This is a genomic window from Bacillus zhangzhouensis, assembly GCF_000715205.1.
Lineage (GTDB): Bacteria > Bacillota > Bacilli > Bacillales > Bacillaceae > Bacillus > Bacillus zhangzhouensis.
Genome location: NZ_JOTP01000004.1, coordinates 114,270 through 170,821, shown reverse-complemented (window position 1 = coordinate 170,821; position 56,552 = coordinate 114,270). Strand labels below are relative to the sequence as shown.

Annotated in this window: 70 protein-coding genes and 1 riboswitch (2 of these 71 cut by a window edge); of the genes, 21 read left to right on the top strand and 49 right to left on the bottom strand. The window is 40.6% G+C overall.

The window, feature by feature from the left end; genetic code table 11:
* Positions 1-209 carry the end of an Hsp20/alpha crystallin family protein gene (locus BA70_RS05415; protein ID WP_034319206.1) on the top strand. The gene continues 265 nt to the left of window position 1, outside the view, so only the last 209 of its 474 coding nucleotides appear in the window; the start codon falls outside the window, past its left edge; the stop codon is at positions 207-209.
* 40 nt (positions 210-249) lie between these two features.
* Here the strand turns inward: BA70_RS05415 and BA70_RS05410 are convergent, their stop codons facing one another.
* Complete coding sequence (locus tag BA70_RS05410; RefSeq protein ID WP_003215921.1) at positions 250-468, bottom strand: hypothetical protein; 219 nt, start codon at positions 466-468, stop codon at positions 250-252.
* A 75-nt stretch (positions 469-543) separates the two neighbouring features.
* Positions 544-876 carry a winged helix-turn-helix transcriptional regulator gene (locus BA70_RS05405; RefSeq protein ID WP_034319203.1) on the bottom strand — a complete coding sequence of 111 codons (333 nt, stop codon included), beginning with the start codon at positions 874-876 and terminating at the stop codon, positions 544-546.
* Between the two features lie 139 nt (positions 877-1,015).
* On the opposite strand from BA70_RS05405, the gene BA70_RS05400 reads away from it, so the two are divergent.
* The 3 genes from BA70_RS05400 (at position 1,016) to BA70_RS05390 (ending at position 3,566) form a co-directional block, all read left to right on the top strand.
* On the top strand, positions 1,016-1,633 hold the full coding sequence (locus tag BA70_RS05400; RefSeq protein ID WP_034319200.1) for a nitroreductase family protein: 618 nt from the start codon (positions 1,016-1,018) through the stop codon (positions 1,631-1,633).
* A 236-nt stretch (positions 1,634-1,869) separates the two neighbouring features.
* On the top strand, positions 1,870-2,073 hold the full coding sequence (locus BA70_RS05395) for a DUF3311 domain-containing protein (protein WP_034319197.1): 204 nt from the start codon (positions 1,870-1,872) through the stop codon (positions 2,071-2,073).
* Positions 2,073-3,566, top strand: a complete 1,494-nt coding sequence (locus BA70_RS05390; protein WP_034319195.1) for a sodium:solute symporter family protein — start codon at positions 2,073-2,075, stop codon at positions 3,564-3,566. Before BA70_RS05395 ends, BA70_RS05390 begins: the two co-directional genes overlap by 1 nt.
* Positions 3,567-3,607: 41 nt before the next feature.
* Here BA70_RS05390 and BA70_RS05385 read toward each other — a convergent pair whose 3' ends face one another.
* Positions 3,608-4,993, bottom strand: a complete 1,386-nt coding sequence (locus tag BA70_RS05385) for a S41 family peptidase (RefSeq protein ID WP_034319389.1) — start codon at positions 4,991-4,993, stop codon at positions 3,608-3,610.
* Positions 4,994-5,144: 151 nt separating this feature from the next.
* Here BA70_RS05385 and BA70_RS05380 point away from each other — a divergent pair, with 151 nt between their 5' ends.
* The gene (locus tag BA70_RS05380) at positions 5,145-5,843 is read left to right on the top strand and encodes a class I SAM-dependent methyltransferase (RefSeq protein ID WP_034319191.1); all 699 of its coding nucleotides are present in this window, start codon (positions 5,145-5,147) and stop codon (positions 5,841-5,843) included.
* Between the two features lie 92 nt (positions 5,844-5,935).
* Positions 5,936-6,187, top strand: coding sequence for a hypothetical protein (locus BA70_RS05375; protein ID WP_034319189.1), 252 nt, complete (start codon positions 5,936-5,938; stop codon positions 6,185-6,187).
* A gap of 50 nt (positions 6,188-6,237) precedes the next feature.
* Here BA70_RS05375 and BA70_RS05370 read toward each other — a convergent pair whose 3' ends face one another.
* From BA70_RS05370 to BA70_RS19360, 5 genes are all read right to left on the bottom strand, one after another.
* Positions 6,238-7,068, bottom strand: a complete 831-nt coding sequence (locus BA70_RS05370; RefSeq protein WP_034319187.1) for a M15 family metallopeptidase — start codon at positions 7,066-7,068, stop codon at positions 6,238-6,240.
* Between the two features lie 68 nt (positions 7,069-7,136).
* Positions 7,137-7,832, bottom strand: coding sequence for a purine-nucleoside phosphorylase (deoD, locus tag BA70_RS05365; protein WP_034319185.1), 696 nt, complete (start codon positions 7,830-7,832; stop codon positions 7,137-7,139).
* Between the two features lie 113 nt (positions 7,833-7,945).
* Entirely contained in the window at positions 7,946-8,263 is a 318-nt protein-coding gene (locus tag BA70_RS05360; protein ID WP_034319182.1) for a hypothetical protein, read from the bottom strand.
* Positions 8,264-8,317: 54 nt separating this feature from the next.
* The gene (locus tag BA70_RS05355) at positions 8,318-8,926 is read right to left on the bottom strand and encodes a phosphatase PAP2 family protein (RefSeq protein ID WP_034319180.1); all 609 of its coding nucleotides are present in this window, start codon (positions 8,924-8,926) and stop codon (positions 8,318-8,320) included.
* A gap of 51 nt (positions 8,927-8,977) precedes the next feature.
* Complete coding sequence (locus tag BA70_RS19360) at positions 8,978-9,148, bottom strand: YozD family protein (RefSeq protein ID WP_078061651.1); 171 nt, start codon at positions 9,146-9,148, stop codon at positions 8,978-8,980.
* Positions 9,149-9,267: 119 nt separating this feature from the next.
* On the opposite strand from BA70_RS19360, the gene BA70_RS20795 reads away from it, so the two are divergent.
* A complete protein-coding gene (locus BA70_RS20795) occupies positions 9,268-9,402 on the top strand; it encodes a hypothetical protein (RefSeq protein WP_256498704.1) in 135 nt (44 codons plus the stop codon).
* Here the strand turns inward: BA70_RS20795 and BA70_RS05350 are convergent.
* The 7 genes from BA70_RS05350 to cgeC all read right to left on the bottom strand — a co-directional run bounded on the left by BA70_RS05350 (position 9,399) and on the right by cgeC (position 15,503).
* Positions 9,399-10,079 carry a hypothetical protein gene (locus tag BA70_RS05350; RefSeq protein WP_034319178.1) on the bottom strand — a complete coding sequence of 227 codons (681 nt, stop codon included), beginning with the start codon at positions 10,077-10,079 and terminating at the stop codon, positions 9,399-9,401. The two genes, BA70_RS20795 and BA70_RS05350, sit on opposite strands and share 4 nt — an antisense overlap.
* Positions 10,080-10,228: 149 nt before the next feature.
* A complete protein-coding gene (locus BA70_RS05345) occupies positions 10,229-10,453 on the bottom strand; it encodes a YozE family protein (RefSeq protein ID WP_034319175.1) in 225 nt (74 codons plus the stop codon).
* 79 nt (positions 10,454-10,532) lie between these two features.
* Positions 10,533-10,814: a YokU family protein gene (locus BA70_RS05340; RefSeq protein ID WP_034319172.1), complete on the bottom strand. Its 282-nt coding sequence runs from the start codon at positions 10,812-10,814 to the stop codon at positions 10,533-10,535.
* 2 nt (positions 10,815-10,816) lie between these two features.
* The gene (gene kamA / locus BA70_RS05335) at positions 10,817-12,217 is read right to left on the bottom strand and encodes a lysine 2,3-aminomutase (RefSeq protein ID WP_034319165.1); all 1,401 of its coding nucleotides are present in this window, start codon (positions 12,215-12,217) and stop codon (positions 10,817-10,819) included.
* A gap of 117 nt (positions 12,218-12,334) precedes the next feature.
* The gene (locus BA70_RS05330) at positions 12,335-13,711 is read right to left on the bottom strand and encodes a sigma-54 interaction domain-containing protein (protein WP_034319163.1); all 1,377 of its coding nucleotides are present in this window, start codon (positions 13,709-13,711) and stop codon (positions 12,335-12,337) included.
* 158 nt (positions 13,712-13,869) lie between these two features.
* Positions 13,870-15,165 carry a glycosyltransferase family A protein gene (locus BA70_RS05325; RefSeq protein ID WP_034319160.1) on the bottom strand — a complete coding sequence of 432 codons (1,296 nt, stop codon included), beginning with the start codon at positions 15,163-15,165 and terminating at the stop codon, positions 13,870-13,872.
* 17 nt (positions 15,166-15,182) lie between these two features.
* Positions 15,183-15,503, bottom strand: a complete 321-nt coding sequence (cgeC, locus tag BA70_RS05320) for a spore maturation protein CgeC (protein WP_034319157.1) — start codon at positions 15,501-15,503, stop codon at positions 15,183-15,185.
* Positions 15,504-15,709: 206 nt separating this feature from the next.
* Between cgeC and BA70_RS05315 the strand changes: the two genes are divergently transcribed.
* Positions 15,710-16,111: a hypothetical protein gene (locus BA70_RS05315; protein ID WP_034319155.1), complete on the top strand. Its 402-nt coding sequence runs from the start codon at positions 15,710-15,712 to the stop codon at positions 16,109-16,111.
* A gap of 15 nt (positions 16,112-16,126) precedes the next feature.
* Positions 16,127-17,089, top strand: coding sequence for a CgeB family protein (locus BA70_RS05310; protein WP_034319152.1), 963 nt, complete (start codon positions 16,127-16,129; stop codon positions 17,087-17,089).
* 28 nt (positions 17,090-17,117) lie between these two features.
* Here the strand turns inward: BA70_RS05310 and BA70_RS05305 are convergent, their stop codons facing one another.
* Positions 17,118-17,840, bottom strand: a complete 723-nt coding sequence (locus BA70_RS05305; RefSeq protein WP_034319149.1) for an acylneuraminate cytidylyltransferase family protein — start codon at positions 17,838-17,840, stop codon at positions 17,118-17,120.
* Positions 17,841-18,099: 259 nt separating this feature from the next.
* Here BA70_RS05305 and BA70_RS05300 point away from each other — a divergent pair, with 259 nt between their 5' ends.
* Positions 18,100-19,128 carry an SDR family NAD(P)-dependent oxidoreductase gene (locus BA70_RS05300; RefSeq protein ID WP_034319148.1) on the top strand — a complete coding sequence of 343 codons (1,029 nt, stop codon included), beginning with the start codon at positions 18,100-18,102 and terminating at the stop codon, positions 19,126-19,128.
* Between the two features lie 53 nt (positions 19,129-19,181).
* Here BA70_RS05300 and msrB read toward each other — a convergent pair whose 3' ends face one another.
* Entirely contained in the window at positions 19,182-19,613 is a 432-nt protein-coding gene (gene msrB / locus BA70_RS05295; RefSeq protein WP_034319143.1) for a peptide-methionine (R)-S-oxide reductase MsrB, read from the bottom strand.
* The gene (msrA, locus tag BA70_RS05290; protein ID WP_034319141.1) at positions 19,613-20,146 is read right to left on the bottom strand and encodes a peptide-methionine (S)-S-oxide reductase MsrA; all 534 of its coding nucleotides are present in this window, start codon (positions 20,144-20,146) and stop codon (positions 19,613-19,615) included. The genes msrB and msrA overlap by 1 nt, the downstream gene beginning before the upstream one ends.
* Before the next feature lie 137 nt (positions 20,147-20,283).
* On the opposite strand from msrA, the gene BA70_RS05285 reads away from it, so the two are divergent.
* The 3 genes from BA70_RS05285 to BA70_RS05275 all read left to right on the top strand — a co-directional run bounded on the left by BA70_RS05285 (position 20,284) and on the right by BA70_RS05275 (position 21,817).
* Positions 20,284-20,715, top strand: coding sequence for a MarR family transcriptional regulator (locus tag BA70_RS05285; protein ID WP_034319138.1), 432 nt, complete (start codon positions 20,284-20,286; stop codon positions 20,713-20,715).
* Between the two features lie 53 nt (positions 20,716-20,768).
* Positions 20,769-21,029, top strand: coding sequence for a hypothetical protein (locus tag BA70_RS05280; protein ID WP_034319135.1), 261 nt, complete (start codon positions 20,769-20,771; stop codon positions 21,027-21,029).
* Between the two features lie 119 nt (positions 21,030-21,148).
* Positions 21,149-21,817, top strand: coding sequence for a DUF4397 domain-containing protein (locus tag BA70_RS05275; RefSeq protein WP_034319132.1), 669 nt, complete (start codon positions 21,149-21,151; stop codon positions 21,815-21,817).
* A 29-nt stretch (positions 21,818-21,846) separates the two neighbouring features.
* On the opposite strand, the gene ypmT is transcribed toward BA70_RS05275, so the two are convergent.
* The 7 genes from ypmT to ilvA all read right to left on the bottom strand — a co-directional run bounded on the left by ypmT (position 21,847) and on the right by ilvA (position 26,675).
* The gene (ypmT, locus tag BA70_RS05270) at positions 21,847-22,044 is read right to left on the bottom strand and encodes a protein YpmT (protein WP_008358155.1); all 198 of its coding nucleotides are present in this window, start codon (positions 22,042-22,044) and stop codon (positions 21,847-21,849) included.
* A 24-nt stretch (positions 22,045-22,068) separates the two neighbouring features.
* Positions 22,069-22,635, bottom strand: a complete 567-nt coding sequence (locus BA70_RS05265) for a YpmS family protein (RefSeq protein WP_034319128.1) — start codon at positions 22,633-22,635, stop codon at positions 22,069-22,071.
* A gap of 9 nt (positions 22,636-22,644) precedes the next feature.
* On the bottom strand, positions 22,645-23,406 hold the full coding sequence (locus BA70_RS05260; RefSeq protein WP_034319386.1) for an SGNH/GDSL hydrolase family protein: 762 nt from the start codon (positions 23,404-23,406) through the stop codon (positions 22,645-22,647).
* 69 nt (positions 23,407-23,475) lie between these two features.
* Positions 23,476-24,066 carry an SCO family protein gene (locus BA70_RS05255; RefSeq protein WP_034319383.1) on the bottom strand — a complete coding sequence of 197 codons (591 nt, stop codon included), beginning with the start codon at positions 24,064-24,066 and terminating at the stop codon, positions 23,476-23,478.
* Between the two features lie 23 nt (positions 24,067-24,089).
* Positions 24,090-24,932: a DegV family protein gene (locus BA70_RS05250; RefSeq protein WP_034319125.1), complete on the bottom strand. Its 843-nt coding sequence runs from the start codon at positions 24,930-24,932 to the stop codon at positions 24,090-24,092.
* A 186-nt stretch (positions 24,933-25,118) separates the two neighbouring features.
* Positions 25,119-25,370: a YpmP family protein gene (locus tag BA70_RS05245; RefSeq protein ID WP_034319122.1), complete on the bottom strand. Its 252-nt coding sequence runs from the start codon at positions 25,368-25,370 to the stop codon at positions 25,119-25,121.
* A gap of 36 nt (positions 25,371-25,406) precedes the next feature.
* Positions 25,407-26,675: a threonine ammonia-lyase IlvA gene (gene ilvA, locus BA70_RS05240; protein ID WP_034319380.1), complete on the bottom strand. Its 1,269-nt coding sequence runs from the start codon at positions 26,673-26,675 to the stop codon at positions 25,407-25,409.
* Positions 26,676-26,856: 181 nt separating this feature from the next.
* Between ilvA and BA70_RS05235 the strand changes: the two genes are divergently transcribed.
* Together BA70_RS05235 and trhA are read left to right on the top strand one after the other, a co-directional pair.
* A complete protein-coding gene (locus tag BA70_RS05235) occupies positions 26,857-27,828 on the top strand; it encodes a sigma 54-interacting transcriptional regulator (RefSeq protein WP_034319119.1) in 972 nt (323 codons plus the stop codon).
* A 13-nt stretch (positions 27,829-27,841) separates the two neighbouring features.
* On the top strand, positions 27,842-28,480 hold the full coding sequence (gene trhA, locus BA70_RS05230; protein ID WP_034319116.1) for a PAQR family membrane homeostasis protein TrhA: 639 nt from the start codon (positions 27,842-27,844) through the stop codon (positions 28,478-28,480).
* A 34-nt stretch (positions 28,481-28,514) separates the two neighbouring features.
* Here trhA and BA70_RS05225 read toward each other — a convergent pair whose 3' ends face one another.
* The 12 genes from BA70_RS05225 to BA70_RS05170 form a co-directional block, all read right to left on the bottom strand.
* Positions 28,515-29,138: a lysophospholipid acyltransferase family protein gene (locus BA70_RS05225; protein WP_034319114.1), complete on the bottom strand. Its 624-nt coding sequence runs from the start codon at positions 29,136-29,138 to the stop codon at positions 28,515-28,517.
* A 19-nt stretch (positions 29,139-29,157) separates the two neighbouring features.
* Positions 29,158-29,646 (bottom strand): dihydrofolate reductase, encoded by a 489-nt coding sequence (locus BA70_RS05220; RefSeq protein ID WP_034319113.1) that lies wholly within the window; start codon positions 29,644-29,646, stop codon positions 29,158-29,160.
* Positions 29,643-30,437, bottom strand: a complete 795-nt coding sequence (locus BA70_RS05215; protein WP_034319111.1) for a thymidylate synthase — start codon at positions 30,435-30,437, stop codon at positions 29,643-29,645. Before BA70_RS05215 ends, BA70_RS05220 begins: the two co-directional genes overlap by 4 nt.
* Before the next feature lie 103 nt (positions 30,438-30,540).
* Positions 30,541-31,071: a phosphatidylglycerophosphatase A family protein gene (locus BA70_RS05210; protein ID WP_034319109.1), complete on the bottom strand. Its 531-nt coding sequence runs from the start codon at positions 31,069-31,071 to the stop codon at positions 30,541-30,543.
* Between the two features lie 17 nt (positions 31,072-31,088).
* Entirely contained in the window at positions 31,089-31,706 is a 618-nt protein-coding gene (locus BA70_RS05205; protein WP_034319107.1) for a YpjP family protein, read from the bottom strand.
* A gap of 278 nt (positions 31,707-31,984) precedes the next feature.
* On the bottom strand, positions 31,985-32,779 hold the full coding sequence (locus BA70_RS05200; RefSeq protein WP_034319105.1) for a class I SAM-dependent methyltransferase: 795 nt from the start codon (positions 32,777-32,779) through the stop codon (positions 31,985-31,987).
* A 66-nt stretch (positions 32,780-32,845) separates the two neighbouring features.
* On the bottom strand, positions 32,846-33,280 hold the full coding sequence (locus tag BA70_RS05195; RefSeq protein ID WP_034319103.1) for a BrxA/BrxB family bacilliredoxin: 435 nt from the start codon (positions 33,278-33,280) through the stop codon (positions 32,846-32,848).
* Positions 33,281-33,361: 81 nt separating this feature from the next.
* Complete coding sequence (gene ilvD, locus BA70_RS05190) at positions 33,362-35,038, bottom strand: dihydroxy-acid dehydratase (protein ID WP_034319100.1); 1,677 nt, start codon at positions 35,036-35,038, stop codon at positions 33,362-33,364.
* A 312-nt stretch (positions 35,039-35,350) separates the two neighbouring features.
* A complete protein-coding gene (locus BA70_RS05185) occupies positions 35,351-36,490 on the bottom strand; it encodes a conserved virulence factor C family protein (protein WP_034319097.1) in 1,140 nt (379 codons plus the stop codon).
* 30 nt (positions 36,491-36,520) lie between these two features.
* A complete protein-coding gene (locus BA70_RS05180; protein ID WP_420834673.1) occupies positions 36,521-37,132 on the bottom strand; it encodes an HD domain-containing protein in 612 nt (203 codons plus the stop codon).
* A gap of 13 nt (positions 37,133-37,145) precedes the next feature.
* A complete protein-coding gene (locus BA70_RS05175) occupies positions 37,146-37,628 on the bottom strand; it encodes a glutathione peroxidase (protein WP_034319091.1) in 483 nt (160 codons plus the stop codon).
* A gap of 74 nt (positions 37,629-37,702) precedes the next feature.
* On the bottom strand, positions 37,703-39,385 hold the full coding sequence (locus tag BA70_RS05170) for a formate--tetrahydrofolate ligase (RefSeq protein WP_034319088.1): 1,683 nt from the start codon (positions 39,383-39,385) through the stop codon (positions 37,703-37,705).
* Between the two features lie 139 nt (positions 39,386-39,524).
* On the opposite strand from BA70_RS05170, the gene metA reads away from it, so the two are divergent.
* Both metA and BA70_RS05160 read left to right on the top strand, forming a co-directional pair.
* Positions 39,525-40,433, top strand: coding sequence for a homoserine O-acetyltransferase MetA (metA, locus tag BA70_RS05165; protein WP_034319085.1), 909 nt, complete (start codon positions 39,525-39,527; stop codon positions 40,431-40,433).
* 228 nt (positions 40,434-40,661) lie between these two features.
* Positions 40,662-41,813, top strand: a complete 1,152-nt coding sequence (locus tag BA70_RS05160) for a diglucosyl diacylglycerol synthase (protein WP_034319082.1) — start codon at positions 40,662-40,664, stop codon at positions 41,811-41,813.
* Positions 41,814-41,848: 35 nt separating this feature from the next.
* Here the strand turns inward: BA70_RS05160 and BA70_RS05155 are convergent, their stop codons facing one another.
* The gene (locus tag BA70_RS05155) at positions 41,849-42,550 is read right to left on the bottom strand and encodes an AIM24 family protein (protein ID WP_034319081.1); all 702 of its coding nucleotides are present in this window, start codon (positions 42,548-42,550) and stop codon (positions 41,849-41,851) included.
* A gap of 261 nt (positions 42,551-42,811) precedes the next feature.
* Here BA70_RS05155 and cspD point away from each other — a divergent pair, with 261 nt between their 5' ends.
* Positions 42,812-43,012 (top strand): cold-shock protein CspD, encoded by a 201-nt coding sequence (gene cspD / locus BA70_RS05150; RefSeq protein ID WP_003215784.1) that lies wholly within the window; start codon positions 42,812-42,814, stop codon positions 43,010-43,012.
* 51 nt (positions 43,013-43,063) lie between these two features.
* On the opposite strand, the gene BA70_RS05145 is transcribed toward cspD, so the two are convergent.
* The 3 genes from BA70_RS05145 to BA70_RS05135 form a co-directional block, all read right to left on the bottom strand.
* Positions 43,064-43,246 carry a hypothetical protein gene (locus BA70_RS05145; protein ID WP_034319078.1) on the bottom strand — a complete coding sequence of 61 codons (183 nt, stop codon included), beginning with the start codon at positions 43,244-43,246 and terminating at the stop codon, positions 43,064-43,066.
* A gap of 170 nt (positions 43,247-43,416) precedes the next feature.
* Positions 43,417-43,599, bottom strand: coding sequence for a zinc-finger domain-containing protein (locus BA70_RS05140; RefSeq protein ID WP_034319076.1), 183 nt, complete (start codon positions 43,597-43,599; stop codon positions 43,417-43,419).
* Position 43,600: 1 nt separating this feature from the next.
* Entirely contained in the window at positions 43,601-44,272 is a 672-nt protein-coding gene (locus tag BA70_RS05135; protein WP_034319074.1) for a ribonuclease H family protein, read from the bottom strand.
* Between the two features lie 94 nt (positions 44,273-44,366).
* Here BA70_RS05135 and BA70_RS05130 point away from each other — a divergent pair, with 94 nt between their 5' ends.
* From BA70_RS05130 to BA70_RS05120, 3 genes are read left to right on the top strand one after another with little or no spacing between them, the layout of a single operon-like run.
* On the top strand, positions 44,367-45,056 hold the full coding sequence (locus tag BA70_RS05130) for a queuosine precursor transporter (RefSeq protein ID WP_034319072.1): 690 nt from the start codon (positions 44,367-44,369) through the stop codon (positions 45,054-45,056).
* Between the two features lies 1 nt (position 45,057).
* Positions 45,058-45,453 carry a reverse transcriptase-like protein gene (locus BA70_RS05125; protein ID WP_034319069.1) on the top strand — a complete coding sequence of 132 codons (396 nt, stop codon included), beginning with the start codon at positions 45,058-45,060 and terminating at the stop codon, positions 45,451-45,453.
* 42 nt (positions 45,454-45,495) lie between these two features.
* Positions 45,496-45,621, top strand: a complete 126-nt coding sequence (locus BA70_RS05120; protein WP_034319066.1) for a hypothetical protein — start codon at positions 45,496-45,498, stop codon at positions 45,619-45,621.
* Between the two features lie 211 nt (positions 45,622-45,832).
* Here the strand turns inward: BA70_RS05120 and BA70_RS05115 are convergent, their stop codons facing one another.
* The 8 genes from BA70_RS05115 to BA70_RS05080 all read right to left on the bottom strand — a co-directional run.
* Positions 45,833-46,720, bottom strand: coding sequence for a 5'-3' exonuclease (locus BA70_RS05115; RefSeq protein WP_034319064.1), 888 nt, complete (start codon positions 46,718-46,720; stop codon positions 45,833-45,835).
* Between the two features lie 275 nt (positions 46,721-46,995).
* Positions 46,996-47,259, bottom strand: coding sequence for a YpbS family protein (locus tag BA70_RS05110; RefSeq protein ID WP_034319061.1), 264 nt, complete (start codon positions 47,257-47,259; stop codon positions 46,996-46,998).
* Between the two features lie 42 nt (positions 47,260-47,301).
* On the bottom strand, positions 47,302-50,895 hold the full coding sequence (gene dynA / locus BA70_RS05105) for a dynamin GTPase (protein ID WP_034319058.1): 3,594 nt from the start codon (positions 50,893-50,895) through the stop codon (positions 47,302-47,304).
* A gap of 305 nt (positions 50,896-51,200) precedes the next feature.
* A complete protein-coding gene (locus BA70_RS05100; RefSeq protein ID WP_034319055.1) occupies positions 51,201-51,710 on the bottom strand; it encodes an isoprenylcysteine carboxyl methyltransferase family protein in 510 nt (169 codons plus the stop codon).
* Positions 51,707-52,807 carry a type III polyketide synthase gene (locus tag BA70_RS05095; protein ID WP_034319053.1) on the bottom strand — a complete coding sequence of 367 codons (1,101 nt, stop codon included), beginning with the start codon at positions 52,805-52,807 and terminating at the stop codon, positions 51,707-51,709. The genes BA70_RS05100 and BA70_RS05095 overlap by 4 nt, the downstream gene beginning before the upstream one ends.
* Positions 52,808-53,043: 236 nt before the next feature.
* Positions 53,044-54,363: a xanthine permease PbuX gene (gene pbuX / locus BA70_RS05090; protein WP_034319051.1), complete on the bottom strand. Its 1,320-nt coding sequence runs from the start codon at positions 54,361-54,363 to the stop codon at positions 53,044-53,046.
* On the bottom strand, positions 54,360-54,944 hold the full coding sequence (xpt, locus tag BA70_RS05085) for a xanthine phosphoribosyltransferase (RefSeq protein WP_034319048.1): 585 nt from the start codon (positions 54,942-54,944) through the stop codon (positions 54,360-54,362). The genes pbuX and xpt overlap by 4 nt, the downstream gene beginning before the upstream one ends.
* A 117-nt stretch (positions 54,945-55,061) precedes the next feature.
* Positions 55,062-55,161, bottom strand: a riboswitch (purine riboswitch).
* A gap of 136 nt (positions 55,162-55,297) precedes the next feature.
* Positions 55,298-56,552, bottom strand: the 3' portion of a protein-coding gene (locus tag BA70_RS05080; protein WP_034319045.1) for a carboxypeptidase M32. Its footprint extends 251 nt past the window's final position; 1,255 of the gene's 1,506 nt are visible here — the last part of the coding sequence; its start codon lies off the right edge, out of view — the gene reads right to left on this strand; the stop codon is at positions 55,298-55,300.

Here is a 56,552-nt window from a genome sequence, read left to right as displayed (position 1 = left end):
GTCCAAACACAGAAAAAGTAAAAATCAAACATACAGCCAATCTGTTGTTTATTGATCATTTTCCTGAAGAAGGCACGCAGAAGAAAATCGTCCTCCCTGCTGCTGTGAAAAGAAAAGGAACAAAGGCTTCATATCAAGATGGTATTTTGGAAATTATGTTTTTAAAGCATGATGATCCTGGGATCTCTGAAATTGATATTCCATTATAAAAAGCCTGCTTTGAAATGGAAGCAGGCTTACTCTTTTTTCTTAATAATATGGTGGATATCCGCCGCCATAAGGTGGTGGAACAGGCGGTGGTGGTGGCGGGTAATATGGACGGGGATAATTAAAAATCGCACTTCCTAGAAATCCGCCAAGCAGTCCGCCGACTAAAGGAGCGCCAAAACCAAAAAACAAAGGGACTCTGGATTCATATGGCGGAATGCCAGGGGCGCCGCCTCGAAAATACGGAGTATGAGGGTACATGCATTTCTCCTCCTTTGTCATGTGCCTAACATCAGCATATTCATCAGGAGTCAAAACGTTTGGGCAAACCTAAAACTAGGCTTGCTCCTTTTTTTCATGAGATCCAGCATATTCCCCTGCCCAGCGCGATACCTCTCCAAACACATCGTTTAATGCATTCCCTTTTTCGGTTAGACAATAGATGACTTTGACAGGTGTCTCAGGAAGTACAGTTCGCTCTATAATTCCTTCTTGCTCGAGCTCTTTTAAACGTTCTGCGAGCATTTTTTGACTGATGGATGGGATAATGTCCGTCAGGTCTTTAAACCGTTTTGGACCATCAAGCAATACATGAATAATGAGACCATTCCACCTTTTTCCAAGAAGTAAAAAAGCTTGAGAAATGTGTGGGCATAATTGGAATTCCATTATTTTCAACCTTTCTTTTCATGATTGTTTGACAAACTAACGGTATACAATTTAAAATATCACTAGTTACAATAAGTAAGTTTCTCACTTTTTTAGTTATTGTACCATACTATTTGCAAAAACGGGAGGAAATATCCATATGGCGACTGATCAAAAAACGATTGACATCTTAAAACAAAGAGCTTCAGTAAAAGAGTATGATACAACTCATGAAATGACAAAAGAAGAGCTAACAGAGCTTCTTGATATTACAACAAAAGCACCATCTGCATGGAACCTTCAGCATTGGCATTTCACTGTTTTCCATAGTGCTGAATCAAAAGCAAAGTTACTTCCAATCGCTTACAACCAAAAGCAAATCTCACAAGCATCAGCCATAATTGCTGTGTTAGGTGATCTTGAAGCCAATAAAAATGGCGAAAAAATCTACAGTGAGCTAGCAGAACAAGGCTTCATTACAGAGGATATTAAAGAAACACTTATGACTCAAATCAATGGCGCTTACCAAAGCGAGCAGTATGCACGTGAAGCAGCGTATTCAAATGCTTCATTAGCTGCTATGCAATTAATGATTGCTGCTAAAGCAATGGGATATGATACATGCGCAATGGGTGGTTTTAGTAAAGAAGCATACATCAAAGAATTCAATGTGAGCGGCCGCTACGAACCAGTCATGCTAATTTCAGTTGGTAAAGCAGCGAAAGAAGCTCATAAAAGCAATCGTTTTGACATCAAAGAAGTATCTGATTTCCTATAAAAAATGGCAGAGCCTCAGCTTTCATGCTGGGGCTTTTTTATTTGCTTTAAATATTATTCCTCCATACTTTTTTTCAAATCACTCTCTTTCTGCCTTCACTCTTCTCTCTTTTTTGAGAATGAAAGCGTTATATTAGTATGATGTTCTCAAAAATGATTGTTTTTTCTGAAAATGGTCTTGTGATCTAATCTGACAACTGCTATTATTATGAAATTACAAAATATCAGGAGGAAATCATGAATAAAAAATTGATGCTAGTACTACTTATATCGATTCCTTTCATCGGACAGCTTGCACTGCTTCCCTTTGTGAATCGTATTCATCCATTTGTGATTGGGCTGCCCTTTTTCCACTTCTGGCTCTTACTATGGATTGTTCTCACACCAGTTTGTACATTTATCATTTACCGGATGCAACATTCAAATGGAGGAACTGACTAATGCAAGGAAATTTAACAGCTTTATTGATTACTGCAAGTATTATTTTCATCGTCGTGGTCATCGGATTTGCCGCTGGTCGTGACAAATCGTCAAGACAGTCGGTAGAAGAATGGTCTGTCGGCGGGAGAAAATTCGGCGGGCTACTCGTCTGGTTCCTCGTTGGCGCAGACTTATATACAGCTTATACCTTTTTAGGGCTCACAAGTACAGCTTATACAGCTGGAAGTGTCGCTTTTTTCGCCATCCCTTATTCGGTTCTTGCTTATTTTATTGCTTATTTTTTCTTACCGAAACTTTGGACGGTTGCAAAAAACCACAAGCTTACAACCCTTGCTGATTATGCACGTGAACGATTTGACAGCAAGCTGTTATCCAGTATGATTGCCATTGTTGGTGTACTTATGCTGATTCCTTATATTTGTCTTCAGCTGAGCGGGATTCAAGATACGTTAACTGTCGCTGGAACTAGTTATATTAATGTGAATGCAGTTGTTATTATTTCATTTATTTTAGTCGCACTTTATACATTTTTCAGCGGTATTAAAGGCCCTACATATACAGCCATTATTAAGGATATTCTTGTTTGGGTGATCATGCTCTTTATGGTGGTTTCTCTGCCAATCATTCATTTTAACGGGTGGACACCTATGATGAATACGTTAGCCAAGGAAGCGCCACAGCTTCTGACGATACCTGAAGGCGGTCCTAAAGGCATTTTGTGGTTCATTACTGCTTCAGGCGTTTCTGCCCTTGCTCTTTTTATGTGGGCACACGCGGCAACTGGGGTTTTTACAGCCAAAAGCGCTGATGCCATCCGTAAAAACAGCATATTTTTGCCTCTTTATAACATTGTATTGATTTTGGTCATCTTCCTTGGGTTTATTGCATTTTTAGTCTTACCAGAAGATACAAATCCAAGATTTGCTCTTCTTCATTTAATTCAAACGTCATATGGCGGGGTGATGCAGGGGCTAGCTTATTCAACGATTGCACTGGCTTCTCTCATTCCATGTTCCATCATGGCCATTGGCGCGTCGAATTTATTTGCGAATAATTTATACCGTGATTTAATTCATCCAAATGTGTCACCGAAAAGATTAACGATCATTACACGTTCGATGGTGTTTATTGTCATCGGGCTGGCTCTATTATTCGGTATGCTGTTCCCAACTGCACTTGTCACACTCCAGCTGATCGGCGTTTCAGGAATGGTTCAAATTTTCCCAGCGATTGCGATCAGCTTGTTCTGGAAGAAACAATCGAGAGAAGCAACCATTGCTGGGCTGATCATTGGGATCATCGTCACCTTTACAGCCAATATTTCACAAGTGACGTTCGGTCTTTATGAAGGCTTTCTCGGTTTACTAGCAAACGTTGTGGTCATCTTGATATTGAATCCATTCTTCCAAAAGAATATCACATCCAATTCAGTTACAAATGATCTGTTTGAAAAGGACAACGAAAAAGCAGCAACGATGGCAAACAAAGCGTAAGGATAAGAAAAAGCAGTCCCCTCATGAGGACTGCTTTTTCTTTATTTCATTTCTTTTTTCAAGACTTCAATTGCTTTTTTCATTTGCGTATCATTTTTCTTTAGCTTATCTTGGATGTTTGTCATGAGTACCGTCGTTGTATCCCCTGTGAGAATACCGTCTGCCTTCAGATCATGATCTGTTTGGAAGCTTTTGACGATAGACTGGAATGCTTGATCATACTCACCATTTGCTTTTGCTTTATAGCCAAGTGCTTGGAACATCTTTTGAGCCGCTTTGACTTCATCACCATTATCATGCAGCTGATACGTCTTTTTCGGGCTTAAATATGGCAGCTTCGCATAACTTGGCAGAGATGCTTTTACCTGTGGTTCAATTCCTTTTTTGTGAATCCAAGAACCGTTCGGTGTCAGCCACTTCGCAATGGTTAACTTGACACTAGAACCATCATTATAGCTTTGTGCATTCTGAACAGTTCCTTTACCGAACGTCTTTTCACCCACAATTTGAATGCCTGATGATTGGTGCAGAGCAGCCGCCATGATTTCAGCAGCGCTGGCTGAGCCGCCGTTTACAAGGACAACTGCCGGCTGATGAACTTTGCGTTCTTTTTCAGCCTTGTACACTTGTTTCTTTCCTTTTTCTTCAACCTGCATAATGACTTTTCCTTTATCGATAAAGTCATTGCTCATTTCAATCGCTTCTGTCATAATACCGCCTGGATTATCTCTCAGGTCGATGACAAACCCTTTTGCCCCTTTTTTCTCGAGGTCATCAATCGCTTTATCTAGCTCTTTAGATGTTGTTTCAGCAAAGGACGTAATTTGGATTTCTCCTATTTTGTCTTTTGTTAGTTTGGCATAAACCGTTTCAAGCGGAATGGTATCTCTTGTGATGTTCACATCTACATTGCCAACACCTTGCCGATTGAGATGCAGCTTGACATCCGTTCCTTTTTTGCCTCTGATGAGAGAAACTGCTTTGTTTACCGACATGCCTTTTGTACTTTTTCCATCTACCTTTAAAATACGATCATGAGGTTTCAAACCAGCTTTTTCAGCAGGAGAGCCTTTAATCGGCGCGACAATTAAAATTTGTCCATCCTTTTCTTCTACTTGTGCACCGATTCCTTCAAATGAGGAAGAAATGGTATTGTTAAATCCTTCGGCTTCCTCCTGATCCATATATGTAGAGTATGGATCATCAAGAGATGCAATCATCCCTTGAATCGCACCATCTACTAGTTTTTGATCATCCGTTTTTTCGTAATACTCATCTTTTACTTTCGTATAAGCAGCCATGAGTTTACTAAACTTCTCATCTCCTGAGACACTGACAGCACCTTGTTTTGTGATCACAAATGTAATCACTGAGGAAAGTGCAGCTGTCACCAGAATGGCTATTACGAACTTGAATTGTTTTTTCAAAAAAACACCACCTTTATCTCCTTTCATTATTATCAAGGACGATTCTCCATCCGTCAACCAAAGGATCAAACTTCTATTTGAAAAGATAAGCCATTTGACCCTGCATTGCATAATCTTTAGAGAGGAACATGATAAGGAAAGAAGGGATTTCATGAGTGATTATGTAGAAATGCTTGCCTATTTTGGCGTATCAAGTGCTCATCCTGGTGGAATTGAGTTAACGAAAACGATGATTGAGCATATAAAACCAACGCCTGATGCGCGTATACTGGATGCCGGATGCGGTACAGGACAAACGGCTGCGTATTTAGGAAATGTAGGTTATCAGGTGGAGGCGATTGATACGCACCCTTTGATGATTGAAAAGGCCAACCTTCGATTCGAGCGAGAAGACCTGCCGATCCGTGCCTTGCAAGCATCCATTGAACACCTGCCATTTCCAGATGCATCTTTCTCTCTACTGATCAGTGAATCTGTTTTAAGTTTCACCGAATTACCTGCTGCACTTGCTGAGATTAAACGGGTGCTTACCCCTGGAAGTCAATTGATCGCAAATGAAGCTGTGTTAAAAGCACCTCTGACACAGGAAGAGCTGGCAGTCGTTCGAGATTTTTATGGCTTCCACTCCCTCTTTTCGCTTGAAGAATGGAAAGAGCAGCTAATAGCGGCAGGTTTCCGTGACATTCGAATTCTCTCATTCGATGAGCACATGGTACAGGAGGAGCCTACAGAAATGGAATTATCTGAACAAATACCGTCTTCTCTTTACGATACGCTGCAAACACACTATGACCTCATTCAAGCGCACCAGGACCATCTAAGTCACATTCTATTTGAATGTACTGTATAAAATGAGCGAATCTCCTATATGTTTTGTCCAAACTCTATGAAGTCTCTCGCATAGGATAAGAGTGAAAAGAGTTTGTCATAAGGAGGAAAAACATGGAGCGCTATCACAAGCTTTGTCAGCAGCACATGGGGAAAGTCGCTAGAATCACTGATCGTAATGGCAGAGTACATGTCGGACGCATTGAGCGTGTGACAAACCGCAAAGTTTATATTCGTCCAGTTGGCGGGTCTCGCGGGGGCTTTGGCTTTGGCTATTGGGGAGGATATTATGGCTGGGGTGCAGCTTATGGCATCGGACTCGGTTTCATTACCGGCTTCGCATTAGCAGGATTGTTCTTTTTTTAAAAGAAGAATAAAAGAAGGCCTCCCGAATAGCTGGGAGGCCTTTTACTTGTTTAGATTTTCTTTACTTTGTTCATGTATTCTTCAAATGTTAAATCGTGATCATGCATTGCTTTGGCTGCTTCTTTTCCAACATAGCGCAAATGCCACGGCTCATATTCGTATTTCGTAATGTCTTCTTTTCCTTTTGGATAACGGATGATAAAGCCATATTGATAGGCGTTTTTAGCCACCCATTTGCCATCAGGTGTCTCACCAAACTTTTCAGAGATCTCAAAGCCGGCACTTTTTGAGGAAATGTCCATGGCTAAACCTGTTTGATGTTCACTTTCGCCTGGTAAAGCGACTGCTTCTTGTGCTTTTTCTTTACCTTTTAATTTGACCTCACTATCAAAAATGACTTTTTGACGGTCATAGGAGCGATAGCCAGATACTGCAGCCAGTTCGAAGTTTTCCTTTTTCGCGCCTTTGAATAACTTCTCAAGTGCTTCCGCTGCTTCTTTACGAATATATCGTTTTTCAATATCCTCTGAAAAAGAGAATTCTACTTTTGGTACAACGAGATCAGAAGGTTTATAGGTTCCTGGTAATGCGTATTCTTTGTTGACAAGTGCTAGCACATTTGCAGGATTTTGAATGGTTTTCAGTCCACTGACAACCTTGATGTCATTGAAATATTCACTCTTTAACGTCAGCTCTTGATTAGATGAATCTGCCGTATCATTTGAGTTTTGCTGGGATGTTGAACTTGTTGTGTTTTTTTGTTCGTTAGTTTTGCTTGATTCAGATGTACCGCTTTTTTGATCCAGCAACTGGCAGCCTGATAGTGCGGCTGTCAAACCAAGAATCGATGCGATTGAGAGTATTTTATAGCTTTTCTTCATGACATACCTTCCTTTTGCTCTACTAAAAAAATAAAGATGCGCTACATCGTAGCACACCCTTTATACTATTATAAAACTGAATCTAGTGCAATTAAGATCATTTCGTCAAAAGTCGTTTGACGTTCTTCAGCAGTTGTTTCTTCTCCTGTCAGAACATGATCACTTACTGTCAGAATCGATAACGCTTTTCTACCAAATTTTGCAGCAAGCGTATAAAGAGCTGTTGTCTCCATTTCAATCGCTAGAATACCGTATTGATCCATAAGCTCAAGTGGTTTTTCATTGTAAAATTGGTCTGCTGTAAATACATTTCCGACACGAACGGCCACATTTTTTGCTTCTGCTGTGTCGTAGGCTTTCTTGAGTAGACCAAAATCAGCGCAAGGCGCGTAATCAATTGGTCCAAATGCCACACGGTTCATTTGTGAATCTGTTGAAGATGTTTGGGCTAAAATGACATCGCGCACATTGACATCCTTTTTGATCGCTCCGCAAGACCCAACGCGGATTAAGTTTTGAACATCATAGCTTTGAATGAGTTCATTCACATAAATCGAAATAGATGGTACGCCCATTCCAGTGCCTTGTACAGAAACGCGCTTTCCTTTATAGGTTCCAGTAAAACCATACATTCCGCGCACTTCGTTATAGCACTCGACATCTTCTAAATATGTATCTGCAATATATTTCGCACGAAGCGGATCGCCTGGCAGCAATACCGTTTCTGCAATTTGTCCTTTTTCTGCTCCAATATGTACACTCATTTTTTAGCCTCCACTTACGTTTAACATGTGTTTTGTCCTATTTATTATAAACGATTGAGGCCAAAAAAGAAAATACCAGCTGGATCTCAGAGCTGGTATCCTAGATCATCTATTTAACTCATCGTCATCAGTCGTTCACTGCGTTTCCATCCGGCCGGAAAGAGCTGATAATAGCACTTCCCCTTTTTCCTATCATCAATCACAACGATATCCCCTGTTGTGATAAACCGCGCATTGTAATCATTAGGGACTGTATCATGTACATTAAATGTCGAGAATGCTTTTTCCAGAACATCAAGGTGTGTTCTGCCGCCAATCTTTGTCCTGTACACAGGCTGATGCCCGCTTACTGCACCATATTCAGGTGTCTGATAAATGGTTAAGTGATATGCTGAAGGTTTCTTTTGAAAAAATCTCAACGTCAATTGCATTCAAATCCCTCCCCTTTTATATAAAATTGGCTGGGATCTATCAATTTCCTTCTTCTATTTTTGTCGAATGCCGGACAATTTTTCGTCAATCTTTTTACATAGAAGAAATAAAGCTAGTCCTATCGCAAAGCCTGCTATAACATCTGTCAAATAATGGACGCCGATATACATCCGGCTGATACCAATCACAAACACGCATAGCCCTGTGATCAGATAGACGGTTTTTTGTCTTTCTTTTAGCCATGGAATCATCTCAACTAATAGATATGCGATAAAAGGATAAATCGTCGCTGCATTCATCGAATGACCACTCGGAAAGCTGTAATAGGTTTCATTGACAAGATGATCAAAGGCCGGACGCTCTCTAGCAAACAGCCCCTTTAGTTCGTGATTGATTGTTTTTTCTGTGAGATATAATAGAAAAAGCAGCATGATAGAGTAGTAACGCTTATACACCAGTAGTACCACACTAAAGATGAGCATGATTGGTACTAGCAGCGCGCTGATGCCAAAGTCCGTCACAGCCAGCATGACATCATTTATAAAAGGGAGCCTGATGTTCTCAAACCACAGGATGATCTGGTTGTCCAATGTCTGACATACACCAGATACCATGAGCGCAGCGATGGCGCCAAATAAAATGAAAAGAAATAGGATATACACGTGAAAGAATTCCCCTCCCTCTTTCCTCAGAATCTCTTCAAAGTATAGTGCCTACCACGCCTCTTCTTCAACTATCATTGTTTTTCTCAGCATATATTCAAATGTAATATCAGCCAGCTCAAACGTTTCTAGCTCAGTCGGTATGTACCCTCTTTTGACCAGCTCCATGTAGAAGAATTCCGCAATTTCCTCTGTATCAATCACCAAATCTGCTTCTTTCATTGCTTTCCGCCTCCTTTTTTATGATGTATGAACGCTGCCTGTTTTTTATTACAGTTTGTCATAATGGCTCATTCCATACATATAAATGCAGTAAACGAAAAGAAAAGGGGCTTGAGGCAATGAAATGGTTAAGCATTTTAGATGGAGAAACGTTTGATCAGGTGATGGGCCGTATCTTGAGGGGATGGTTTTATGTGATTGTATTTTTATGTGTACCTTATTTTTTATTCGTTTTAGGACAAGTCTTTCTTTAACCAAAATGCTCGTTTAAACTTTCCAAAATAAAATCCATCATATCCTTATATTCTGGATCTTCGAAAAATTCGTAGAGAATTTTATAATCATTATAAATATCAAGAAGCTCATCCACTATAGACACAGCGAGGAATTCTAGTGATGCTTCGCTTTCTTGCTTCTCTTCCAACTGTAATAGAGCCGTTTGTACCATGTCTTCCTCTTTTTCTTTTGAGGTTTCTCCCACGTAATGCACAAAAAGAAGCTGATGGACAAACTGGTCCATCTCATATTTCCTTAGGACAAGCGTTAAGTCTTCTTCCTCTGTTTCCAGCCACTCTCCGTCCTTTAGCCTCGTGAGTTCGTAAATCACATCTTCCCAGCCATCTTCAAGGTAGCGCCAAATTTCAGTCCGATGACCAATGATTTTAAATAGCTCTTTTCCGTAATCTTTTACATATACGACATCGCCAATGAGGAACTCATATTCAATGTCCAGCTTTTCTGTATCCACAATCACTCCGTCGTACTCATCGTAAAGCAGGAGTGATGTTTCAAAATAAAGCACCTCATTATGATTGACCTCATACAAATAGTGCTGGTCAATTTGATGGACTTTTGTAATCGTTCCGACTGTGCCGTACATGACAACGACGACAATATCCCCTACTTGATATTTTGGTGCTTTCGCCTTCATTCTGTCTCCCCCTTGCCCGACTTTTGGTCTTAACGTATCGTATGCCGGCGCAAGGAATTCTGCATGGGCAACCACACCATGCAAAACGCCATTTTATTTCTCCATCAAAAAACCGCTTCTTCCATCAGGAACAAGCGGTTATATGTGAGTTATTTTTTTTTGACTTCTACTTCGTATTGTTCAAACGCTTCGTCAAATGTAGTCATCGAGTGTAAATAATCGCCATTCAATTCTAAATAGGCACATAGCTCATGATAATCAGTGGAAGCTTTAGGAAAGCTGTGATCTTCATAAGCAGCATTTGCAAAATGACTGATTTCATCTTTCGGTTTTGGATGTCTGTACTTCATTAAATAATGGTAAAACGACTTCACCTGTTTTTCCCTCCGCGACACTCTATTTTGTTGTTATATTATACAGGAATTTGATGACTTGTATAGGCGGAGGTACAACTTATGATGAAAAATCAAAGTAATTTCGCTTTAATAACCGCTCCATGCTCATTAATTCTTCATATGAAATTTTTTCTGGAAGTTTTGTTTGGTCCACTAAAATTAATTGATCCTCTATCTCTTTTACCGTTTCATCCTTTTGATATGTCATTCCGCAATGCATACAAGAAATGGACGGCGTGTCGATAATTTCAATGGATTGTGTGCCAGTGATCAGCTCCCAATAAACTGTTGTCTGCTCCGCATTTGCTTTGTTTTCCTCACACCAATCACATGTCAACAAGGTTATTTCTCCTCCTTTACTGTTTCTTCTTTTTTGAGCTGCGCCTGATATTTCTTCTCTTTTAATTGATCCCGTTTTTCACGTTTGTTTTTGAGCGTATCATGCTCAGGATTTGTCTCATATAATTCTCTTCGTTTCATCCGGCTTAAATTTTCAGGCGTAAACGATCTTGCTTCATCTTGAAATAGAGCAGTGACACCAATTGCCGGTTCTTGTTTCTCTTCATAAACTTCATTAAAATACGCATCTGCCTGGCCTGCGACGTAATGCTCTGGCTCTGGATACGATGTGATGACGCCTTCAAAGTTACGAAGGACGACTTTCTCAGGGCTTTGCGATAATAAATAATTTGGCTGTAAAGCGATTTTTCCTCCGCCTCCTGGGGCATCTACAACAAAGCTTGGCACTGCATAACCGCTCGTATGACCTCTTAAGCCTTCAATGATTTCAAGTCCTTTTGAGACTGGTGTTCTAAAGTGACCAATGCCCTCAGATAAATCACATTGATAAATATAATACGGTCTAACGCGAATCTTCACCAGATCATGCATCAGCTTCTTCATAATCGGGACACTGTCGTTAATACCCGCTAGGATCACAGCCTGATTACCTACAGGGACACCGGCATTGACAAGTCGTTCACACGCTTCCTTTGCTTCTTTTGTGATTTCAATACTTGTATTGAAATGAGTATTCAGCCAAACTGGATGATATTTTTTCAAAATCTCACACAGTTCATCTGTAATTCTTTGTGGAAAGACAACCGGCGCACGGGTACCAATCCGAATGATCTCAACGTGCGGAATGTCTCGTAAGTTTTTCAAAATGTATTCGAGCACTTGATCATTGATTAAGAGCCCATCTCCGCCTGAAATTAAAACATCTCGCACTTCAGGTGTTTCTCTAATATATCCAATCGCAGCATCTAATTGCTTTTTAGGCACGCCCATGCCGATCTGGCCGGAAAAACGCCTTCTCGTACAATAGCGGCAGTACATGGAGCACTGATTTGTCACAAGAAACAGCACACGATCTGGATATCGGTGCGTTAAACCCGGGACGGGTGAATCCTCATCTTCATGAAGCGGGTCTTCCAAATCATATTTTGTTTTATGAAGCTCCTCTGCAATTGGCACAGATTGCATGCGTATCGGACATCTTGGATCGTCTGGATTCATCAGTGAGGCATAGTAGGGTGTAATGTTGAGTGGAATGGTTTTGGTGGAAATCTTCACTCCTTCTTTTTCCTCTTCTGTTAAGTTCACGATTTTTTCTAAATCATCAAGCGTTTTAACGGTATGCGTCAACTGCCAAATCCAGTCGTTCCACTTTTCCTCAGGGACATCTTTCCAAAGTTCAATGTCCTTCCAATGACGCGTTGGTTCATACAGTTTCTGATTCATATCCATTCCCCCTATCAGCATTCACTTTATACTATGCAAGTTATGTGCCAACATGGGAAAATGCCCCTATTGTTTACAAAAGGAGCTTTTTCCTGCAAGTTTCAATCATTAAAGTGCCTACATTTCGGCATCTTCATATTTCTTCAGTTTATATTGCAGCGTTTGTCGAGGGATCTTTAAGGCTGCGGCGGTTTGCTTAATATTCCCGTTATGTTTACTTAAAGCTTCTTGAATCAATGTTTGTTCAAATGAAGTAACCTGACTTTTTAATGAGGACTGCGGCGGTTTGTTTTCTCTCTTCTGCGCCCGTAAATGAGCAGGAAGATATGCCGGGGTGATGTCTTCCGCTTCCTTTGGCATCATCAAAACAGCATGCTCAATGGTATGTTTTAATTCTCTGACGTTCCCTGGCCAGTGATGCGCCATAAACAATTGTGTCGTTTCTTCAGATAGGCGGGTGACATTTTTAGAAAACTGGTGATGATAGGTTTGAATGAAATGGCGGGATAGCAGCTTGATATCTTGCTTTCTCGCTCGAAGCGGCGGAATATGGAAAGATGACACATGCAGTCTATAGAATAAGTCTTCTCTTAAAATTTGCTTCTTCACTGCTTCAAATGGGTCTATATTAAGCGCAGTAATAACTCTGACATCCACTTTAATGGCCTTTGCATCACCGATGCGGCGCACAACGCCATCCTCTAACACACGTAATAATTTTGTTTGTAGCGTGAGCGGCATTGCTTGCAGCTCATCAAGAAAAAGTGTGCCCCCATCTGCTAATTCAAAAAGCCCCTTGCGATCAATTGCGCCCGTATAGCTTCCTTTGACAGATCCGAACAATAAACTCTCAAGTAATGATTCTGGAAGCGCTGCACAGTTTTGCGGGATGAACACCTGGTCTTTTCGATCAGATTCATGGACAATGGCTTGTACCAGCACTTCTTTTCCTGTCCCTGTTTCCCCGTAGACGACAACAGACGAAGGATAAGCAGCTGCTTTTTTTGCTTTCTCAAGCATCTCTTTTAAAAGCGGATCATTTGTTAAAAATGAAGAAAAATCATGCATTTGGTCTGTCTCAGAAACACCATTCGTTCGTTTTTTTTGATCTAAACGATTCGAAAGCGCCGACAGCTTTGATACATCTTTTGCTACTTCCACTGCGCCTATTAACTTGCTATCTTCAATAATGGGCAATGTGGTGTTGACCGTTTCAATTTTTTCTCCATTTTTATTCAAATACGTTTGTAAAGAATGATAAATGGGATTCCCAGTTCTAAGTACATGCATGAGCGTACTTGTTTTTTCAGTTAATGATGGATACACATCAAGGATATACTTGCCAATCACCTCTTCTTTTTGTAAACAGTCAAATTTAGCGGCATTGTGATTATAAAAGATCGTCACCCCTTGATCATCTACAACATGAATGGCTTCATCGATGGCTTCTAAAATTAATTCAAACCAATCCGCTCTTTCGACAACCTTCCCCATTCTTTCCCCCTCACTTTCAGTGCCGGAAAATCGGCATCTATTGCCCAATTTTCAGCGGCTTGTTCGTGCTCAGTTGGTTTCCCCTATCCTTTTCACGTTTCGCTTTTTCCTATCAATCTCCTGCTTTTTTCATCTATTGCTTAAAAAAAGCATCCCTCTTATGAGGAATGCTTCCGCCCTGATGTTTGATAAAGAGACATATCGAATTCATGTAGCGATTCCATATACAGTGGCACAATTGGCTTCCCTTCTTGAAACAACGTAAATTGGGAAGGAAATAGCCTGATTGGTTGATGATTAAACGCAAATAACTTCATTACCTCAGGAACAATACGGCAAAAGGTATCATGCATAAGTAAATAGACATCTTGTTCCCATTTAAAGAGCCGACGATTTGGCGGGCTGAATACAGGAAATGCTTGAATGATTTCCCCATCATCAAACGTCTGAAGCAGATCATTTGAAATGGTGTAAATCTCCTTTGGATGAAACTGAAAATATTGCATATCACGCTTTGAAGCAAAACGTCTTTTTTTCTGATCTTCAATATAATAAAACGTCCTTCCATTATCTGCGCTGACCACTGTATAATTTGGCACTGCCAGCATCTCATTCATCTCATATTTCATCGCACATAACAAAGGAATACGAATTGCACGCCTTTTCTTTTCATTCACCCAACACCTATCGATTCCATGAAGATTTCCGTGGGCGATCTGACAATAAGCCCCTTCTCTTTCAATCACAGTTCCATCAATTAAATCATACGGCATACTTGAAAACATGTGATGAAAGGATTGAGGTGTTTTATACGTTGTATCAAGCACATCTTTTAATGGAAAAAACGCTGCAAAATAATTCAACCTCATCCAAAAAACAGAGTCTGCATGATGCCAATGTTTCGGGTCATCGTCCCAATATTGCCCGTATTTCTCATAAATAAGCGGAAGCAAGCGCCTTCTGTGCATGACCGAACAATGGTCGACTTGAAAGGACGCATGCTCTAACATTTGATCTGCTTCCCGAACGAAGCTCATGGTTTCCACTAGATGCTTATCAACATGAACGACACGCTGCGAGGAATAAACAATATCTATATGAGGCTTCGATTGAAAAACATCCACCATTTTCTGCAAACGATCTTTACGGTACATTGTATCATCTGTTAAATAACAAATCAGCTCACCTGTTATGCGTGTTAAAGCTTCATTAATAAGCGTCGCATAACGTACGGTTTCAAGCCGTTTTGCAGGATGAACCATGTGCGGATACAGATGAATGCGTTTATCGTCTAAAAAGGGCTGAATCTTTTTCGTTGTTTCTGGCTCTGAGCCATCATCCATAATCAAAAGCTCCCAGTTTTGATACGTTTGTTCCACCATACTCTTTAGCACACGATCAATGAAATCAGGTTTATTGTAGCTTGTTAAAATCACCGATACTTTCATGATCATTATCCTTTTTCGTTAGATTAAAAAGCCCCCCAGCTGACAATGTTCACATAAGGAACACTTACTCTTAGCTGATTTGTCGCATTTTTAAAAACCGCTACTGAATCAAACAATTGCACGACAACCACGTTTTGGAGCACATCTCCATTGACCAAATGAACACGAGGCAGTGGAATGCCAAGCTCAAGCCATGGACGAAGCAATTCTTTGATTTCTGACGCACTTTCTTTCTCACTTTCCTCTAAAAGATGAAGAAGAAATAAAATCAAAATGACTTCAAGTACTCCTTCTGCTTCTAGTAATTCTTCGTTCCAACCATTTAATAATTGTTCAAATCCCATTTAAAATCCCTCTCTCTTCTCATGTAATCTTTACTAGAGTATGAGAATCGCTTCATTTAGCCTCAGCATTTGAAAACATTTTTAAAAATGTGTGAAGTGATGAACTGAAAAAAGAACAAGGAATGAGCATTCTGCTTATACAAAAAAAAGTGAACGGCATATACATAGTGGTGTGTTTGAAGTGATGAAGGAAGGATGGGGAGAAAATGAGCGACAAGCGTGCCGAATTAAAAAAAGAACTATTGAAACTGTTTTTCAGACCGCTTAGTCATGCGTTAACAGTCAATCTCGAAGAAGGAGGAGTACAAGTGGAAGAAAAATTAAACAATTTATTTAGTGAAGTAGCATCTGAGGCATCACCTTCAGATTCTGCTACAACACTCGATGTATCTCAACCAGCAAGATGGATTTTTGCAAGACTTGCACCAGGAACAGTCATTAGCATTGTCACTGACTCAGGAGACCTAATAGGCCCAGTTCAATTTGTATCATTCGATGCTTCAACAGGTGTTGTGTTCGTCACACAAGAAAGCTCTGTGACACCTGCAGGCTCTTCAACGACTCTATTAGATGTAGATAAAGTTGAAAGTGTTACGTTCACATCTTAATGTGAGAGGGTCAACATGAAGCTTCTTTATATCAGCTCTGGCTACGGCGGAATCTACCGAACTTTTGATCAATGGATAGAAGAAAGCTTCATTGATTCATCCTTTTCATATTTGAAGATAGAAAGAGAATCTCTACTTGAGCACATGCACAAAATCCGGACATTTTCTCCGGATTTTGCTTTCATGATGATCGGTGATCATGTTCCTAAAGAAGTACTTCATCAGTTCAAACAAGAAAAGATCCCCATCATTCTATGGATGACAGAAGATCCTTTTTATACAGATGTGTCTGCTACCTGTACACAGGATGCACAAATGATTTTAACCATTGACGAAGGCGTACTGCCTTTTTACAAACAATTAGGTGTTGACCACGTGCACTACTTTCCCATTCCAACCAATACACGTATATTTCAGAAAAAAATGCCGCAAGCTGAGACATTCACCTATGACATTGCACTCGTTGGTTACCCTTATCCAAACCGCATCAAAGCCATCGATGCACTCTTACACCAGCACAAATGGCGTATTCTCGTTGCAGGCAAGGAATGGCATCGGCATTTGAATAAGTCACGTAGACGGTATCGTGATTTAACACTTGTGACCAACTGGCTGAGCCCTAAGCAAATGGCGGAAATGTATCAACAATCAGCCATTGTCCTTAATCCGCACAGACCAGCTCAATTCGTCTATAACCGAAACAAAGCATTGATTCAAAATATGAGCCTCAACAACAGAGCGTTTGATATCGCTGCAAGTGGAAGCTTTCAATTGACGGATATGAATCCGCCAGATCCTTTTTCAAGCTTCGCTTTTTACACACATGAAGACGATTTGATTGAGCAGACCGAATACTATGTATCAAATGTTGAAAAAAGAAAGGCGATTGCGCTGAATAATTACGAGCAAGTCGTTCACTGGAATACATTTGACACGCTACCATACAGGTTATATGAGATAGTAAAAAGCGCCCTATGACTGGGCGCTTTTCTTGTTGAAATCAATTTTATGGTGTCCCTTCCGCATCCAGGCGAGCCAATAATACTTTCTCTGCCTCTTTCCTATCTGCCTCACTTTTCACAACAAGCGATTGCTTGTGATCCATCATATACGCTCCAACTGATCCTTCTAAAAAGGAATGGATGCATTCTTTTGCATAATGAGCATAAAAAGCATAAACAGCGCCATTTAAACGGCCATACGTATGAGGATGCCCCTGCTTTGGAATGAAAAAATAATGATTGTCCTTATATAAAGTGGCTTCATTGCTTTCATGCAGTGTCCATGTTTCGTTTGGGTTTTCTAGCGCCTCTGTAAAAGAAGCGGTACAGTCATAGCTCCCTTCTACTAGAAGCTCCAAGCAGCTCTCAATATCTGCCGGCTGTCTAAGAGGAGACGACGGATGCAGATACAGGACAATATCAAATGTCTTCCCCTCTCGTTCTAAATAAGCAAGCGCGTGTTTCACAGCTAGTAATGAGGGTGTTTGTTCAGTCACATGTGTACTTGGAAGTTCAATGACATTTGCTCCATAGTGGGACGAAATGATTTGTGTATTCACATCCTCTGAGGATACGATGATTTCATCTAACTCAACCATTTGTAATAGCGGCTGAATGGTCCAATAGATGAGCGGCCGCTTCGCCAATATGCGAATGTGTTCACCATGATGATCTTGCTGGCAGCCAAAAGCTGGTATCATGGCTAAAATACGATTTCCCCTATACATATATTCTCTTCTCCCCTCGCCCGCAGCTCAATGTCCTGCGAAAATGCTTACCCATGATTGAGCTGATCGCAGTACTGAAGTGTTCAGGTCTCTCGCTTTTTCTACTTTTTCTTTTATCTCTCCATATTCTATTAAAACATCAAGCAGATGGTTATAATTTGTTCACCTAATTTATGCATGAAGTGGTTCTTTTCCTCAAACGTCTGCCACTCTTTCACATATGATGCAAAGTAGAGAAATGATAGTTGGGGGATTAGATATGTTCAAACAGATAGAAATGAGTTTGAAGACCTTTTTTCGTGACAAAACGATTTTAGTCACAGGCGGTACGGGTTCAATCGGCCGGCAAATTGTCAAAAAATTAACAGCATGTTCTCCAAAGAAAGTCATTGTATTCAGCAAAGATGACAGCAAACAATACATGATGAAAAATGAGTATGCAGAGCATCCAGAGGTCGTATTTGCTCTTGGTGATGTGCGCGATGCCAGCCGCGTGAGACAGCTTGTCAAAGGTGTTGATATCATCTTTCATGCAGCAGCCTTAAAACAAGTACCCACTTGTGAAGATAATCCGTTTGAGGCGGTTCAAACCAATATCATCGGCGGGCAGCATGTCATTGAAGCAGCAATCGAACACGAAGTCAGTCATGTTGTCAACATTTCAACCGACAAGGCAGTGGCCCCGACGAATGCCATGGGTGCAACAAAATTGATTTCAGAAAAACTATTTTTCCAAGCAAACGAAAGTATTCCCAATCAAAAAACAATGTTTTGCTCTGTACGCTTTGGCAATGTGCTTGGATCAAGAGGCTCCGTCATTCCGATCATGCTCCAGCAGCTGTTAAACGAGAAACCTTTGACCGTGACAGATCCTGCCATGACACGTTTTTTTATGTCCATTGAAGAGGCTGTATCCCTTACACTTGAGGCAGCCATCATGATGAAAGGCGGCGAAACCTTCATTCTCAAGATGGAGTCATTACAGCTTGCAGATCTATTAAAAGCGTTTCATGAATATGCTGGTCAAATGAACGTTGCAGCACCAGATATTCTCGTTATTGGTAAAAGACCTGGAGAAAAACTTCACGAGGAGCTCACATTCCCACATGAGGCAGATGCACTGTTTGAGCATGAACAATTTTATGCGATCTTACCGAGACCACATCTGCACCCTGCCTTTCAAAAAGTCGATTTGACCAATTACACGTCAAATGAAGCACCGCTCATTACAAAAGCGAAGCTATTCCATATCATCGAACAATTACATCACACGCATCATAAAAAATAAAAAATCGTCACACGGAAGCAGATGCTTTCCATGTGACGATTTTTTTACATGAATTATTCAAATAGATGTGTCAAATGGCCGTAGCCCTCTTTTTCCAGATCATCCTTTGGGATAAACTTCAAAGCGGCTGAGTTAATACAATACCGGAGACCATTTGGTCCTGGTCCATCAGGAAAAACATGACCAAGATGAGAATCAGCTGTTTTGCTGCGAACCTCTGTCCGAACCATACCATGACTCGTATCAACCTTCTCCTCTACTTCCTCGCCTTCAATCGGTTTTGTAAAACTTGGCCAGCCGCAATGGGCATCAAACTTATCGAAAGAAGAAAACAATGGCTTGCCTGAAATGATATCCACATAAATGCCTTCTTCTTTGTGGTCCCAAAATTCATTTTGAAATGGCGGCTCAGTGCCATTATTTTGCGTGACCTCGTACTGCATCCGGTTTAATTCTTTGATCCGTTGCTCTTTTTCATTTGCCATTATTTATCACTCCAATGGGATTGAATAAAACCCGCTCTACCCGAACCGACATGATATCGTTCGTAGTGCATGTTGTTCTTTTTATAATAATGCTGATGATATTCCTCTGCAGGATAAAAAGGACCAGCCTCTAAAATTTCTGTGACGATTGGCTTTTGGAAGATCCCGCTTTGACTCAGCTGCTCTTTCGAAGCTTCTGCAAGCTTTCGCTGCTCCTCATGATGAACATAAATACCTGTACGGTAAGACTCTCCTCTATCACCAAATTGCCCTCCATCATCTGTTGGGTCTATTTGCTGCCAATACAGTTCTAATAGTTTCTCATACGGGAAAACGTCAGGATCAAATGTGATTTGAACCGCTTCTCTATGTCCCGTTGTATTTGTACATACTTCCTCATAGGTCGGATTCACTGTATGTCCGCCAGTATACCCTGATTCAACTTTGATAATGCCTGGCTGTTCATCAAAAGGTTTAACCATACACCAGAAACAGCCTCCAGCAAATGTGGCTAATTCTTGTTTTTCAGACATATTAGTGCCCCCTTCATTTAAAAAATGGTATCATCATATTATAACATGATAAAAAATAATGAAAATGATACGACTTGTGTACCTAAAATGAAAGAAAGCATTCTGTCGTATCTTAAAATATAATGGGGGTTTAATGATTGGAACAAAGAAAACAAATGATGTATGAAATGGATACTTTACTGAGAACCGTATTTAAGCAGATACGTTATGAAATTAACAGCCTGCTGGATAACGAATTATCTCGGAATGAATTTCTCATTTTAAATCTACTCCGTGAGCACGGTGCAAAAAAAGTAACGGAATTCGCTTCGATTCTTGGGGTGTCAGCAAGCCATATTACAGCAGTGACCGACACACTTGTAGAAAAAGGCTGGATCACTCGTATCCGCTCAAAAGAGGATCGCCGCATCATCAAAATCCACTTAACCGATAAGGGTAAGGAAATTACTGAGCATTTTGAGAAAAAGAAAACAGAATACTTTATGGAACGATTTGAATCATTTGATGATGAAGAACTCAAAACGATGATCAAATTATTCAAAAAGCTGGATAAAAGTCAAAAGGATTAAGCATAGATTTTAGCGCTCAGGACATGCTACGGATAAAAAGAGGTGGATGAACCATGACAAGCCCTTACCTTTGTCCAAACTGTAAAACCAATAGAACGCGCTTTAATCTGATCGAGCAGCTTTCAGAACCTGTGAAGCTTGATCCGGCGACTGGAGCAGTTGTCGAAACATACGAAGGAGATCAGCTTTCTCCTTTTCACATGAGATATCAAGGACCTCAAATCAAAGTCCAGTGCGGCGTTTGCGGTTTAATTGAGGATGAAAAAACATTCATTAAGTTGGCTGAATATGATCAATATTCTTCTCCTTCTTAACATGAAGGCCTGACGTTTTCCGTCAGGCTTTTTTCTATGTTTCTTTTGCCTATACAGATCGTCCCTTTCGTGCATACGCTACAAAAAACACCATCATATGAGAAAGAAGGGTTGATGACATGCAGCAGCTCTATGATATGAATGACTTTCCATATCGTCCATCAGCTACCGTCTACCAATACCATCAAAGAAATACTTCTCAAAAAGCCGTTATTCGACTCTTTCACGCTGCACCAGACCTAAGTGAGCTTGCTGTATTTGTGAATCGGCAGCAGGTCGTGGAAACGATGCCTTATGGCCAGCTGACAGCTTATATGGAGTGGGATGAGGGTGTTTATGAGATAGAAGTATTCAAGCCGGCTACAAAAGAAAGGGTTCTTTATTCTCGCAACATGATCAAAGGAGACGAGACTTACACACTTTGTATCACAGGGGCTCGAACAGGCTTTGCATTGCTAAAAGAGCATCAAGATTCTCTTATCAAGCAAGATGACCTATCAGCACTAACATTTGTCCAGCTGTCTCCTGACCTCCCTCCCATTGATTTATATGAACGGGATCAAGGAATGTTTTCAAAGGAGCTTGGTTATGTGAGCAGCACCCAAACTCACCATTTCTCTCCGAATAAGTATCATTTTGAACTGAAAGCCTCCGGTACACAAAGTGTACTGCTTGATATCCCAAAAGTTCACCTGCAAACAAAGCGCGCATACATTATTTTGCTTCATGGTTTTGCAAACGGAGAGCCCGAGCTCATGGCGAAGGTGGCCTTGTCTCGCCAAATATAAAAAGAGCCTTTCCAAATGGAAAAGGCTCTTTACGAGACATCTTCAGCTTTTTCCTGCTTTTGAAAATCAAAAGCAAGAATCATGATGCCTAAAAATAATGCACAATAGGCAATATTTAAGTAAAACTGATCGATATTTTCTGCTTTTAAATCAGTGGCAGCCGTAATGCCAAAGTACGCAGCAAATAAAAGCGACAGTAAACTGAAATATTGATAGACTCGCTTCATGATTTCACTCCTGACTAGCACGTTCTATTGCTTTGGATGGTAATATGAGAATTCGATTTCATCGTTCTCAAGATCAATTTTGTTCGCTTTGACATACATATCATTCGTCAGTGGCATTTCTGAAAGACGTACTTCAACCGTTTTTTGGTCTGGTTTCACATGAACGAATTCTGGCAGTTCATAAAACTGACCCATGTAGCTTAAAACAAAACTAATCGGAATGCTCAATTGTCCAATTGAAAAGTCATCCACTTTCAGTAGCACATCTCCATTATCTTCAACAGTTGGCGTAAATGACACGTTTGCATCAATGGTTGAAGAGAAGGCTTTAATCGCGCCTGTTACTTTCACATCTTGATCAATCGCAACATGAAAGTCAGGCATATCGCTTGATCCTTGATTTTTTAGATAATCATTTACAAAGCTGGTCAGCGATTCTTTTGAGCTAGAAATGTTAAAGGCATATTCGCTTTTCGCAACTTTTTTTGAAGCGGATTGACCGCCTGGCAGCAGCATCAAAATGCCGCAGGCAAGAACAATCAGTAGATTGATTGCAAGTAAAATAAAAAATAAGCTTTTCCATTTTTTCATATTTTCACCCTATTCCTTCGGCAGTCCTTCTTTTTTCACTTCTGAGAATAAACGATTTGCCATAAGAGAGTACCCCTTTTGGTTTGGGTGGAAATCATCATCTGCCAGTAATTTTTCATCAGAATCTTCTTCAAATAAATCGGCCACATTGATCATATCAGCGTTGCCGTCTTTTTTCAGTTCTTTTTTGGCGACGGCATTCCAGTCTTTGACGACTTCATCGATATCTCTTAGCTCAGTCAGACTGAACTTAAAGGGATTATACATACTGACATACATGATCTTCGCGTGGTTATTATGTTCTCTCAGTTGAGCAAGAATGGTTTTAAATCGCTCCTCAAAAGGACCTTGCTCTTTTTGAAAAGGAGCAAAAGTCAAATTGAGTACATTTTGACGGACGACATGCATTAAGTCATTTCCGCCGATCGTAAAGAAAATATAATCAGCGTCTTTTAGCCCATCTTGCACCTTTTTCTCTTTTAATCTCTTTAATAAATCTACCGTTCTACTGCCTTTAACGGCATAGTTTTTTAATGTAACAGATTGCACGCCGTCCACCGCTTCTATCTTGTCACGGGTGATGCCTGCATATCCCTTTTTATTTTGATCTCCGATTCCTTCTGTTAAGGAATCTCCAACCGCTGCGATGGTAATATGTTCTTTTACGTTCTGTGTGTCTTCTAGTTTATCCTTTATGCCAGCCTCTTGAGCAGAACATGCAGAAAGAACAAAAGCTAGAGACATCACAATCAAAATCAAACGAGCCTTCAAACGATGATGTCCCTCCTTTTTCTGATTAAAAAAGTGTATCATGTTTTCGCTCATTTGAACATCCTTATGCTAGCTTCGGTTAAGCGTTTTGATGTCCTTGATGATTTCATCATATGGTGTATTTTGTACGCCATCATAATTTTTCATCACTTTCCCTTCTTGATCAACAAGGAAGAACAGTGATTGATGAATGACTTGGTCTTCATCTTCAGGTTTTTTCACAATGGTTTTAAAGCTCTTCATGGCGAATTTTTCAATTGCTGACTGCGAGTAACCAGTGAGGAAATCCCAATTTTTAAAGGACAATGGATATGCTTTGGCAAATTCCTTTAGCTTTTTCGGTGAGTCCACCTCTGGGTCAACGCTAAAGGAAATGATATGCGCATCCAATTTTTCTTCTTTTAACCGTTTTTGCAGCTCTGTCATATGAGCAGTCATAGGCGGACAGATCGTTTCACAGCTTGTGAAAATAAAATCTGCAACCCATACTTTCCCCTTCAAATCATCCAGTGACACCTTTTGACCATTTTGGTTTTGATACTCAAACGGCTGTATTTGATAATTTAACGCATCCTTGATTTGTCCATTTGAACACGATACTAAAAGAAGCACGCTTATCATCATAAGCGCACCAAGCAAGGCTCCCCTTTTTCTATACATGATATGCCCATCCCCTTTTTCAATCAATCGGTATAAAAAGTAAAGCCTATTGCTCCCTTTCCAGTATGGCAGGAAATAACCGGTGTTGTGTAGGCAATATCAACAAGTGCATCAGGTGTGTGATCGAGCAGCGCTGATTTGAGTTTTTCTGCAAGCTCTAATGCATCTGCGTGCGCAATCCCAATTGCCTGAACGGTTTTTCCTTTCACCGCCTGTACATACTGTTTTGTCAGATAGCGGACAAGAGCGGAGTAGCTTCTCACATTCGCTTCTGGCGTGTATACTCCATCTGTTAAGCTGGCAATTGGTTTGATGTGAAGAAGTGAGCCGATCAGCGCCTTTCCTCTTCCAACCCTTCCACCTTTCACGAGATTTTCTAATGTATCAATTGTGACATATAGCTTTGTTTTATGGCGGATTTTCACCACTTCTTTGATGATGTCTTCACGGCTTGCACCCTTTTTTGCAAGTTCTGCTGCTTTGATGACTTGAAACCCTAATCCATAGGAGATAAAGTTTGAATCAATCACCGTGATGTTTCCATCCACCATTTCCGAAGCGCTTTCAGCCGTTTGGACAGTACCACTCATTCCACCGGTTAAATGAATACTAATGACTTCGCTTCCATCTGCCGTCAGCTTTTCATATAATTCGACGAATTGACCGATTGCAGGTTGAGACGTTTTCGGCAATTCCTCAGCGGCCTCCATTTTATGAATAAATTCATCAGGCTGCAAATTCACCCGATCAATATAATTAACTCCAGAAATGGAGATATTGAGCGGAATCACGTGAATTGAAAGATCATTGATTTTCTCTTGCGGAAGATCTACAGTTGAATCTGTTACAATTTTAATTTGTTTCACTATCGTCTCATCCTTGCTGTCTTAGTCTTTACTTATGATATTACCTTATTTCCTGTATTCTTGAAAACAACTGCCCTAACGTTTTTGAATTTGTCACATTTTCTTCTTTTCATGAAAAAAATCCTTGCCAACTGAGCAGCCGTCCTTTTAAAACGACCGCTCACTCCTTTTGACAAAGATTTCTATTTACGCATTGTGTTTCAGTGTTGGCTGCTGATAGATCTGTTCATATGTGCTCCACTTGACGTTACGTTTCACGTACTCCCTGAAAGAGTACACATCTCTCTTTCCTTTAGATACATAGACTTTTTTCAAGAAAGCTTCAAGTCTAAAGGTGAGCATGAAACAATACGTCTCATCCCCCTTTAGAACAGGGATTTCTGTTACCTTGATCTGAGCTCCATCCATCCGTCTAAAACATATTGTTTTGAGCAGCACAAACGATCAATCCTCTTTTCCAATGATCTGTTAAGCCTAAATAAATAGGTGGAATAAATCTTGATCTTTATTCACTTCAACATAGTGGAAGCCTTTTTTATTCATCCGCTCAATCAGCGCCGCATAGTCATCTCTTTCTTTCAATTCGATGCCAACAAGTGCTGGACCTTTGCTTCGGTTATTCTTTTTCGTATATTCAAAGCGTGAGATATCATCATTTGGCCCTAACACTTCATCTAAAAATTCCCTGAGAGCTCCTGCTCTTTGCGGAAAATTGACGATAAAGTAATGTTGAAGCCCTTCATAAATCATTGAGCGTTCTTTGATTTCTTGCATTCTGCCAATGTCATTATTTCCCCCGCTGACAATACAGACGACATTTTTGCCTTTAATCTCCTCGCGATGCGCCTCTAATGCCGCAATCGGCAAGGCGCCTGCTGGCTCTGCTACAATCGCACATTGATTATACAGCTCTAAAATGGTTGTACACACTTTCCCTTCTGGTACAAGACTAATTTTATCGACAACGGACTGAAGGGACGTAAACGTCTTTTCACCAATCCGCTGAACCGCTGCCCCGTCTACAAACTTATCAATCGAATCAAGTGTCACGACCTCCCCCTTCTCATGGGAAGCATGCAGTGAAGCTGCGCCAAGCGGCTCGACAGCAATGATTTCGGTTTCTGGTGAAATGTTTTTGATATATGTGCCAACGCCAGATAGCAGACCGCCACCTCCGACGCTTGCAAATAAAAAGTGAGGCTCCACTTCGATATCATTTAATATTTCTACAGCAGTTGTTCCTTGTCCTGCCATCACATCCAAATCATCAAACGGATGGATAAATTCGCGCTTTTCCTTATCTCCGCATTTTACCGCTTCATGATAGGAATCATCAAACGTATCTCCGGTTAAGATAATTTCAACATATTCTTTTCCGAAAAGCTCCACTTGAGATACTTTTTGTCTTGGCGTCGTAGCCGGCATAAAGATTTTCCCGTGGATACCTAAATATTTACAAGAATAAGCAACACCTTGCGCGTGATTTCCAGCACTTGCACAGACAATGCCATTTTCTAGTTTATTTTTTGGCAACTGGCTCATTTTATTAAAAGCGCCTCTTAATTTAAAGGAACGAACTACTTGAAGATCCTCTCTTTTTAAGTAGACATTACATTCATATCGTTCAGAAAGTCGCTCATTTTTTTGAAGCGGTGTATGAATCACTACATCCTTCAAATTTTGATGGGCTTTTAAGATGTCTTTCACTTGAATTAGCGTGTTTTCTTTGAGCAACGGTTTCATGTACAAGATCCTTTCTCTTTAACCTTATTTAATTTGTCATTATAACATGAATATTCAAAAAATAAACCGATAGATCTTGGATCAAACATAAATTTCGTGAACTTTTTCGTTTTTCTATACATTTGTTCTTATTGGGTGTTATAATTAAACCAATTAGAACCATAAAGAAAGGAACCACCCTATGACCTCACGTTCGTTTACTTCTATATATGGAGAGCACCAAGATATGAAGCACGCCATTCATTTGGCAAAACATTTTACGCAAAACGAGCAGCCTGTCTTAATAACGGGAGAAATTGGAACAGGCAAAACATTATTTGCCCAAGAAATGGCAAACGCATCTGTTCCTCGCGCTTCGCTGACACATATTTATTGCCCGACCTTGGATGAAGAGACCTTACAGAAAGCATTCACTCAAAAGAAAAATCAAGTTCTTTATTTAGACGAAATTGGCGCATTAAGTATTCCTATGCAGCACCAGCTCATTCGTTTTCTCGAAACTTCACCTGTAACCAAAATCATCGCTTCTTCGTCTTTATCATTAGAGGCACTGAGGGTTTCATCTACTTTTTTACCTGAGCTATTTTATCGTCTCAACGTTCTCCATCTGTCCATTCCATCTTTAGCAGATCGGAAAACAGATATACCTGCTTTAACTACTTCCTTTTTCAAAGAGCTGGGCATACAGCCTGACATTGATACAAGTGTTTGGGAAACCTTGCAGCAGTATCCATTTGAAGGCAATGTTCAAGAGCTCAAAAATATGGTTCATTACGCTGCAGCGATTCTCGAGGGGCAAACGGTTTTCTTACACCACTTACCGCCTTTTGTGTTATTACCTCAACACGCGGCGACTGGAAAAGGGAAAAAAGAAGAGCACAAGCTCACGCTTATGGAGAAACAAGAATTTGTTTTCTTACTTGAAGCCATTAAATCACTGAATGAAAAAGGAGAAGCAGCAAGCAGACGAATCTTGTCTGAATTAAGCAAACAAGGTGACATTCCGCTGACCCCTCAGCAGGTAAGGAGCCGATTAGATGATCTTGAGAAAAAAGCATACGTGACGAAAGGAAAAGGCAGGGCTGGAACGAAGATTACACTTGAAGGTCTTTCATTCCTGAAGTCGCTTGATGGTTATATACCGGTTCAATAAAGGAGGAAATCTATTGTTTACTGTAAAAGAAGAAATTGCAAACGCCATTACACATGGCATTGGAGTGATTTTATCCATTCCAGCCATTGTTTTTCTCGTGTTATTCGCTGTTCAATACGGCACAGTCACAGACATTATTAGCTTTTCGATATTTGGTGCATCCATGCTGCTGCTTTATTTAAACTCGACCCTGCTTCACAGCATTCGGCACAAAAAAACAAAAGATGTGTTTGAGATTCTCGACCACTCTGCTATTTATGTATTGATTGCTGGTACATATACACCCTTTTTACTTGGACCATTAAAAGGCGCACTCGGCTACACTCTACTTGCGATTGTATGGGCTCTTGCTGCAGGTGGTATTGTCTTTAAAATCTTTTTCGTCAAACGGTTTATCGTTGTATCCACCCTCGTTTATTTATTAATGGGCTGGATGATTATCATCGCCATCAAGCCTCTCTACATTCAATTAACGGGAGCAGGATTCGGCTTATTGCTATTAGGCGGTTTATTGTATTCGGTCGGAACCATCTTTTATATTTGGCGTAAAATCCCTTATCATCATGCGATTTGGCACAGCTTTGTTCTCGGCGGAAGTGCGTCGATGTTTTTCTGCATCCTATTCTATTGTATCAACATCCCAGCGGCATAAAAAAACCAGCATCCGATAGTGGATGCTGGTTTTTCTATGCGCGCTTTTGAGTGTATTCACTGATCACGACAGGTGCTTTAATATGAATATCTACATTGACAGGACGAAGCCTTTTTACGATCTTCCCTGTTAAAAGACGATCCGTTCCGCTTGTTTCAATCGGAACAAGCGGACGATCACATTCTTCAGCAAGCGCCTCTGCAATGGCGCGATATTTTTCTGAAAGCAATACACTCTGCCCAGACATGATTCTTTCTTTTGCTTCTTCTAATAATAACTCATCAGACTGATTGTGACGAATAACCGCCATCTTTCTCAGCCATTGTTTTAAGATGGGGTAGCGAAACAGACTCGGCTTCGCCATGAAAGCAAATGGCTTCTCAAGGTGCCCAATTAATAATGTCGTTATCACCGGATTAAGCTCGTGGGTGACATAAATGACCGGTCCATCTGGCAGCTTTTTTTGCTGATGGATGGTCATCACTGATCCTGACTGATCAATACATCCTCTTGCAAACCTTTTCGCATGCTCATGAATGAGCTGCATTCGTTTCGTATAAGAAATGCGTGGATCAGTTAGTTCATGATCGTACAAATGCCTCATACTTTTTAAAAAGGATACAACAACATAAATCGTTAAAAACCAATAACGAAACAACCGTACTCCTCCTACTCATTTATCCTTCTTTTCTGTCATATACGACAAATTCATAATTGTAGGGGTTCTTTTCGTCACGATGGCCTTTTTCGCGTGATACAATCGTCCATTCGTCTTCATTGTAATAAGGAAAGTAGCGATCTCCTTCAAACGCATGGTGGATGTGCGTGATATATAGACGATCCGCATATGGCATCATTTCTTCATACAGCTTAGACCCGCCAATGATAAATAACTCTGTCTCGCTTTCCCCAATTGCCAAAATATCAGCAATTGAATGGACAACCTCGCATCCTTCTGCTTCAAAAGAAGAACTTGTGGTCAACACGATATTTCGGCGGTTAGGCAGCGCTCGTCCAATGGATTCAAATGTTTTTCTGCCCATGACAATCGTATGCCCGCCTGTGACTTTTTTAAAATAAGATAAATCCGCGGGTAAATGCCACGGCATTTGATTATCTTGACCAATGACTCTGTCTTTACCTGTCGCCACAATCATCGAAATCATACACTGACTTCTCCTTTAATATGCGGATGCGGATCATAGTTCTCGAGCACAAAATCATCAAACGCAAAATCAAAAATGCTCTTTACATCTCTTGTGATGCGAAGCTGCGGAAGCGTGCGCTCCTCGCGCTCTAGCTGCATGTTCACCTGAGGAAGATGATTTTGATAAATATGAGCATCCCCAAGTGTATGAATAAACTCTCCTGGCTCAAGATTTGTCACTTTGGCAATCATCAACGTTAGAAGTGCATATGAAGCAATATTAAAAGGCACGCCTAAAAAGATATCTGCCGATCTTTGATAAAGCTGGCAGGATAATTTACCGTTTGATACGTAAAATTGAAACAAACAATGACAAGGAGGCAGCGCCATTTGATCAATTTCTGCCGGATTCCAAGCACTGACGATGAGTCTTCTCGAATTCGGATTGTTCTCAATATCATGGATCAGCTTGCTGATCTGATCCACGGTCTCTCCATCTCCGCTAGCCCATGATCTCCACTGCGCACCATACACACGACCTAGTTCTCCATTTTCATCTGCCCATTCGTTCCAAATACGGACGCCATTTTCTTGAAGATATTTGACATTTGTATCACCTTTTAAAAACCACAGTAACTCATGAATGATTGATTTTAGGTGTAATTTCTTTGTCGTTAATAAAGGAAATCCTTCCTGTAAATCAAATCTCATTTGGTAACCGAACGTGCTGATTGTGCCTGTTCCCGTTCTGTCACCTTTTTCATCCCCGTGCTGTAATACATGACGGCATAACTCTTTGTATTGTTTCATTTTTTTCATCCTTTATTTATGTTCTTGTTGTAGTTTACCTTATTTCTGCTTTTGTTGAAACCAAAAAAACACGTCTGCTTGATGAGCAGACATGTTTTACATATTATACTTGTTGATTCACTCGATCCTGCTCTTCATCCTTAATATCTTGGTGAGAGTGAGCAATGCGGCTTGCTGCTGCTGCGGCAAGAGCAGCGACAAGATCATCAAGGAAGGTATGCACTTCACCTGGACGACCTTCATCTAATTCCCTGATAATACCAAATTTCTCTTTATCTAAATAACCGAAGTTGGTCAAACCGATTGATCCATATACATTGACAATGGAAAGCGGAATAATCTCGTCAATTCCATATAGCGGCTCATCTGTTTCAACTAAGTGCTGTAAAGGTTCTGGCAAAAGCTTTTTTTCTGCCAGCTGATCAAGGGCAAGCCCTGTTAAAACAGCATGGACAATTTCCCTTTTTTTCAGCACTTTTTCAACATTTTCAATGCAGACACTAAGTGGAAGATTCGGATGATATTTTTCTTGAAGCTTAAGCACAATGTGTGCAATATCTTCAATTTTCACTCCGCGATCGTTTAACATTTGTTTTGTAATGTGCACCATTTCGTTCATTGTATACTTTTTCAATTGGTTGACATCTCCTTCTAGTGGCTCATCCAGCTCGGTGGGGTGTTTTTGTCCCAGTAAATATTACCGAGTTCATGATGCGTCTGGAATCCATCTTCTGCTGTATGGTAATGAAAGTTAAACCAATAACCGCTATGAGGCGGCTGATCTCTTCTCACATGAAAACGGAGCAAATCTTCTCCGGTCTTCCGGTTGTAAATGTGGAAGATTTTTTCGCCATTTCCGCTGGAAGGTTGATCAGTTAAAACAACATCTTGAAATTTTTCGTCATCTTTGAAATTTGTTAAAAAGTCGGTTAACACTTGTTCAATCTTCGGTTGAATCTCTTCTCTGTACTCGTCCTCAATGACAGGTGTGATTTTATGACCAAATTTGAGAAAGGATTGGTTTTCTGCACTTGATAGAACCTCTTGCTTATATTGCTCAAAGGGATCTATCTGCTCTTTGTTGTCCTCTTGCGATAATTCCCAGCTGCGCATTTCATCTGATGTATCATAAACAGCAGTATAAGGCGTTTTATCAGATGAAGAAAGTTCAGATGGCTTGTCTGTCATCAAAGCCGACGGAGGAGAGATTAAACCAAAAGTTGCAATCGTAAAGAGTGCAACAAGCGTTTTTCTCATCCACATCTTCATGATATCTAAATCCTTCCATAAGTTATCATACTGCTATTCTAGCATATAATGAATTTTCAGTCATTCAATTTGGTCATTGATTTGAGACTTTCTTTTTCATAATAAAACGTTTACAATGACAGTAACGATGACTAAAATTTGGGAGGAATGGGTATGCTTGAAGGGTTTTTCGTCACGGCTTCCTTGCTGACATTATTTTATTTTGTCTATATGGAGATCACAGATTAAAAGCCCTAATGAGGGCTTTTCAGATTGTGGACAAAGGGCTAAAATGATCTTTATTTTAGCCCTTTGTCTTCTTCTATTGAGATATACCCATAATGGAATTGGGCTGTTTTTCGTTTGATGACATGAAATTGATAGGAGTCTGCTGTAAATCGAGTACTTTTCCAATGATCTTTTAAAACCACTCTTTTTCTTGCCACTCTTATCGCTTCTTGCATGGCCATTTCGTGGTCAAAGTGGTGCTCTGCCGCATGACGAAGCGGCGCTATACTTGTAGATTCTTGAATCGTTTCCTCAAACATCGGATCAAAATAGACGATATCAAATGAACGATCAGGTAGCTTCTTTAGCTGCTCGATACTGTCTCCGCTTATGACAGATATCCGTTTCATCGCTTCATCTGCCTCGCCTACACCTGTCTCCCATGTGTTTAGCCCTTCTCGCACTAGTAATGCCGTCATGGGATTCTTTTCAATACCGACTACCTTTCCATTTGGACCTGCGGCGCAGCTTGCGGTAATCGCATCTGACCCTAAGCCAAGCGTACAGTCCAAAAAGGAATCGCCTTGCTTAAGCTGTGCTGCTTCTATCAATGGATCCTTTTCGCCACGGAGGAGCCGCTTTACCCTAAACATCGCTGAGCTTGGATGGAAGAAAAACTTTTCACCATTTGGCTGATACCATTCGAATCGTTCTTTCCCGACAACGAGTACGTCCCCCCGTTTGATAGCAAGCTGTTTGACGGATTGTTTGCGCCGCTCTACATACTCACCATGCAAATCCTCTGCTAGTGCCTTTGCTATTTCAATCGTTTGTACATTTGCTCTAAAGCTTGTTGTAATGAGCATGCCGTTCCTCCATCATTATCAAGAAAAAATGCCCTGATCTGATCACAGGACATTTCAACACTTGTATTAGCAATGTTTTTCGAATGCAGATAATACATTTTTCATGATGTCTTCCATTTCATGGCCTTCAATTTCCTCACGTGGGATAAAATGAACAAGTTCATTTCCTTTTAAAAGTGCCATAGAAGGAGAAGATGGTTCCTCACCTGTGAAGTATTCTCTCATTTTTGCAGTTGCTTCCCTGTCCTGACCAGCAAAAACCGTCACAATTCGATCTGGTGCTTTTTCCGCCTTCATCACAGCTTGAGTGGCAGCAGGGCGTGCTAAGCCGGCCGCACATCCGCATACAGAATTGACCACAACAAATGTCGTTCCTTCTGCTTCTTGCATCGTTTGTTCTACCTCTTCTTCAGTTGTTAGTTCTTGAAATCCCGCACTTGTAAGCTCTTGGCGCATTGGTACAACGAGCTGACGCATATATTCTTCATATGCCATTGACATAAAAAAGCCCCCTCTAAAATCCTTATGTTGTGAATAAAGGATACTATAGAGAGAGGCAATTTTCAAATGTTCGCTTTCAGATTAAATTTTCATGATTCCGCCTGTATTGGCTGATGTCACAAGTTTTGAGTATCTGGCTAGATAACCAGTTTTCACTTTTGGCTCAAAGCCTTTCCAATTCGCTTTTCTTCTTTCCCATTCTTCTTCTGGAACATCTACGCTTAAAATGCGCTTTTCAATATCTACAACGACATGATCACCATTTTCAACAAAAGCAAGCGGGCCACCCTCAGCTGCCTCTGGAGAGACGTGTCCAATGGACAATCCCCGAGAAGCGCCAGAAAAACGTCCGTCTGTAATTAAAGCAACCTTTGGACCAAGTCCCATTCCGACAATTTGTGAAGTGGGTGCAAGCATTTCAGGCATGCCAGGTCCACCTTTAGGTCCTTCATATCGAATAATGACCACATGTCCTGCTTCTACTTTTCTATTAATGATTCCCTCAAGAGCTTCTTCTTGGGATTCAAATACGATCGCAGGTCCTTCATGACGTGTGATCCCATCTTGAACTCCTCCTGTTTTAATAATAGCCCCATCTGGCGCAAGATTTCCAAATAGAACGGCTAAGCCGCCTTTTTCAGTAAATGGCTTGTCAATTGGATAAATGACGTTATAGTCTTTTACCTCATGCCCCGCAATGTTCTCACCGAGCGTTTTCGCTGTGACGGTCATTGTATCTAAATGAATAGCTCCTTCTTTTTTGGACAATTCATTTAGCGCAGCTGTCACGCCGCCTGCTTCATGTAAATCCTCAATATAAACATCAGAAGCTGGTGCAAGTTTTGATAAATGTGGCACACGCTCTGCTACTTCATTGATACGCTCGAGTGAATATTCAACTCCCGCTTCATTTGCGATCGCCAATGTGTGAAGAACCGTATTGGTTGAACCACCTAGTGCCATATCTAGTGCAAATGCGTTATCAATCGCTTTTTCAGTGACAATATCACGTGGTTTAATATCTTTTTTGATAAGCTCCATCAGTTGTTTTGCTGATTTCTTCGCAAATTCTCTTCGCTCTGGTGATGTCGCCAAAATTGTGCCATTTCCAGGAAGAGCGATGCCAAGTGCCTCTGCTAAACAGTTCATTGAGTTTGCCGTAAACATACCTGAACAAGATCCACATGTTGGACAGCCAAACTGCTCTAATTCATTTAATTCTTCTTCATTAATTTTCCCTGACTGGTATGCACCAACGCCTTCGAATACGGATGAAAGAGAAATTTTTCTGCCATCACTTGTTCTACCTGCTTCCATCGGACCGCCGCTGACAAATACAGTTGGGATGTTCACACGCATTGCTGCCATCATCATGCCTGGTGTGATTTTATCGCAGTTAGGAATACAAACCATTCCATCAAACCAGTGTGCAGACACAACCGTCTCTACTGAGTCAGCAATGATTTCACGGCTTGGTAATGAATATCTCATCCCGATATGCCCCATGGCAATTCCGTCATCGACACCAATCGTATTAAATTCAAATGGCACCCCACCAGCTTCACGAATGGCTTCTTTCACAATTTTACCGAATTCCTGAAGGTGGACATGTCCTGGGACAATATCAATATAGGAATTACATACGGCAATAAACGGTTTACCGAAATCCTCATCCTTTACCCCCGCTGCTCTTAGTAAGCTTCGGTGAGGTGCTCTGTCAATTCCCTGCTTAATCATATTACTGCGTAGTTCTGCCATCTGTTTAAAAAGCCTCCTATGATACAAGTCTAAGTTGACTGTATGATTTTGAGTTGATTTTATTTTACAAATTTTCTGTTTATTTAGCCACCTATGATTGACTGATGACCAATATGGCTGCTGAAGCAAGCGCTCAGCAAGGATCGTGTCATAAAATCTGACCCCCAATATTCTATATTGGTACTACTATATAGAGTTTTTTCGTATATTTCAACAATATTCAAAATAATTTTTCTAAAAAAATTTTTCTGTCTATAGAAAAGCGTTATTTAGAAAACAAGCTGCCTTTCATTGGCAGCTTGTTCATCATCCTCATGATTCTGATGCATTTTTTCTACTTTCTGTCATTTGCTTCCACACTGAGCCTTTCGCTTCTTCTCCAAGCTCAATTCGCTCAATCGCCATTTTCACTTGTAGACTGACTTCAAATTCAGGGTCTTGCTCTGCTTCTTTCAATGCTTCAAGTGCCGTTTCGTCACCTTCTTCGTAAAGGAACATGGCCGCACGCCAGCGGACAAGCTTACTTGGATCCTTTAATGCTACGATCATCGCTTCTATAGCACTAGGATCACCAAGATCCGAAATACAGTCTCCAGCTGTTCTGCGGACCGTGACTGTTTTGTCTTCAAGCCCTTTATATAAAATAGGGAGGATGGCAGGATCTTCAATCATTCCAGCGTTCACAACGGCTTGTCTACGAATAGACGTTTTTGGGTCCTGCATTGCTTTCATTAAAACTGGTATATCCTTTTGCTTGGGCTGCATTTGCTCTAAATGGGCAAAACGCTTTTTCCAATCTTCCTCGCGCAGCATCTCTTCTGTGACATCATATGCCTGGCGATTCACCTGTTTATCTACAGCCTCCTGCCCTTCCTTGACTGCCTCTGTTAAACGGACTAAACGCTCGTCATCATAAGCTGCTTGAAGCTCTTCTGTGACTTCCTGACCGATATCAGCAAATTCCCCAAAACGAACGCCGTGTTCTTTCCACACACGTTCAAACACGACATTGTCTGAACTGCTTCTGAGCTTTAAGATGGCTGCTTGGAAGCGTTCAGGCATTCCAAACCGCTCTTCTCTCTCACCGTCCGTCAGCTTGACCTGCATCGGAATTCCATTAAACATTTGGACGAACACTTTGACTTCGCCAAATGTGTCATCGCCTGACTGTGACCCTTGCTGAAGACCTTCTGTTTCTTGTCCAAACGCCTCTCTGACCTGTTGCAAAATACCCTGCCAGTCAAACTTTGCATTGCGCTCGACCGCTAAGAAATCCGCTACATGATAGACCCCTTTTACACCTTCAATATTTAAGATACGCTTGATCATCTCTGGCGCTTCGTCTTTTTGATCCTTTTTGTAGTTGTTGCTTTTACCGCCGGCAAGCGCTTCTGTCAAAATGACCTTCATTGTATTCGGACTTGGCGTCGGTTCTATTGCTGTTATTTTCATCTATACATCCTCCTTACACACATAAAGACCCTACTCATCTGTAAGGCCGCATTCTTCTTTCCACGTCTTGATAAATAAACACATGAATTCATGCCGCTCTTTAGCAAGCTGCTTTCCTGCACGGGTGTTCATCAAGTCTTTTAAGTTGAGTAATTTTTCTTTTATATGCTTCAGCACTGAGCCCTGCTGTGAATCGTGTGTATAGTGGGGCTCACCTTTTGCTCCTGCATACGTAAACACTCTTGCAATGCCACTTGCTCCTATTGCATCCAGCCGATCCGCATCTTGAACAATGGCCCCTTCTAATGTCATTGGCTTATGCTGCATGTGACGATGACGAAAAGACATCGATGTAATGATGTCCATGATATAGCGAATATCTCTTGTGTCGACTTCCCACAAAAGGAGCTGATGCTCAAGCTGATGGGGTGAAAGCTTCCATTCACTTGACAGTTTTTCATCAATTAAATCATGCACAATAGCCGCCATTTCGATGATAAAAAGAGAGCCGCCTTCCTGCTTTGCAATATTGACCGCAAGCAGGCGCACACGATCGATATGAGCTGCATCGTGTCCAGTCGGCTCATCCTTTAGCTTATTTGAAACAAAGGAGGCAGCTGCCTCCAATTGGTTTTGCTGCATGATCGTTAGCATCTTATTTGTCCAATAAGGCGATGATCGAGCTTTCTAATTCTTTTGGTGGTGTTTTAGGAGAGAATCGTTCAGTGACTTCTCCGTTTTGATCGACGATAAATTTTGTGAAATTCCATTTCACTGTCTTCGTACCAAGTACACCTTTCGCATGACTTGTTAAGTGTTTGAAAAGCGGATGCGCATTGTCACCATTGACATCTACTTTTGCAAACATTGGGAAGGTCACACCATAATTCAATGAACAAAATTCTTGAATCGCTTCTTCCCCTTCCGGCTCTTGGTTCATAAATTGGTTACACGGAAATCCTAAAATTTCAAGGCCCTTTTCATGATATTGATCATATAACTCTTGTAATTGTTTAAATTGAGGGGTAAGTCCGCATTTGCTCGCTGTGTTCACAATAATGAGCACTTTCCCTTTGTAATCTGCCATTGATTTTTCCTGACCGTTAATGGTCTTGACCTGAATATCATAAATTGACATCTCATAGCCTCCTAGGATTCACTTTTCCCTATCGTAACATGCTTCTTTTAGAAAATCGCTTTTTATGCTTCCTACTAAAAGAGTCCTGTCACACTGCCGTCTTCTAATAAATCCATCTCAAGCGCCGCAGGTTTTTTAGGCAAACCAGGCATGGTAAGAATGCTTCCGGTTAAAGCAACAATAAATCCTGCCCCTACAGATGGTTTTAACTCACGAATTGTAATGGTAAAACCTTTTGGTTTGCCGATTAAAGCTGGATCGTCTGAAAGAGAATATTGCGTTTTTGCCATACAAACCGACAAGTGAGCCCAGCCGTTCTTCTCGATCGCTGCCAACTGCTTTCTTGCTTTTGATGTGAGCGTGACACCATCTGCCCCGTAAACCACTTTGGCTACTTTAGATAACTTTTCTTCGATGGAATCTTTCTCCTCATACAAATAGGAAAAGTGGTTCTTATTCTTTTCAATAAGTGTCGTGAGTTCTTCGGCAAGTGCTGTCCCGCCAGCGCCTCCTTCTTCCCATACATTCACGGCTTTGACTGGATGCCCATGCGTTTTGCACCAATCTTCTATCGCTTGAATCTCTTCTTTTGTATCGGTGATAAAGCGGTTCACTGCGACGATGTATGGAAGACCGAAGGCTTGCACTGTTTCAATATGCTTTTCTAAATTATGTATACCTTGTAATACGGCACGTGCATTCTCTTGTTTGAGCTCTGTTTTCTGCATTCCACCATGCATCTTCAATGCTCTAACAGTCGCGACAATCACAACTGCACCTGGTTTGAAATTACCGGCTCTTGTTTTAATGTGCAGAAATTTTTCCGCACCTAGGTCTGCACCAAATCCAGCTTCTGTCACAACATAATCTGCTAGTTTTGCCGCCATTTTTGTTGCAATTAAACTATTGCATCCATGTGCAATATTGGCAAAAGGACCGCCATGAACAAGGGCTGGAGTGCCTTCAATCGTTTGTACAAGGTTCGGTTTGAGCGCATCTTTTAGAAGTAAGGTGAGTACGCCTTCATATCCAAGCGCTCCAACTGTGACCGGCTCACCTTCTTGGTTATAAGCAACAACAATAGAAGAAAGACGTTTTTTTAAATCGTTTAAGTCTTCTGCTAAACAGAGAATCGCCATCATTTCGGAAGCAACCGTGATATCAAATCCATCTTCTCTAGGATACCCATTTAATTGACCGCCAAGCCCCACAACAACCTGTCTTAAAGCACGGTCATTTAAATCAAGCACTCGTTTCCACACAATCCGGCGCGTGTCGATGCCAAGTTCATTCCCATGATGGATATGGTTATCAATAAAGGCAGATAACGCGTTATGAGCAGATGTAATGGCATGAAAGTCTCCTGTAAAATGGAGATTGATTTCTTCCATTGGCAGTACCTGAGAATAGCCTCCCCCCGCTGCACCGCCTTTAATACCCATTGTAGGACCTAGTGAAGGCTCTCGCATGGCAATGATCGCTTTTTTTCCGATTTTTTCGAAGGCTTGACCAAGGCCAACTGTTACGGTGGACTTGCCCTCACCTGCTGGCGTTGGGTTAATCGAAGTCACAAGAATGACGTTTCCTTCTTTTTGTTCCTTTAAACGATCAAAAATAGTCAAAGATATTTTCGCTTTTGTGAAACCATAGCATTCTAATTCTTCGTCATGTATTTGTAACTTTGCTGCGATGTCTTGAATCGGTCTCAGCTGTGCTTTTTGGGCAATGTCAATATCTGATAAATGCTTAGTGATCATAAATAAATGGCCTCCTTTTTTTACAGAAACAGGTTTCATTTTTGCTCTATTTTTCATTGTAACATAATTGAAACATTGAAATATCGCCAGAAAGTTCCTATAATGAAGTGAAATTAGCTTTGATTCAGGGGGTGGCGAGTTGCCTATTAACATACCAGTTCATCTACCGGCAAAACAAATACTAGAGAGCGAAAACATTTTCGTCATGGATGAGACAAGGGCATTCAAACAAGATATCCGTCCTTTGAATATCGTGATCTTAAATTTAATGCCAAAAAAAATACAAACTGAAACGCAGCTGCTGAGAATGCTCGGGAATTCTCCTTTGCAAGTGTACTTTACGTTTTTGATTCCAAGTACGCATACACCGAAGAATACATCGAGAGAGCATCTAGATGCATTTTATACGACCTTTGAATCGATTCGCCATAAAAAATTTGATGGAATGATCATCACCGGCGCACCAATTGAGCATTTAGCTTTTGAAGAAGTTTCCTATTGGAAAGAGCTGCAGGACATCTTGGACTGGAGTAAAACCAATGTGACGTCTACCCTTCATATTTGCTGGGGTGCACAGGCAGGTCTATATCACCATTATGGCATTGACAAAATCAAACTTCCCGAGAAAAAGTTTGGCGTATTTGAGCATCTTGTCAAAGAGAAAAAAGAAAGATTAGTAAGAGGTTTCGATGAAGTATACTATGTCCCACATTCTAGGCATACAGATATTAATACAGAACAATTAAAAAACACGCCGAATCTAAAAGTATTGAGTATATCTGAAGAGGCTGGTGTTTGTTTAATTGTTTCAGATGATGATAAACAAGTATTTTTAACTGGACATCCTGAATACGATACAGACACATTGAAGCAGGAATATGAAAGAGATTTGTTGAAACATGATACAGTCAAAAAACCCGTTCACTACTTTATAGAAGATGGTGACACACTAGTCCCGGTGAATCGCTGGAAAGCCCATGCAACCTTACTGTTTATGAATTGGCTTAATTATTATGTGTATCAAGAAACACCATATGTGTGGGAATAAAATAGACTGAGGTCTGATGATAAATGTTCAAAATGTGTTAAAATACAAATGGCTCTGTCTTCCATTATCAATTTAGTCTGTTTGTTTTTTAAAATTAGTTTAATTCTTTCGTAACGAATGATATGCTCTGACTGTTTATATGTTATCTTTATGTATATGTAGACCTACGAGATTAATAGTTTTCGTACGAAGTTTTGTTGTTGTTGATTACATTTGAGGTGAATATTCTTGAATACCAATAAAAAAATATTAATCTTGACCGCAAATTATGGAAATGGACATATGCAGGTGGCAAAAACACTGTATGATGAATGCAAATCCCAAGGGTTTGAACATGTTGTAGTTTCTAATTTGTATCAAGAATCGAATCCCATTGTGTCAGAAGTGACTCAATATTTATACTTGAAGAGCTTTTCCATTGGGAAACAATTTTATCGCTTGTTTTATTACGGTGTAGATAAAATTTACAATAAACGCAAATTTAACATTTATCTAAAGATGGGAAATAAGCGTCTCGACGAATTAATTCAGCTACACAACCCTGACATCATTATTATTACATTCCCGATGATTGTTGTGCCAGAATACCGAAACAAAACGGGCAAAGTGATTCCGACATTTAATGTCATGACAGATTTCTGTCTTCATAAGATTTGGGTACATGAAAACATTGACCGATACTATGTTGCAACCGATTATGTGAAACAAAAATTAGTGGAAATCGGCACACATCCAAGCGATGTCAAGGTGACAGGCATTCCTATTAGACCACAATTTGAAGCAGACGTGCCAAAATCGATAATTTATAAAAAATATGGATTATCATCAGACAAAAAGGTCCTTCTCATTATGGCCGGTGCGCACGGTGTACTAAAAAATGTGAAGGAATTATGTGAAGCATTACTTCTTGACAGTGAAGTACAAATTGTTGTTGTATGCGGAAAAAACGCAGCGCTGAAACAATCGCTTAGCGATCTTGAACAAGCACACCCAGATCAATTGAAGGCGCTTGGATATGTGGAACAAATTGATGAATTGTTCAGAGTAACAGATTGTATGATTACAAAACCAGGCGGTATTACATTAACAGAAGCAACAGCAATCGGTGTCCCAGTCATTCTTTACAAACCTGTCCCTGGACAAGAAAAAGAAAATGCTCTTTTCTTTGAAGATTATGGTGCTGCCATCGTCATCAACAGACATGAAGACATTTTAGAATCTGTGACCGACTTGCTACAAGATGAAGAAAAATTAGAAGCAATGAAACAAAACATTAAAAAACTGCACTTAAAACAATCTTCTCAAACCATTTTGGAAGATATCGTCGAACAATCAGATCTCATCACGAGTAAAAAAAAGTATGCTCGTGCATTATCATAAAAAGGTGCCCGTCAATGACGGACACCTTTTTTCTTTTAGCCTTGATTCCCGTTTGTAGTATACACTTCTTCAAACGGCTGAACGACAACAAAGCCGCTTCCGCTAAACTTCATTTGAATGGACTCCCCGCTTCCCCTGCCAATAAAGGTTTTGAACGAAACATCTGTCACAAATTCAGTATTTAAATCCCCTGACCATGCGACCGTCGCATTTGGATCAGTATAAACAGAGTCACCTGGCTGAACGATTAATGTAAGCGGTTCGTAATGACTCGTGATTGCAATAAGACCGGGCCCTTCAAGTTTGACATTAAATAATCCGCCTGCAAGCATGCCGGAAACCTTTTTCATCAATTTGATATCCCAGCGGACTGATGGTTCAAATGCAAGCAGATCATTTCCATTAACGAAAATGGATTCACCTTGCGCCAAACGAAGAATCGAGATCTTTTTGCCTTGGTCTGCAACATATAATTTTCCATCACCTGTTGCTTTCATGAGTGAGGTGCCTTCTCCTGATAACATTTTCTTGAACATCTTTGAGACGCCATGTTCAAAAACACCCTCACGTTCAAACTTGATTTTGCCTCGATATGAGACCATGGAACCTGTTTTTGCCCAAATGGTATCGGTCAAATTAATTTCTAGAAGTCTTGGCGTTTCAAGCTCGAAGACACCTTCTCCTTTATCTTCTTGCTGGGTTTTTTGGACAAATTCTTCAATCGTATAACGATTCATGCTGCGCACCTCTTTCAGTATTTTTTTTATATACGGACAAGATGCACGTTAAGTTTCGGAACCACATCATATTTTATATATAAATAACAATTCACCAAAAAAATCAAATATTCTGCTCAAAATTTGGCTCAGCTCCTTGACGCTTTACTTTTGATGGTGTATAGTGGAACCATCATTTAACAACTTTCAAGGCGTTAGGTGATGAAAAATTTTTTTTAGTATGCCAAAAGGTATGCTACAGTACTAGGAGGAAAAAGCAATATGCAAAACGGTAAAGTAAAATGGTTCAATAATGAAAAAGGTTTCGGCTTCATTGAAGTTGAAGGCGGAGACGATGTATTCGTTCACTTCACAGCTATCGAAGGTGACGGCTACAAGTCTTTAGAAGAAGGACAAGAAGTTTCTTTTGAAATCGTTGAAGGTAATCGTGGACCTCAAGCTGCAAACGTAACAAAAATCTAATCAACTAATTGAATGATCAAACGACAAAATAAAGAGAGGCTTATGCCTCTCTTATTTGATTTTCAGCTGAATTTCAATCGCTAAAATATTTTGCTTCAGTCTTTGTTCAATTTCAGAGATATCTTTTTCGAGAAAAGGTCTTCCCTTCTTTGCTACATCTACTAGTTGCTCTAGATCGCTATACACCTCTTGAAATGTTCGATGTAATACCGTTTCTAAATCCTTATTATTCATACCGGTCTTCCCCTTTTCCTCTAATATCCGTCACTTAGTCAAAAAGTAATTCAACCAAAACTTTCTATAGTTATATCGGCTCATTTTTCGGATTATGTTCTTTTTTTACACATTCTATCCGTTTTTTTTTCATGAGCGGATGTGGGATCAGGGAAAATCGGTGCGCCCTCTTACTTTTTGAGCAGTGCATTTCCGTATTCTTTTATTTTTTCACCTACTGTACATTGCTGAATACAAAAGGAATGGGCATATTTTTTGCCAAATTCTTTTCGAAAGTGCTTTTTAATAAAACAATCTGAACAATACGTGTCTTGAATATCTGTCAATTCTTTTACTGCTATTTTTTTATCCACATTATTCAGCTCCGTCTGCATCTAATTTCAACTTACTTTCGATTGGGACGTCTGCAAGAATTTGCCTTGCAAGGTGATCCGCTTCAGCATTTTGTTTACGATCGATGACTTCATATGTTGGCGTGAGCTTCAGCTCTTTTAAAGCCGCTTCAATCCGGTCAAGCCATTTGTTATGTACATCATCATAACAAGGCCATTCTCCTTTTAACTGATTCATGACAACAAGCGAATCTCCTCTAATCGTGACAGAATTTCTGCTGGCACCCAGGTCTTTTAAAGCTTTTACTGCTTCAAATAAAGCGGCATATTCGGCTTCATTATTAGTGATCCCCTGGAAAGGCTGATTTTTTCTCAGTCGATAAGCGTCTTCTCCGAGGTTGTAATAGACGACAACTCCAAGTCCAGAGTCGCCTGTTTCTTTGCGAAAACTTGCATCAAAATAGACCTGAAGCTGATCAGGTTCTAGCTTTAGTTCTTCATTTAGCTTTTCAAGTTCTCTTATGGACCACACGGCCCCTTTTTCATCTTCAAATGATAGGAGTGACTGTGGTTCTTTTTTGTCGATATGCTTTGCTAAAAGCAAGGCCTCTTTTAGCTCCATCCAATCTTCTTGGAAAAAAGCAATAGACCCAATCGATTTCACTTTCATTGTATAGTGTGCTCTTAGTTTCATTGATCACATCGCCTTCCCGTACTTTTAAGGTAAACGCTCGTTATGCTATAATCAAAAAGTTACATTTTACAATGAGAAAGGAAGTTCATGTCACTTGTTTAATGAAGGTATTTGGATCTTATTTGCGATCATTAATTTTATCATTGTTCTTCTATTTTATAAAGGATTTGGCAAGATGGGCCTTTTCGTCTGGATTGGCTTTGCGACTGTTGCCGCAAATTTACAAGTTGTCAAAACCGTTGAATTGTTTGGCTTAACTGCAACACTGGGAAATATTTTATATGGTAGTGTGTTCTTTGCAACGGACGTATTAAATGAAAAATATGGTCAAAATGAGGCCAGAAAAGCTGTCTGGATTGGTTTTGCCACCCTTTTAACATTGACTGTTGTCATGCAGGAGGCTTTGCTTTTCCATCCCGCTCCCTCTGATATCTCACAAACATCGTTAGAAACCATTTTTGGCTTTATGCCGAGGGTTGCACTTGGTAGTCTTGCTGCTTATATCATCAGTCAAATGTTAGATGTTTATGTATATTCGTTTATTCGTCGGATATTTCCTTCGGATCGTGCGCTCTGGGTGCGTAACGCTGGAAGTACGATGATTAGCCAGCTACTTGATACACTCATTTTCACGACCATTGCCTTTCTTGGCACCTATCCATTTCATGTATGGATTGAAATCTTCATCACGACATATGTCATTAAATTTATCGTAGCCGCGATTGCGACACCGTACGCGTATGCAGCGAAAAAAATGGTTCCGCTTGATGAAAGGGGGAAATAAATTGCCAGCTGAAATTTACATTGATGGTGCTAGTGCAGGTAATCCAGGTCCCTCTGGCATCGGCATTTTCATTAAATATGATGGAAAGGCTGAATCTTTCTCTATTCCTCTTGGATCAATGAGCAATCACGAAGCAGAATTTACCGCTCTTATCGAAGGGATGAAAATTTGCGTGGAAAAAGGATTGCGTACCGTTTCGTTTCGAACAGATTCACAGGTGGTTGATCGCGCGGCCAATGCAGGATTTGCTAAAAATCCAGCGTTTCAACATTTTATGAAAGAGATCATCCAGCTTCAAAGTCAGTTTGATTTATTTTTTATTAAGTGGATTCCAAGCAAGGAAAATCAAGTAGCAGATCAGCTCGCTAGAAAAGCGATTCACCTTTCTAAAGGATGAATCGCTTTTTTTGGGTTATGCTAATGTGTGAGGTGATACTGATTGGATAAAGAAAACAAAGGTCGTGTCACAAACGGGACAACCCCTCAAGGTGATGCGCAAACAAAAGATAAACAGCCTCTATCTCAGCTAGAAAATCGGGCGAAAAAAGGCAACACAAAAAGATAAACCATAGAGATCAGCTTTAGCTGATCTCAGATTGTTGACAAAGGGCTAAAATGATCTTTATTTTAGCCCTTTTTCTTCTTTTCAGCGTGATAGAAAACCCTTGAAGTCTAGGAAGGACGAGTACTGGCGCGGAGCGAATTTGACATTCGTGAGCACCGTCGCGCAGTACTGACACCGAATGCGAGGGTTTGTCTACACGCTGAGATCAGCTTTAGCTGATCTCTATTTCACTTAAACGGTTCACCATTGGTTCAATTCCTTTGATTTGATGTAAACGCAGCATAGCCGCTGCCCGCTCTTGATTGATTTGCATTTTTGTCTCATCAATTGGACAGCTGAGTGGTACATCACATTTGATCTCTGCCAGTATACGTGAAAGCTTCAAATCTTCTAAACCTGCTAGCATTTTCTTTTGCTGCGCAGCCGTTAATTCATGGACATTTTCTAATAGCCGGTCAATCGTTTGATACGTTTGGATAAATTTCAACGCAGTTTTTTCTCCGATTCCTTTTACACCGGGATAATTATCACTTGAATCACCCATCAATGCTTTCATATCAATCAGCGCTTTTGGAGAGATCCCCATTTCCTCTTCAAATAAGGCTTTTGTATATTGCTTATAATTCCCGATTCCTTTTTGCATTAGGGCCACTGTCACTTGTTCATTCAAAATCTGCAGCAAATCTTTGTCTCCAGTTAAGACGGTTACACGCGCCTCTTTTTGATAGAGTGCAGCAAGCGTACCGATACAATCATCTGCTTCAAAGCCTTTTAAACCAACATTCACAATTCCTAGTTCTTCTGTAGCCTCTTTTGCCAAATCGAACTGCGGGATAAGCTCGACAGGCGGCGCTCCTCGATTCGCTTTATAATCTTGAAACAATTCATTTCGGTACGTTTGGCTCCCCATATCCCAGCAGCAAACAATATGAGTTGGCTCAAATGTCTGTACAGCCGTTAATAAATGCTTCAAATAACCATTGACTCCATTTGTCGGGACACCATTATCATTTATCATAAAATTGCGATGAACAGCCGTCGCATAAAACGACCTGAAAAGTAGTGCCATTCCATCTACAAGTAGTACGTGTTTGTTCATTTTTATAAACTCCCTTTTTCAAAACAATACTCCTATTCTATCACAGAACATCAAAATGGACATAAAAAAGGCGCCTTCTTCTTTTTGAAAAGAAGAGGCAGCCCATTTACTTTTTACCATATTGCATTTTTTCTGTTTCTGCTTCTGCATAGGACGGCATGTCTTTTTGTTTAGGGATACGCTTTTCCTGCTGCTTTGCATTTTGCTTTTTTTTCATGATCATTCCCCTTTCTCGGTTCATTTGTTAAGATGACCAAAAAAGAGAAAGTTACTCTTTACTTCTGTTTACGCTCAACATACTCCCTTACCATATCATTCGTGACATGCTTACGCAGCGGAACAATACCGCCTCGTGCAAGCTCATTCATCTTTGAAGTAATGGCATTGATTTCGTCTGTTGTAAATGGCTCGTTTTGCTCACACTTGGCGACAGCAGCCTCTATTGCAAGTTCTCTTTTCTGTTCAAGCTCGAGAAAGGACTGGATATGAGCATGCTGTTTTTGTGAATGTGCAGAAATGTCTTCGTGTACGCTCGTCATTGTGTATCAACTGCTTTCTTTTTTTATCTAGTCTACCATGAATCAAATGGTTTTCAACTGGTTCTTCCATTCATTTGTTTGTTCATATACTTGTTCAATAATGGCCTGCTCTTTGGCATCTGTCGTTAAGCTTGTGATAAATGTTTGTTTTTGTTCGCTCAGCTGCTGGAGCGCTTCTGTTTCATATCTTTCAGTAAAGGTCTTTACCATCTTTTCGTATCTGCTCAATAATTCCTCTTTTTCCTTATCCGCCCATTCAGTGGTTAATTGAAGAAGAATGTCTCGAATCGCTTCAATAAACGCAGACTTCCCATTTTGTTCGAAGAAGGCTTTCGCTGATTTTTGCTTTTTTAGGAGCGGCTCAAATTGGCTCAGTTCTGCTTCGACTTCAATTTGTTTTAGCTCAGCGTTTTTCTCTTCTGGCGGTGACAGTCTGAGAGAAAAGTAAGGATCTTCAGCACATACAGCCTGCATGCCCTTCTCCCACTCCTCTTGGAAATACTGGTTGATAAACGATTCCATTCGGATATCGAGAGCCTTGAGCTCCTGTACAAATTCAAATTCATAATCCTTCAGCGCCTGTTCAAGCGCCTTTTTCAACTGCTGACCGAAGTTTCCTTGGGATAGTCCAGGATAAAAAGCTGTCTTTAACATATCATTCGCAAATAGTGATAGACGCTGAATAATGTGGTAAAGCTGTTCTTGCAAGTCCTTTTTCACGCTTTCTGTCACTAGCTTAGATCGTTTGACATGGCTCATTTTTTCAAGGATTGTTTCATAGGATGCTTCTATCTTTTTCTTTTCGGCTTGCTTCTCATCCTCTGACTGATGCAAGGTGGCATGTAGCTTGTCGACTGTTCCACATAGTGTAATAGCTTCAAAATGCAAAAGCTCGATGGCGTCTTTCGTTAATTCTTCCTCAATAAAATAGTCGAGTTGTTTTCTAAGCTGTTCATATTGGTTATAAGGTGTTGACCCTTTTCCTTCGATCTCTTCCTTACTGGACACATGATGAAGATTTGGGTTTCGGATGCCTTCTTTTGTGAGCTCTTTTCGCACATAGTCAAAGACGGTTTCAAGCTCTGCTTGATCCTTTGCCAAATCAGCTGCATTGATAATAAAGAACATTTTATCCATGCTAAATGAATCTTTTACAAGCCCGAGCTTACGTAAAAATGACCGATCGGCCTTAGAGAACGAATGCTGATAGTAAGTTAAATAAAGAAGGGCGTCTGCGTCCTTCATATATTGAAAGGCAATCTCTGTGTGACGCTTATTCATACTGCTGGCGCCTGGCGTATCAACAATCGTCAGCCCTTTATCTGTCAAAGGTGTACTTAAATACACCGTCACTTCCTTGACCACACAAGAAACAGCTTCTTCTGCCACATACGGCTTTAGTTCTTGGAGTGTGACATTTAATGGGGTTTGCTTGTCAATGTAATCATGAAACCGGGCATGCGCCTCTAGAAAATGTTCAACAATAACGCGGTGATCCTGTTCAAGCTGTCTTTTTTTCAGTACTCTTTCCAGTTTCGCCCTAAACGTATCTCCCTTTTCTTCTGAGATAGAAAATCCGAGAATCTGATCGAGCTCCTCTAGCATATCCTGATCCGTTTTGAACACCACTTTCACACTTTCATGCGGGTGATCTTTCGTCGGCCGCGTTAGCTTATTGATCGTGGCAGTTGTTGGTGTAGGGGACGATGGTAACACCTTTCTACCAACAAGGGCATTTGCAAAGGAAGATTTCCCCGAACTAAAAGCCCCGAATAAGGCGAGTGTAAACTCTTTTGCCTGCAGCCGTTCTGTTCGTTTATCAAAGGACTTTCTTTGTGGTTGAAGAACGTCTAATGGCATTAAAATACGAGAAAGCTGTTCAAACTGATCAATCGACTGTGCGGTCGTTAAATGCTGAGACTGACGTATTTGATCACGATCTGTCTGCTCGTTTTTTTGCTCGCTCTCTTCAGCATGAAATGCCGCGTGATGCTGCTTCAGCTGGTCATGCTGCATCCATTGTTTTTTCGCATGAAACCAATCTTCTTGGATCAGCTCATCCGTTCCGTTTTGCCATATATCCCATACATGCTGGATGTTCCGTTCGATTTGTTCATTTTTTTCAATGCACTGCTCAAGCGTTTGAAGCTCTTGTTTCGCCAGTGCCCATTTTTCTTGCAGCTTCCCCTTTTCCTTTGTGAGCTGGTCTTTCAGGGTCTCAGCCATTTGTTCAATCAATGGGATCGCTTTCTGTTTTGCCTGTCTTTTCAGGGCTTCACCTGCATCTTTCGCATATTGAAGAACGTATTCATTAGAAAAAGTCGCACCAGGGTGAATGACTTTTTCCAGTAAAGATTCTTGGACAGGTGTTTCAAATGCCATCACTTGATCTAACAACTCTTCACCAAGCTGGTGCCGCTTGACAACCTTTTTGAAAAGCTCTGCTATATGCCAGTCCACTTCTGCTTTCATTCTCGTCTTTACATCTGCTACGAAATCGTTTGCCCGTCTTTCTTTTTCCTGCTCGGTTTTGTTTTTAGCGAAGAGCAACCCTACTTTAAAGCCAGGTGCTTTCGATTCGATATAGTCACTGGCGAGCTCCCTCATCTTAAATGGGGTTAGGTTCGCATTTTTTAAAATGTTCTCCACTTCAGAAGATACTTCGTCTTCTAACTGTGTTGCCCCATTTTCGGTGAACCGGTTTTTCGCTTCAAGTTCTTTGACTTCATTTCTTTTATCCTGAAGCTGCGTATCAAGATCCTCTTCCTGCAGCTCTTCTTTTAACGATTCGATATGTTCTTTGAGGACATGCTCTATTTTCTGCTCTGTATAGGCTCGGAGTGATGCTTTAGGTAATGTTTGTAATTCTTGTAATTTCTCAATTAAACGAAGCATTTCGTTTCTTGGGTGCGCCTCATCGGTCACAGATGTAAAATACAGATGATCTTCCTCTATGCCCTCTTTCAAGAGCATATCAACCACTTGTTTTTTGTAGTCTTCAAAAGCTGTCTCATGTTCATCATGCCGATCGACTTGATTCACAATGAAATAAAGATTTGGCACTTTGTCTTTAATGGAACGAATGAATCGAATGTTTTCTTCAGAATGAACATGGTTATAGTGAACGACATAAAAAAGAGCATCTGCTTGATGTAGAATAGACGCAGCCGATAAAAAGTGCGCATGATCCGTTGAATCAATTCCTGGCGTATCGATCAGTGCCACTTTTTCTTCAAGTCCACTATAATCACCGCTAATTTCGACCATTTCAATCTGTTCTCCATCCTTACAAAAACGCTGCACCGCTTCTTTATCATAAGAACCGCTCATTTTTGCAAAACGGCCATCAGAGGTGTGAAGCTGTACTTCACTTCTCCCTTTTCTCACAACGACTAAGTTTGCACTTGTTGGGATTGGGCTCGTTGGCAGGATTTGATCATGAAGCAAATGATTCACAAGTGACGACTTACCAGCAGAATAGTGGCCAGTAAATGCGATATACACTTCTTCTTCTGCTTCCTTTTTCATAATCGATGCAAGTTTGGCTGCGCGTTCATGGTCATCCCTTTTGAGAAGGCTTTGATATAAAGCACCTGTAGTTTGAACGAGCGAATCTCGAGTAGACAAGTCTTTCATGACGATAAACCCCTTTGTTTTTAGAAAAGTCAGTTATGTATGTGATACCATTTTACACAAAATAAAGAGATTTTTCTTCTGATCTGAGGAAATAAAAAAAATCTACTGCCCGATCAGTCGTAATTGACTGCGATCAGGAAGCAGATTTTTTTAAAACACCTTTTAAAACAAAGCCAATTAATAGGCTGTATACACAGACCGTACCGAGTAAGAAAATCATTGTCATGTGATCACCGTCCATCCTTCATGATTGAGAATGCTTATCATTAATGAAAGTGTAGCACAATTGATAATGATTTTCAATATTAATTTAGTAAATACTGATTCAGTGCCTTTTCTTCGGTTTGAATTCTCACCATCATCATCCATCCATTTAAACATGTAAACAAAATGGCAGTGATATACGCCTCAAACAATAACGGAATCAAGATAAGCTCAATCGCTACCACCACATAGTTAGGATGCTTTAACCACCGATACGGTCCCTTTTTTACAATCATCGCATTTGGCACCACTAAAATCTTTGTATTCCAGTACGTCCCAAGGGAACATAATGCCCAGTATCGAACCACCTGTGTAGCCAACAGGAAAACGAGCAGCAAAAGAAAAAAACGGGACGGTTCCCGGTTTAACAGCCATGTCTCTCCAATGAGAAAGAGGAAAAAAGCAGCATGCATTCCGACCATATAAGGATAATGGTTCGCACCAAATTCGATGGCACCTATCGCTTTCACTTTCTTCTCATTTCTTTTGGCCACAAACATTTCAATCAGGCGCTGACAAATGAAGAAACCAATAACAAGCCAAAAGATCATGACGACATCTCCTCCCATTTCATAAGTAATAATTCAGAGGAAAAACCCGGACCAAGCGCCCCGCAAAGCCCCACATCACCCGGATCAGCTGTCTGATGTTCAAGAAAATGCTTGATGACATACAAAACTGTGGCAGAGGACATATTCCCGTGGTGTTTGAGCACTTCTTTTGAAGAAAAAAGCTGATCCTCTTGTAAAGATAGACTTTCAAGATAAGCATCAATTACTTTTTTGCCTCCAGGGTGGGCAAGAAAAACAGATAGGTCATCTGTTGAAAACCCGAGCTGATGTAGAAATTGGTCCACCTGCTCTTGTAACCAGCCTGAAATAATGGACGGAATGTCACGTGAGAAAATGACCTGAAAGCCGTCACTCGTAAATTCCCAGCCCATCACATCCTCAGAATCTTTCATCGTTACTGACTGTGTACCAAGCACTTTAGGCACTGTTTTTAACTGCGTATAGTCAGATGCAGCTTTTTCTCCAGTTAACAGCACTGCCGCAGTCCCGTCCCCGAACAAAGAGGTGCCGATTAAATTGCTTTTTGATTGATCTTGCGGCTGAAAGGTTAAACTGCAAAGCTCACATGCGACAACAAGAACCTTCGCTTCTGGGTATGCCCTGATATATTCATAAGCTCTAGACAACCCTGCCGCTCCGCCCCCGCACCCTAGCCCCCAAATCGGTACTCGTTTCGTATAAGGCGAAAAAGGGAGAACGTTCATCAGCTTTGCATCAAGACTTGGTGTCGACAATCCGGTGCTTGAGATGAAAAACAAAGCATCAATCTCTTCATACGGAATAGGCTTTGTAAGGAAGGTTGTCTCATGAAGACAGTGAATGATCGCTTCTTTCGCATGTGCCAATGCCTTTTCCAAATAGATATTATTTTTCTCTTCAAAAGAGTGGTGCTTTTGATACCATTCAATAGGCTGCACAAACTGTCTGCTCTGCATTTCTCCATTATGAAAAGCCCTCAGCAACCGGTCAATATCTTTAAACGATCGTTTAAATTGAGACCTTGCAAATTCAGCAGCTGTTTGCTGATCTACATGATTCTTTGGTAGACTTGTTCCAACTGAAAGAATGTACGCCATCTGCTTCACCTCTTTTTTTGGTTAATATCCCCTATCAAAAATAGGATATACATGACAAATCGTCAAAATTCAGTCAAAATATTTTCCTTCGTCTAACTTTTTGTCTTGACGACAATTGATAAATATTGGATAATATAAATGAAAACATGATGTAGTTTTCCTCCTTCACAGGTTCGTTCCAAGCCAAGCGAACCTGCTTTTTTTATACAAAAAAAACACCTCTAAATGAGAGGTGTTTACATAACAGATTGTTTAGGTTCTTCCACATGATCGTGCTCTGCTTCTTTTTTAAATGGAATCATGTGATAAATAATATGAAGCAAAATAGCGGTAAAGCTCCCAGCCACTATTCCGTTACTTGTCAATAATTTGATGGATTCAGGCAGATGATCAAACATTTGTGGCACGACGGTTACACCTAAGCCGATTCCAACTGAGCAAGCGACGATGAGCAAGTTTTCCTGTTTTCCAAAATCAACACGCGTAAGCATTTTAATACCATACGCAATGACCATGCCAAACATCGCGACCATTGCGCCGCCAAGAACCGATTTTGGGATAATCGTTGTAAATGCAGCGATTTTAGGAAAAAGTCCAAATAACATGAGCAATGCACCTGTCACAACAATGACCTGGTTTTTCTTGACACCTGTTAACTGGATCAACCCCACATTTTGCGAGTAGGCTGTGTATGGAAAGGCATTGAAGATACCCCCTAATAACACAGCAATCCCTTCTGCACGGTAGCCCTTTGCTAAATCCTTCTCCTTTAATGAGCGATTCGTTAAATCTCCTAGCGCGAAATAAACACCTGTTGATTCAACTAAAGACACAACGGCAACTAAAGTCATCGTCATGATTGGCGCAAATTCAAAGGTAGGCATGCCAAAATAAAAAGGTTCAATCATGCGGAAAACTTGTGCATTTGCTACTTCGGCCGTTTCCACTTTTCCTAATAGGGCACCGACTGCTGTCCCAAGTAGTATGCCAATTAAAATAGCGATAGCTTTCATAAATCCCTTTGTGAATCGATAGAGCAGAACAATAATAAACAGCACAAGGAAAGCGAGTCCTAAATTTTCAAAAGAACCATAATCTGCACTTCCTTCTCCGCCTGCCATATTGTTCATAGCTACTGGAATGAGGGTAATTCCAATAATCGTGACGACGGAGCCTGTTACAACAGGTGGAAAAAATTTCACAAGCTTCCCAAAGAAAAAGGAAAGAGCAATGACAATACAACCTGAGGCAATAATACTTCCATATATAGACGAAATCCCATATTTAGAGCCAATGGCAATCATGGGAGAAACTGCGGTAAATGTACAGCCTAGTACGACAGGTAAGCCAATACCAAAGAAGCGGTTTTTCCATACTTGGAGCAGTGTGGCAGCACCACACATGAAAATATCCGCCGAGATTAAGTAAGTGAGCTGTGCAGGCGAGAGCCCAAGCGCATCACCAACAATGAGGGGTACAAGAACCGCACCTGCATACATCGCCAGGACATGCTGAATTCCTAGAGAGAGCGTTTTGGCTTTTTTAGCGGCACTCATGATTGTACCTCGCGTACAAACGTGACTTTTCCTTCCTCAAGTGATGCAATACGTGCGAGTGACTCAACACGGTAGCCCATTTGTACAAGCTCTTTTCTTCCTGGCTGGAATGACTTCTCAATGACAATTCCAAATCCAGCTACTTTTGCCTTCGCCTGCTTTGCAATAGTGGCCAGTCCTTTAGCGGCTTCACCGTTCGCTAAAAAGTCATCGATGATGAGCACACAATCATTTTCACTAAGGTGCGTATTCGAGACAGCGATGGTACTTTCTACATTTTTCGTAAAAGAGTACACACTTGCTGTTAAGAGGTTCTCCGTTAATGTGAGTGATTGTCGTTTACGAGCAAAGACGACGGGCACATGAAGGGCAAGTCCAGCCATCACAGCAGGCGCGATGCCAGAAGATTCGATCGTAATGATTTTTGTAATGCCATCATGCTTAAATAATCTAGCAAACTCTTGACCAATCTCATGCATTAATACAGGATCAATTTGATGATTTAAAAAGGCATCTACCTTTAACACTTGATTCGACAGAACGATTCCTTCGTTCTCAATTTTTTGACGTAACAATTCCATCATTCTTCCCCCTAGCATATTGGCAAACATCCTATTTTTTGCATAAAAAAAGCATTGCTGTCCATGAGGAGCAAGCAATGCGAAAACGATCCACGGATCTTCAGCTCAAATAAGAACTGTTTCATTTTGCTCACTCATAGTCGGACGGTATCGGTGTCCGGTAGAAACTTGCGTGCCATCATCACGCGATTATATGAGTGTTATAGTGTTCAAATTATAACAAGATTTCAGACGCTTGGAAAGCACTTTTCTAGAAAAATACCGAACTTAAATAATAGATCAGATCAAAACGTTCGTTTTTAGAATATTCACGCATCAAAAAAGCACCCTTTTGACGAAAGGGTGCCTTTCATTTATGATAAATACAATTTCGTGTACTTATCCGTTAAGTAGTCGATTAAATATTGAACATTTAATTCTTCGCCAGTTGCATCTTGAATGATTTCAGATGGCTTTTTCCGTTTTCCATGTTTATGGACATGTTCAGTTAGCCATTCTTTTATCGGTGCAAAAGACCCATTTTGGATCAGTTCATCAAAATTCGGTAAATCTTTGATCATTTGCTGCTTTAATTGCGCCGCATACATATAACCAAGTGCATACGAAGGGAAATAACCAAAGCTGCCATCTGACCAGTGGACATCCTGCAAAATACCAAGCGCATCGTTAGGCGGCGTAATGCCAAGATATGCTTTATATTTTTCATTCCAAAGCGCAGGTAGGTCTTCAACGGCGACTTCTTCATTGAAAATAGCTTTCTCAATTTCATACCGGATAATAATGTGAAGCGGATACGTGAGTTCATCTGCTTCAATTCGAATGTAAGTCGGCTTAGACTCATTGACTGCATGCACAAAGTCCTCTAAAGATACATCTTTAAATTGTTCAGGAGAAGCTTCTTGCAGCTTTTGATAATATGTTTTCCAGAAATCTTCATGTCTGCCGATAAAATTCTCAAAGAAGAGAGATTGTGATTCATGGATACCCATTGACGTGCCATCACATAATAGCGTCCCGCTTAGTGCCTCATCAATGTTTTGCTCGTAAATGGCATGACCGCATTCATGAATGGTACCAAAGATCGCCATCCGAAAATCGTGCTCATCATAGCGAGTCGTCACACGAACATCCCCTCTGCTTAATGTCACAGCAAACGGATGAACCGTTGTATCAAGACGCCCTGCATCAAAGTCATATCCTAACTCTTTTAAGAAAAAGAGGCTAAGCTCTTTTTGCTTGTCGATTGGGAAGCTTTTCGATAAAAATGAAGTATCCGGTTTATTTGGGGAGGCTTCAATTTTTTTCACGAGAGGAACGATGGCATCACGAAGCGCGCCAAATTTTTGATCGAGCTGTTCCACGGTCATATCTGGCTCGTAGTTATTGAGCAGCACATCATATGGCGTTTTTTTCACGCCCCAATACTGAATAAAACGCTTGTTAAAATCAATGAGCTGTTTTAAGTAAGGAGCAAAGAGGGAAAAATCTGATTTCTCTCTTGCTTCAACCCAGACATGCTCTGCTTTTGATTGTAGAATGGAGTATTCTTTAAATTCTTCTTTTGGAATTTTGCTGTTTTCATCATACTCTTTTTGCGATAATTCGAGC

Coding starts and splice junctions, on each gene's coding strand:
- BA70_RS05410 (WP_003215921.1), bottom strand. CDS start 468: ATGTACCCTCATACTCCGTATTTTCGAGGCGGCGCCCCTGGCATTCCG.
- BA70_RS05405 (WP_034319203.1), bottom strand. CDS start 876: ATGGAATTCCAATTATGCCCACACATTTCTCAAGCTTTTTTACTTCTT.
- BA70_RS05400 (WP_034319200.1), top strand. CDS start 1,016: ATGGCGACTGATCAAAAAACGATTGACATCTTAAAACAAAGAGCTTCA.
- BA70_RS05395 (WP_034319197.1), top strand. CDS start 1,870: ATGAATAAAAAATTGATGCTAGTACTACTTATATCGATTCCTTTCATC.
- BA70_RS05390 (WP_034319195.1), top strand. CDS start 2,073: ATGCAAGGAAATTTAACAGCTTTATTGATTACTGCAAGTATTATTTTC.
- BA70_RS05380 (WP_034319191.1), top strand. CDS start 5,145: ATGAGTGATTATGTAGAAATGCTTGCCTATTTTGGCGTATCAAGTGCT.
- BA70_RS05375 (WP_034319189.1), top strand. CDS start 5,936: ATGGAGCGCTATCACAAGCTTTGTCAGCAGCACATGGGGAAAGTCGCT.
- BA70_RS05370 (WP_034319187.1), bottom strand. CDS start 7,068: ATGAAGAAAAGCTATAAAATACTCTCAATCGCATCGATTCTTGGTTTG.
- deoD (WP_034319185.1), bottom strand. CDS start 7,832: ATGAGTGTACATATTGGAGCAGAAAAAGGACAAATTGCAGAAACGGTA.
- BA70_RS05360 (WP_034319182.1), bottom strand. CDS start 8,263: ATGCAATTGACGTTGAGATTTTTTCAAAAGAAACCTTCAGCATATCAC.
- BA70_RS19360 (WP_078061651.1), bottom strand. CDS start 9,148: ATGAAAGAAGCAGATTTGGTGATTGATACAGAGGAAATTGCGGAATTC.
- BA70_RS20795 (WP_256498704.1), top strand. CDS start 9,268: ATGAAATGGTTAAGCATTTTAGATGGAGAAACGTTTGATCAGGTGATG.
- BA70_RS05350 (WP_034319178.1), bottom strand. CDS start 10,079: ATGAAGGCGAAAGCACCAAAATATCAAGTAGGGGATATTGTCGTCGTT.
- kamA (WP_034319165.1), bottom strand. CDS start 12,217: ATGAATCAGAAACTGTATGAACCAACGCGTCATTGGAAGGACATTGAA.
- BA70_RS05330 (WP_034319163.1), bottom strand. CDS start 13,711: ATGGGGAAGGTTGTCGAAAGAGCGGATTGGTTTGAATTAATTTTAGAA.
- BA70_RS05325 (WP_034319160.1), bottom strand. CDS start 15,165: ATGATCATGAAAGTATCGGTGATTTTAACAAGCTACAATAAACCTGAT.
- cgeC (WP_034319157.1), bottom strand. CDS start 15,503: ATGGGATTTGAACAATTATTAAATGGTTGGAACGAAGAATTACTAGAA.
- BA70_RS05315 (WP_034319155.1), top strand. CDS start 15,710: ATGAGCGACAAGCGTGCCGAATTAAAAAAAGAACTATTGAAACTGTTT.
- BA70_RS05310 (WP_034319152.1), top strand. CDS start 16,127: ATGAAGCTTCTTTATATCAGCTCTGGCTACGGCGGAATCTACCGAACT.
- BA70_RS05305 (WP_034319149.1), bottom strand. CDS start 17,840: ATGTATAGGGGAAATCGTATTTTAGCCATGATACCAGCTTTTGGCTGC.
- BA70_RS05300 (WP_034319148.1), top strand. CDS start 18,100: ATGTTCAAACAGATAGAAATGAGTTTGAAGACCTTTTTTCGTGACAAA.
- msrB (WP_034319143.1), bottom strand. CDS start 19,613: ATGGCAAATGAAAAAGAGCAACGGATCAAAGAATTAAACCGGATGCAG.
- msrA (WP_034319141.1), bottom strand. CDS start 20,146: ATGTCTGAAAAACAAGAATTAGCCACATTTGCTGGAGGCTGTTTCTGG.
- BA70_RS05280 (WP_034319135.1), top strand. CDS start 20,769: ATGACAAGCCCTTACCTTTGTCCAAACTGTAAAACCAATAGAACGCGC.
- BA70_RS05275 (WP_034319132.1), top strand. CDS start 21,149: ATGCAGCAGCTCTATGATATGAATGACTTTCCATATCGTCCATCAGCT.
- ypmT (WP_008358155.1), bottom strand. CDS start 22,044: ATGAAGCGAGTCTATCAATATTTCAGTTTACTGTCGCTTTTATTTGCT.
- BA70_RS05265 (WP_034319128.1), bottom strand. CDS start 22,635: ATGAAAAAATGGAAAAGCTTATTTTTTATTTTACTTGCAATCAATCTA.
- BA70_RS05255 (WP_034319383.1), bottom strand. CDS start 24,066: ATGTATAGAAAAAGGGGAGCCTTGCTTGGTGCGCTTATGATGATAAGC.
- ilvA (WP_034319380.1), bottom strand. CDS start 26,675: ATGAAACCGTTGCTCAAAGAAAACACGCTAATTCAAGTGAAAGACATC.
- BA70_RS05235 (WP_034319119.1), top strand. CDS start 26,857: ATGACCTCACGTTCGTTTACTTCTATATATGGAGAGCACCAAGATATG.
- BA70_RS05220 (WP_034319113.1), bottom strand. CDS start 29,646: ATGATTTCGATGATTGTGGCGACAGGTAAAGACAGAGTCATTGGTCAA.
- BA70_RS05215 (WP_034319111.1), bottom strand. CDS start 30,437: ATGAAACAATACAAAGAGTTATGCCGTCATGTATTACAGCACGGGGAT.
- BA70_RS05205 (WP_034319107.1), bottom strand. CDS start 31,706: ATGAAGATGTGGATGAGAAAAACGCTTGTTGCACTCTTTACGATTGCA.
- BA70_RS05200 (WP_034319105.1), bottom strand. CDS start 32,779: ATGCTCATTACAACAAGCTTTAGAGCAAATGTACAAACGATTGAAATA.
- BA70_RS05195 (WP_034319103.1), bottom strand. CDS start 33,280: ATGTCAATGGCATATGAAGAATATATGCGTCAGCTCGTTGTACCAATG.
- ilvD (WP_034319100.1), bottom strand. CDS start 35,038: ATGGCAGAACTACGCAGTAATATGATTAAGCAGGGAATTGACAGAGCA.
- BA70_RS05185 (WP_034319097.1), bottom strand. CDS start 36,490: ATGAAAATAACAGCAATAGAACCGACGCCAAGTCCGAATACAATGAAG.
- BA70_RS05180 (WP_420834673.1), bottom strand. CDS start 37,132: ATGCAGCAAAACCAATTGGAGGCAGCTGCCTCCTTTGTTTCAAATAAG.
- BA70_RS05175 (WP_034319091.1), bottom strand. CDS start 37,628: ATGTCAATTTATGATATTCAGGTCAAGACCATTAACGGTCAGGAAAAA.
- BA70_RS05170 (WP_034319088.1), bottom strand. CDS start 39,385: ATGATCACTAAGCATTTATCAGATATTGACATTGCCCAAAAAGCACAG.
- BA70_RS05155 (WP_034319081.1), bottom strand. CDS start 42,550: ATGAATCGTTATACGATTGAAGAATTTGTCCAAAAAACCCAGCAAGAA.
- cspD (WP_003215784.1), top strand. CDS start 42,812: ATGCAAAACGGTAAAGTAAAATGGTTCAATAATGAAAAAGGTTTCGGC.
- BA70_RS05145 (WP_034319078.1), bottom strand. CDS start 43,246: ATGAATAATAAGGATTTAGAAACGGTATTACATCGAACATTTCAAGAG.
- BA70_RS05135 (WP_034319074.1), bottom strand. CDS start 44,272: ATGAAACTAAGAGCACACTATACAATGAAAGTGAAATCGATTGGGTCT.
- BA70_RS05115 (WP_034319064.1), bottom strand. CDS start 46,720: ATGAACAAACACGTACTACTTGTAGATGGAATGGCACTACTTTTCAGG.
- BA70_RS05110 (WP_034319061.1), bottom strand. CDS start 47,259: ATGACGAGCGTACACGAAGACATTTCTGCACATTCACAAAAACAGCAT.
- dynA (WP_034319058.1), bottom strand. CDS start 50,895: ATGAAAGACTTGTCTACTCGAGATTCGCTCGTTCAAACTACAGGTGCT.
- BA70_RS05100 (WP_034319055.1), bottom strand. CDS start 51,710: ATGATCTTTTGGCTTGTTATTGGTTTCTTCATTTGTCAGCGCCTGATT.
- BA70_RS05095 (WP_034319053.1), bottom strand. CDS start 52,807: ATGGCGTACATTCTTTCAGTTGGAACAAGTCTACCAAAGAATCATGTA.
- pbuX (WP_034319051.1), bottom strand. CDS start 54,363: ATGAGTGCCGCTAAAAAAGCCAAAACGCTCTCTCTAGGAATTCAGCAT.
- xpt (WP_034319048.1), bottom strand. CDS start 54,944: ATGGAATTGTTACGTCAAAAAATTGAGAACGAAGGAATCGTTCTGTCG.